Here is a 45,296-nt window from a genome sequence, read left to right on the forward strand (position 1 = left end):
TGGGTGATGGCGCTGCTTTACCTGGCGACTTTTGGCTCTTTTATCGGCTTTTCCGCCGGTTTCGCCATGCTCGCCAAAACGCAGTTTCCGGATATCAGCATTCTTCACTACGCCTTTTTCGGCCCGCTGCTGGGCGCGCTGGCGCGGTCGGCGGGCGGCATTATTTCCGACAGGCTGGGCGGCGTACGCGTGACGCTGGCTAACTTTGTGCTGATGGCGCTGTTTGCCGCGCTGCTGTTCCTGACGCTGCCGGGGGAAGGAACCAGCGGATCCTTTAGCGCCTTTTTCGCCGTGTTTATGGGACTGTTTTTAACCGCCGGCCTGGGCAGCGGCTCGACCTATCAGATGATCGCCGTGATTTTCCGCAAGCTCACCCTGGAGAAGGCAAGCGCGGAAGGGAAAGGCATAGAGACTGCGCAGCGGGAAGCAGTGACCGAAACCTCCGCCGCGCTCGGCTTTATCTCCGCTATCGGCGCGCTGGGCGGCTTTTTCATCCCGCAGACGTTTGGCCTTTCGCTGTCCATGCTGGGTACGCCGACGGGCGCGATGAAAATCTTCCTCGCCTTCTATCTGCTTTGTGTTGGCGTCACCTGGCTGGTTTACGGCCGCAAAAATAAATTTTGATAACGTGCGGAGGCAATGTCCCTCCGCCGCCTGAGCAATATCACCTAAGCCTTCAGGAGTTTTCCGGATGAGCAAATTTCTCGACAGGTTTCGCTACTTTAAACAGCTGGCGGAACCCTTTGCTGGTCAACATGGCCAGACACTCAACACCAATCGCGACTGGGAAGAGGGCTACCGTAGCCGCTGGCAGCACGATAAAATCGTGCGCTCCACGCATGGCGTAAACTGCACCGGCTCCTGCAGCTGGAAAATTTACGTCAAAAATGGCCTGGTCACGTGGGAAACACAGCAAACCGACTATCCGCGCACCCGACCGGATTTGCCGAATCACGAGCCGCGCGGCTGTCCTCGCGGTGCCAGCTACTCCTGGTATCTCTACAGCGCCAACCGCCTGAAATATCCGCTGATGCGCAAAAAGCTGCTCAAGCTGTGGCGCGAAGCCAAAGCGGAGCATCAGGATCCGGTCGCGGCCTGGGGATCGATCGTCAGCGATCCGCAAAAAGCGCAGAGCTATAAGATCGCTCGCGGTCGCGGCGGCTTCGTCCGGTCAAGCTGGCAGGAGGTCAACGAGCTGATCGCGGCATCCAATATCTATACGGCGAAAACCTTCGGCCCGGATCGCATTATCGGCTTTTCACCGATCCCGGCGATGTCGATGGTTTCCTATGCCGCAGGCGCGCGCTATCTGTCGCTGATCGGCGGCGTCTGCCTGAGTTTTTATGACTGGTATTGCGATTTGCCGCCCGCTTCGCCCATGACCTGGGGCGAGCAGACCGACGTGCCGGAATCGGCCGACTGGTATAACTCTTCTTATATTATCGCCTGGGGCTCTAACGTGCCGCAGACGCGCACGCCGGATGCTCATTTCTTTACCGAGGTGCGCTACAAGGGCACCAAAACCGTGGCGATCACGCCTGACTATGCCGAGGTCGCCAAGCTGTGCGATCAGTGGCTGAATCCTAAGCAGGGCACCGACAGCGCGCTGGCGCTGGCTTTAGGACACGTGATGCTGAAGGAGTTTCACCTTGAGCGCGAGGTGCCTTATTTCCGTGACTACGTGCGCCGCTATACCGATATGCCGATGCTGGTGCTGCTGGAGCCGCGCGAGGGCGGCTACTACGCCGCCGGACGCCAGCTCCGCGCCAGCGATCTGATTGATAACCTGGGGCAGGAAAACAACCCGCAGTGGAAAACCATCGCCATCGACCAGGAGAGCGGTGAGCTGGTGGCGCCGCAGGGATCCATCGGCTATCGCTGGGGAGAAAAAGGCAAGTGGAACCTGGAGTCGCGTGAAGGCGGCTCGCAGCGGGAAGTCACGCTTCAGCTTAGCCTGCTGGGCAGCCATGACGAGATCGCCGAGGTCGGCTTTCCTTATTTCGGCGGCCTGGAAAGCGAAAACTTCAGCAGCGTGCCGCTGGAGGAGATCCTGCTGCACAAGCTGCCGGTGAAGCGTTTGCAGCTGGCCGACGGCAGCGCTGCGCTGGTCGCCAGCGTGTATGATCTGACGCTGGCGAACTACGGGCTGGATCGTGGTCTGCACGACGAAAACTGCGCAGGCAGCTATGACGAGATCAAAGCCTACAGCCCGGCCTGGGCCGAGCAGATCACCGGCGTGTCGCGGCAGAATATCATTCGGCTGGCGCGCGAGTTTGCCGACAACGCGGAAAAAACGCGTGGCCGCTCGATGATTATCGTCGGCGCCGGGATGAACCACTGGTATCACATGGATATGAACTACCGTGGGCTGATCAATATGCTGATCTTCTGCGGCTGCGTGGGGCAGAGCGGCGGCGGCTGGGCGCACTATGTCGGTCAGGAAAAACTGCGGCCGCAGACCGGTTGGACGCCGCTGGCTTTCGCGCTCGACTGGCAGCGTCCGCCGCGCCATATGAACAGCACCTCGTTCTTCTATAACCATTCCAGCCAGTGGCGCTACGAAACCGTGCAGACCAGCGAGCTGCTCTCGCCGCTGGCCGATAAAAAGCGCTACGGCGGCAGTTTAATCGACTTTAACGTGCGTTCCGAGCGCATGGGCTGGCTGCCTTCCGCGCCGCAGCTGAACGGCAATCCGCTGAACATCGCCGCGCAGGCGAAAGCGGCCGGGATGCCGCCGGTGGATTTCACCGTGGAAAGCCTGAAAACCGGCACGCTGCGCTTTGCCGCCGAGCAGCCGGACAATCCGCAGAACTTCCCGCGTAACCTGTTTGTCTGGCGCTCCAACCTGCTGGGATCGTCCGGCAAAGGCCATGAGTACATGCTCAAATATCTGCTGGGCACGGAAAACGGCATTCAGGGTAAAGATTTAGGCGTGCAGGGCGGCGTGAAGCCGGAAGAAGTGGAATGGCAGGAGAAAGGCGGCGAAGGCAAGCTGGATCTGGTGGTAACGCTGGATTTCCGCCTGTCCAGTACCTGTCTCTATTCCGATATCGTGCTGCCTACCGCCACCTGGTATGAAAAGGACGATATGAATACTTCGGATATGCATCCGTTTATTCATCCGCTGTCGGCGGCGGTCGATCCGGCCTGGGAAGCGAAAAGCGACTGGGAGATCTATAAAGGCATCGCCAAACGCTTCTCGGAGCTTTGTCCGGGGCATCTCGGTGTGGAAACCGATATCGTCACGCTGCCGGTGCAGCACGATTCGCCGGCGGAGCTGGCGCAGCCTTTTGACGTTAAAGAGTGGAAAAAAGGCGAGTGCGACCTGATCCCCGGCAAAACCGCGCCGCACATTATTGCCGTAGAGCGCGACTATCCGGCCACCTGGGAACGCTTTACCTCGCTTGGCCCGCTGCTGGACAAGCTGGGCAACGGCGGTAAGGGCATCAGCTGGAACACGCAAAAAGAGGTCGATTTCCTTAAAGAGCTGAACTACGTCAAGACGGATGGCCCGGCCGCTGGCCGGCCGAATATCGACAGCGCCATCGATGCGGCCGAGGTCATTTTATCCCTCGCGCCGGAAACCAACGGTCAGGTAGCGGTAAAAGCCTGGCAGGCGCTGAGCGACATTACCGGCCGCGACCACACCCATCTGGCGCTGAACAAAGAAGACGAAAAAATTCGCTTCCGCGATATCCAGGCGCAGCCGCGCAAAATTATCTCCAGCCCCACCTGGTCAGGACTGGAAGACGAGCACGTCTCCTATAACGCCTGTTATACCAACGTGCATGAGCTGATCCCGTGGCGCACGCTCAGCGGACGCCAGCAGCTTTATCAGGATCACGAGTGGATGCGCGCCTTTGGCGAAAGCCTGCTGGTTTATCGTCCCCCTATTGATACCAGGGCGGCCAGGCCTTTGCTGAACAAAAAGCCGAACGGCAATCCGGAAAAGGCGCTGAACTTCCTGACGCCGCACCAGAAATGGGGCATTCACTCTACCTACAGCGACAACCTGCTGATGCTGACGCTGTCGCGCGGCGGCCCTATCGTCTGGATGAGTGAAGAAGACGCGCAGGAGCTGGGGATTGCGGACAACGACTGGATTGAAGCCTTTAACGCCAACGGATCGCTGACCGCTCGCGCAGTGGTCAGCCAGCGCGTACCGGCAGGTATGACCATGATGTACCACGCGCAGGAACGCATTGTGAACATTCCCGGTTCGGAAATTACCGGCCAGCGCGGCGGCATTCATAACTCCGTGACCCGCGCCTGCCCTAAACCAACCCATATGATCGGCGGCTACGCGCAGCTTTCCTACGGCTTTAACTATTACGGCACCGTAGGGTCCAATCGCGATGAGTTTGTGGTGGTGCGCAAAATGAATCACGTTCACTGGCTGGACGGTGAAGGTAACGACGACTGCCAGGGCGGCAAGGGGAGAAAATCATGAAAATTCGCTCGCAGGTCGGCATGGTGCTGAATCTGGATAAATGTATCGGCTGCCACACCTGTTCCGTGACCTGTAAAAACGTCTGGACCAGCCGTGAAGGGATGGAATACGCCTGGTTTAACAACGTTGAAAGCAAGCCGGGCGTCGGCTATCCGCAGGCATGGGAAGATCAGGAAAAATGGAAGGGCGGCTGGATCCGTAAAATCAACGGCAGGCTGGTGCCGCGCATGGGCAACCGCGTCGGGCTGCTGTCGAAAATTTTCGCTAACCCGGACGTGCCTGCGCTGGACGATTACTATGAGCCGTTCGACTACGACTATCAGCATTTACACAATGCGCCCGCTGGCAAACATCAGCCGATAGCGCGGCCGCGCTCGCTGATCACCGGCAAGCGGATGAAAAAAATCGAAAACGGCCCGAACTGGGAAGAGATCCTTGGCGGCGAGTTTTCCAAACGCTCGCAGGATAAAAATTTCGATAACATCCAGAAAGAGATGTACGGCCAGTTTGAACACACCTTTATGGCCTATCTGCCGCGCCTGTGCGAGCACTGCCTGAACCCGGCGTGCGTGGCGACCTGCCCAAGCGGTGCCATCTATAAGCGCGGCGAAGACGGTATCGTGCTGATCGATCAGGACAAGTGTCGCGGCTGGCGCATGTGCCTGACCGGCTGTCCCTATAAAAAAATCTACTTCAACTGGAAAAGCGGCAAATCGGAGAAGTGTATTTTCTGCTATCCGCGTATTGAGGCAGGCCAGCCCACGGTCTGTTCGGAAACCTGCGTAGGGCGCATCCGCTATCTTGGCGTGCTTTTGTACGACGCGGATCGCATTGAAGAAGCGGCAGCGAGCGAGCATGAACAGGATCTTTATGAAAGCCAGAGGGCGATCTTCCTCGATCCCCACGATCCCGAGGTGGTTGCCGAAGCGTTAAAAGAAGGCATCCCGCCAAGCGTGATTGACGCAGCGCAACGCTCGCCGGTTTATAAAATGGCGATGGAGTGGAAGCTGGCGCTGCCGCTGCATCCGGAATACCGCACGCTGCCGATGGTCTGGTACGTGCCGCCGCTGTCGCCCATTCAGAGCGCGGCGGACGCGGGCGACCTGCCGCACAACGGTATTCTGCCGGACGTGGAAAGCCTGCGCATTCCCGTGCAGTACCTGGCGAACCTGCTGACGGCGGGCGATACCGCGCCGGTTTTGCTGGCGCTAAAGAGAATGCTGGCCATGCGTCATTATAAACGCGCGGAAACCGTCGATAACCTTGTCGACACGCGGGCGCTGAAACAGGTCGGCTTAAGCGAAGCGCAGGCGCAGGAGATGTACCGCTATCTGGCCATCGCCAATTATGAAGATCGTTTCGTGGTGCCTTCCAGCCATCGTGAACTGGCGCGGGAAGCCTTCCCGGAAAGCAAAGGCTGCGGCTTCAGCTTCGGCGATGGCTGCCACGGCAGCGACGGTCGCTTCAACCTGTTTAACAGCCGCCGTATCGACGCGATTGATATTGGCAAAAAAACGCAGGAGGAGCAGCCATGATTACACTACGTATCGTCGCCCGGCTGCTGGATTATCCCGATGAAGCGCTCTTTACGCATCAGGCTGAAATGCTGGCGGCGCTGGAAGCGGGCAGCGAGCTTGATGCCGCGCAGCGCGCGCAGCTCACCGGTTTTATTACGGAATTTTGCGCAGGCTCGCTGCTGGACAGGCAGGCCGACTATTGCGAGCTGTTCGATCGCGGTCGGGCCACCTCTTTGCTGCTGTTCGAGCATGTTCACGGCGAGTCGCGCGATCGCGGCCAGGCAATGGTCGATCTGCTGGAGCAGTATCGCGCCGACGGCCTGGAGCTGAGCGCGAAAGAGCTGCCCGATTTTCTGCCGCTCTATCTGGAGTATCTGGCCAGTCTTGACGCCACCCGAGCCCGCGCTGGCCTGGCCGACGTGGCGCCAATCCTCGCGCTGCTGGCCGCCAGGCTAAAACAGCGTCAAAGCCGCTATAGCGAGCTGTTCACCGTGCTGCTGGCGCTCTCCGGCGCCGGGCTGGCGGTAGATGACCTGACGCCGAAAATCCATAAAGAGGCCCGCGACGATACGCCAGCGGCGCTGGATGCGGTCTGGGAAGAGGAACAGATTAAGTTTCTCGGCGAGCAGGGCTGTGCTTCCGCCCAGCAGGCCGCGCATCAGCGCCGCTTTGCCGACGCCGTCACGCCGCAGTATCTGGACGTGGCGGCAATGACAACATCCACGGGGCGTTCATCATGAATTTTCTCTCAGGTTTCTTTTTCGATATTTATCCTTATATCGCAGGCAGCGTTTTCCTGATTGGCAGCTGGCTGCGCTACGACTATGGCCAGTACAGCTGGCGCGCCGGCTCCAGCCAGATGCTGGATAAAAAAGGGATGCGGCTCGCCTCCAACCTGTTTCATATCGGCATCATTGGTATTCTCTTCGGCCATTTCGTCGGCCTGCTGACGCCGCACTGGATGTACGAGGCTTTTCTGCCGATCGCCGCCAAGCAGAAGCTGGCGATGGTGGCCGGCGGCGTTTGCGGTTTGCTGACGCTGGCGGGCGGCGCGCTGCTGCTTAAGCGTCGCCTGCTCAATCCGCGCGTCAGGGCCACCAGCAGCGCCGGCGATATCCTGATCCTGACGCTGCTGGTAGCGCAGGCCACGCTGGGGCTGCTGACCATTCCTTTCTCCGCGCAGCATATGGACGGCAGCGAAATGATGAAGCTGGTCGGCTGGGCGCAGGCGATCGTGACCTTCCATGCGGGCGCGTCGCAGCATCTGGAAGGCGTGGCGCTGATTTACCGCGTGCATATGGTACTGGGCATGACGCTGTTCCTGCTGTTTCCGTTCTGCCGCCTGGTGCATATCTGGAGCGTGCCGCTGGAATATTTGACGCGGCGCTATCAGCTGGTACGCAATCGCCGTTAGTTGTGCGGCGTTACCTTGTGCAAAAAAGGCGATCGTCTGGTTTGTTGCCAAAATGTTGAGATGTGGGTCAGCGTATCCGTTTTCCGTCTCGACTACACTGCCTGTTCTTCCGGGCCGCTCTCGCGGCTCGTTTACTTTGCTTCGCGATGAAGCCGAGCGTTTTAACAAGGCAGGAAACCAGATGATCATTTCCGCATCAACGGATTACCGGGCAGCGGCACGGCGCAGACTGCCGCCTTTCCTTTTCCACTATATCGACGGCGGTGCCTATAGCGAGCACACCCTCAGGCGCAATACGGCCGATCTGGCCGATATCGCGCTACGCCAGCGCATCCTGAAAAATATGGCCGAGCTGAGCCTGGAAACCACGCTGTTCGACGAGAAGCTGGCGATGCCGGTCATTCTCGCGCCGGTAGGACTGACGGGCATGTATGCACGGCGTGGCGAAGTGCAGGCGGCGCGCGCGGCGGCAAAAATGGGCATTCCCTTTACGCTTTCCACCGTTTCCGTCTGTCCCATCGAAGAGGTCGCGCCGGCGATTTCACGGCCTATGTGGTTCCAGCTTTACGTCTTAAAAGACCGTGGCTTTATGCGAAACGCGCTGGAGCGGGCCAAAGCCGCAGGGGTAAAAACGCTGGTCTTTACCGTGGATATGCCGGTGCCTGGCGCGCGCTACCGCGATGCGCATTCCGGCATGAGCGGGCCGAACGCGGCTTTCCGCCGGATGGTGCAGGCCATGCTGCATCCGCAGTGGGCATGGGATGTGGGCCTGAACGGCAAGCCGCACGATCTGGGCAATGTCTCGGCCTATCGCGGCCATCCGACCACGCTGGAAGACTACATTGGCTGGCTGGGCGCCAACTTCGATCCCTCTATCTCCTGGAAAGATTTGGAGTGGATCCGTGAGTTCTGGCAAGGGCCAATGATCATTAAGGGCATTCTCGATCCGCAGGATGCGAAGGATGCCGTGAGCTTCGGCGCCGATGGCATTGTGGTGTCTAACCACGGCGGCCGTCAGCTGGACGGCGTGCTTTCTACCGCGCGTGCGCTGCCCGCCATTGCCGATGCGGTAAAAGGCGACATTAAGATCCTGGCGGATTCAGGGATACGAACCGGGTTGGACGTGGTGCGGATGCTGGCGCTGGGCGCGGACAGCGTGCTGCTGGGCAGAGCCTTTGTCTATGCGCTGGCCGCAGCGGGCGAAGCTGGCGTGGTGAATCTGCTCTCGCTGATGGAAAAAGAGATGCGCGTGGCGATGACGCTGACCGGCGCGAAATCGGTAGCCGACATCAGCCGCGAGTCGCTGACGCTGTAAAGGTTGGCAGGCGAGGGCGCCTGCCGACAGCACAGACTAGCTGGCGTTTAGCCCGCTGTAAGAGCGCCAGTGGTCAAAATAGATGTGGTCAGCCTGGAAATCGGCCGTTTCGGTATCGTCGGTCAGGCGCCAGGCCAGCTGAAAGGCGAACTCAAAACTTTTGCCCAGCCCTTTGCCGCTCAGCAGGTTGCCGTCTTCCACCACCTCCTCCGCACTATAAACGCCATCGGTAACGCCCTTATACAAATCACCTGAGCAGGTATAGCGACGGCCCTTCAACAGATGATTGCCGCCCAGCACGCGCGCGGCAGCGGAACAGATCGGCGCAATCCATTTTCCCGCTTCGTCATGACGGCGAATAAACGCCGTGACCAGCGGGTTGGCCGCCAGGTTAACGGTGCCTTCCGGCCCGCCAGGGATAACCACGGCGTCAAACTCTTTATCCAGGCCCGCCAGCAGAACATCCGCTACCACCGGCACGGCATGGTAGCTGGGCACTTCACGCGTATCATGGCAGGCGACAGTCGTTACCTTAACGTGCAGACGGTTTAATATATCAATAATAATAAAGGCCTCCGCCTCTTCGAATCCCGGCGCCAGCAGCACCGCAGCCTGTTTGCTCATTACTCCTCCTGATTTGATAAAATGCTATTTTCTATTAAATGAAATGGCGTTTTATTTTAATGGCAGCAGCGAGTTTACGCCGTCTGGCCGCGCAGGAAAAGAGAAAGGAAAAAAGCGGCAGATTTACATAACATCTGTTTTCAGAATGGCTGGCGATGTTCTAACATGAATGCTACTTTTCCGTTTTGCACTCTGGATATTCAATGCGTTATCTGGCCTCATTTTTGCCCGCGCTGCTGCTGCTTTCCGCCTGCAGCAGTAAAGCCCCTGCGCCTGAGCCTCACGGCAATCCTTTTCGGGGCAACAACAGCTTTTTACTGGATCCCGAGCATAACGTAGCGCCGCTGGACGGCGATTTCGCCAACAGCCCGACGGCCGAAGCCTTTATCGATAAAATGGTGCGCGAACACGGTTTTAACCGTCAGCAGCTGCATAACGTGCTGGCACAGGCGAAGCGGCTGGATTGGGTGCTGCGGCTGATGGATCGGCAGGCGCCTTCTTATCAGGCACCCTCCGGCCCGAACGGCGCCTGGATCCGCTATCGCAAAAAATTTATCGTGCCGGATAACGTGCAGAACGGCGTCCAGTTCTGGAATCAATATCAGGACGCGCTCAATCGTGCCTCGGAAGTTTACGGCGTGCCGCCGGAAATCATCGTCGGCATTATTGGCGTCGAAACCCGCTGGGGACGCGTAATGGGTAAAACGCGCATTATCGATGCGCTGGCGACGCTGGCGTTCGCCTATCCTCGTCGCGCCGAGTACTTTAGCGGCGAGCTGGAAACCTTCCTGCTGATGGCGAAAGAAGAGAACGACGATCCGCTTGATTTACGCGGTTCGTTCGCTGGCGCCATGGGCTACGGCCAGTTTATGCCTTCTGCCTTTAAGCAATACGCCGTTGATTTCAATGGCGACGGCCATATCAATCTTTGGGATCCTGTAGACGCAATAGGCAGCGTGGCCCACTATTTCAGCGCGCACGGCTGGATAAAAGGCGGCACCGTAGCCGTACCGGCTAACGGCGAAGCGTCGCAGCTGGAAACGGGCTTCAAAACCCGCTATACGGCCGCGCAGCTCTCTGCCGCCGGTTTGTCGCCGCAGGTGCCGCTACAGGACAATCAGCAGGTCAGCCTGCTGCGTTTTGATATGGGCACTTACTATCAATACTGGTACGGGTTGCCGAATTTTTACGTTATTACCCGCTATAACCACAGCAATCACTATGCGATGGCCGTGTGGCAGCTGGGCCAGGCCGTACGCGACGCCCGTCAGTAACGTCAGTTTTACCTCCCGATCGCCCGGCGGCGCGTTGCCGGGCAATCGCCTGTTTCTACAACGCTTTTCCTGACTGACTTTATGAAAGCGGTTCGCAAATCCCGCCTTTGTCTCTTCGTGCCTGGCTAAAAAGTGCTAATCTTCATTCTTACGATAAGCAAGCAGGGAACAAGAATGACGGACAGCGAATTGCGCCTGTTAAGCCAGGAAATCGGTCAGCATTTACAGCGCCTTAATGCCACGGTTACCGCGGCGGAATCCTGTACGGGCGGTTGGATAGCGAAAGTGATTACCGACGTCGCCGGCAGTTCACAATGGTTTGAGCGGGGCTTTGTCACCTACAGCAATGAGGCCAAGCAGACGCTGGTGGGCGTGACGGCCGCCTCGCTGGAAAGCTTTGGCGCGGTCAGCGAACAGGTGGTGACAGAGATGGCGGAAGGGGCGCTTAAACAGGCCCGCGCGCAGTATGCTGTAGCTGTCAGCGGCATCGCCGGCCCCGATGGCGGAACGGCGGAAAAACCGGTGGGAACGGTGTGGTTCGGCTTCGCAGCGGAAGGCGCTAACTCGCTGGCGCAGCGCAAAATTTTTGCGGGCGACAGAGAGGCCGTTCGACGTCAGGCCACGGCTTATGCGCTGTTGACGCTACGTGACCATTTTCTTAAAAATTAAGCTTGATACTGTATGACTATACAGTATAATTGCACCCATATTGATTGAGACACGAAGCCGCGAAAGCGTGCTTTACCCCCGCGTGATTAGGAGTGGAAATGGCTATTGACGAAAACAAGCAAAAAGCACTGGCAGCAGCGCTGGGCCAGATTGAAAAGCAATTTGGTAAAGGCTCCATCATGCGCCTGGGTGAAGACCGCACTATGGATGTGGAAACCATCTCTACCGGTTCGCTTTCGCTGGATATCGCGCTGGGCGCGGGCGGCCTGCCAATGGGCCGTATCGTCGAAATTTACGGGCCGGAATCTTCCGGTAAAACCACGCTGACGTTACAGGTTATCGCGTCTGCACAGCGCAAGGGCAAAACCTGCGCCTTTATCGATGCCGAGCATGCGCTCGATCCGGTTTACGCTAAAAAGCTGGGCGTGGACATTGATAACCTGCTCTGCTCGCAGCCGGACACCGGTGAGCAGGCGCTGGAAATCTGTGATGCGCTGGCGCGTTCCGGCGCGGTTGACGTAATCATCGTTGACTCCGTGGCGGCGCTGACGCCGAAAGCGGAAATCGAAGGCGAAATCGGCGACTCGCATATGGGTCTGGCGGCTCGTATGATGAGCCAGGCTATGCGTAAGCTGGCCGGTAACCTGAAGAACTCCAACACGCTGCTGATCTTCATCAACCAGATCCGTATGAAAATCGGCGTGATGTTCGGTAACCCGGAAACCACTACCGGCGGTAACGCGCTGAAATTCTACGCCTCTGTCCGTCTGGATATCCGCCGTATCGGCGCGATTAAAGAGGGTGACGAAGTCGTCGGTAGCGAAACCCGCGTGAAAGTGGTGAAAAACAAAATCGCCGCGCCGTTCAAGCAGGCTGAGTTCCAGATTATGTACGGCGAAGGCATCAATATCTACGGCGAGCTGGTAGACCTTGGCGTGAAGCACAAGCTGATTGAAAAAGCGGGTGCCTGGTACAGCTACAACGGCGATAAAATCGGTCAGGGTAAGGCAAACGCCGGCAACTTCCTGAAAGAGAACCCGGCTGTGGCTACCGAGATCGAAAACAAGCTGCGCGCTACGCTGATGAACAATCCGGACACCACGCCAGACTTTGTGGCTGACAAAGATGATGCCAACGAAGCCAGCGAAACTAACGAAAACTTCTGATTAGCAGCCCGCGAGGGCAGATAGTTGGAAAGCGCTGAAAAGGAGTGGCCCTGTGCCGCTCCTTTTTTATTTTCGACTTACGCTTTCTGAACCAGCTTGTTACGGCAGCAGCCAGGTTCGTTCTATAGCGCACGCGCGCAAAAGAGCATTGTTTTCAGCGCTGTGAACCGCCCATGCGAGTTTTTTCCAGCGAACGAGCTGCCTTGTACTGATTTTTTCAGGGTACGAGTCGCCTGCTTTCAGCGTACGACTCGCCTTGTGCCCGCTCCTTTCAGCACACGAGCCGCTTTGACCGACTTTTTTCCACCATAAGATGCGCCTTGTGCAAGTTTTCCAGCGCAGGATCCACCAGGTATCACCTGTTTCCCGCTTACAAATCGCCTTTGCCGCCTTTCTCCACACATTAGCCAAAGCGCTTTGTTTCTTTTGCGGTTCCTCGCTACCCTTACCATGAGTTAATTTTTTGCATAACCGGAGCAAGATGTCTGACGCCACCGAACGAAGCCAGTTTACCCGCCTGTTAGATCGGGCCATGCGCATTCTGGCCATGCGCGATCACAGCGAGGCGGAATTTCGCCGCAAGCTTTCGCTCTCTGCAGAGCGGGCCGCGATGTATGCTAAAACGCAGGCGCAGCAGCCTGAACCCGTTACGCCAGAGCAAATCGATCGGGTCGTCGCCTGGTGTTATGAAAGCAATTATCTGGACGATGCCCGCTTTGCGGAGCGCTTTGTCGCCAGCCGCAGCCGTAAGGGCTACGGCCCGCAGCGTATCCGTATGGAGCTGGGGCAGAAGGGCGTGGCGAAGCCGCTGATCGATGAAACGCTGGCCAAAACGGAAATTGACTGGCAGCAAATGGCGTTCGACTCGGCGGAGCGGAAGTTTGGCCTGCCGCTGCCGACCGAATGGAAGGAAAAAGCCAAAGTGCAGCGCTATTTAATGACTAAAGGCTTCTTTTCCGAAGATATCCGCAGCGTTTTTTCAAATTTTGAAGATTGAGCGCCAATGGGATTTTACTTCGCACCGAAGAAAATTTATCTTATTCACCACTTTTTGTTCGTGTGTTGCTTAGCCTTACGGCAGGTTTAAACCCACGAAACGTTCGTTAGCGTGATTCCAGGACAATTATGAGCAAGAGCACTGCGGAGATTCGCCAGGCGTTTCTCGACTTTTTCCATAGCAAGGGACATCAGGTTGTAGCCAGTAGCTCCCTCGTCCCGACTAATGACCCGACGCTGCTGTTTACCAACGCCGGGATGAACCAGTTCAAAGACGTTTTCCTGGGCCAGGACAAGCGCAGCTACTCGCGCGCAACCACCTCGCAGCGCTGCGTGCGCGCAGGCGGTAAACATAATGACCTGGAAAACGTTGGCTATACCGCCCGTCACCATACCTTCTTTGAAATGCTGGGCAACTTCAGCTTCGGCGACTATTTCAAACGCGAAGCTATCGGTTTTGCGTGGGAGCTGCTGACCAGCGCGCAGTGGTTTAACCTGCCGAAAGAGAAGCTGTGGGTTACCGTCTACGAAACCGATGATGAAGCCTTCAATATCTGGGCAGATGAAATCGGCGTGCCGCGTGAGCGTATTATCCGCATCGGCGATAACAAGGGCGGTGCTTACGCCTCTGATAACTTCTGGCAGATGGGCGACACCGGCCCGTGCGGCCCGTGCAGCGAAATCTTCTTTGACCACGGCGACCATATCTGGGGCGGCCCGCCGGGCAGTCCGGAGGAAGACGGCGATCGCTTTATTGAGATCTGGAACATCGTCTTTATGCAGTTCAACCGTCAGCCTGACGGCACCATGCTGCCGCTGCCGAAGCCTTCCGTCGATACCGGTATGGGCCTGGAGCGTATCTCCGCCGTGTTGCAGCACGTTAACTCCAACTACGAAATCGATCTGTTCCAGAAGCTGATCAAGGCTGTTGCAGAAGCGACTGGTGCCACCGATCTGAGCAGCAAATCACTGCGCGTCATTGCCGACCATATCCGTTCCTGCGCTTTCCTGATTTGCGATGGCGTGATCCCATCCAACGAAAACCGCGGCTACGTGCTGCGCCGCATTATTCGCCGCGCTATTCGTCACGGCAACATGCTGGGCGCGCAGGGGTCCTTCTTCTGGAAACTGGTAGCGCCGCTGATTGACGTTATGGGCGCAGCGGGCGAAGAGCTGGCGAAGCAGCAGGCTCAGGTTGAGCAGGTGCTGAAAACCGAAGAAGAGCAGTTTGCGAAAACGCTGGAGCGCGGTCTGGCGCTGCTGGACGAAGAGCTGGAGAAGCTGCAGGGCGACACGCTGGACGGCGAAACCGTTTTCCGCCTGTATGACACCTTTGGCTTCCCGGTCGATTTAACCGCCGACGTCTGTCGCGAGCGTAATCTGAAAATTGACGAAGCGGGCTTCGAGAAAGCGATGGAGCAGCAGCGTCAGCGTGCTCGTGAAGCCAGTGGCTTTGGCGCGGACTACAGCAACGTTATCCGCATTGATGAAGCCTCGACCTTCAAAGGTTATGACCAGCTTGAGCTGAGCGCGACCGTTACCGCTATCTTTGTGGACGGTCAGCCTGCAAATGCGATTGCCGCCGGTCAGGAAGGCGTTATCGTGCTGGATGAAACGCCATTCTACGGCGAATCAGGCGGCCAGGTAGGCGATACCGGCGAGCTGCGTAACAACGACGCGGTGTTCACCGTTACCGACACGCAAAAATATGCGCAGGCGATTGGTCATATCGGCAAGCTGGCTTCCGGTCAGCTGCGGGTCGGCGATCGTCTGGCCGCGCACGTGGACGAAGAGCGTCGCGCGCGTATTCGTCTGAATCACTCAGCGACGCACCTGTTACACGCTGCGCTACGTCAGGTTCTGGGCCATCATGTGGCACAGAAAGGCTCACTGGTGAACGATAAATATCTGCGCTTCGACTTCTCCCATTCTGAAGCGATGAAGCCGCAGGAAATCCGTCAGGTTGAGGAAATCGTCAACGCACAGATCCGCCGTAACCTGGCGGTCGACACCAACGTGATGGAGCTGGAAAAAGCGAAAGCGCTGGGCGCGATGGCGCTGTTTGGCGAAAAATATGACGATCGCGTCCGCGTGCTGACGATGGGCGATTTCTCTACCGAACTTTGCGGCGGCACGCACGCCAGCCGCACGGGCGATATCGGCCTGTTCCGCATCACCTCTGAAGCCGGTACGGCGGCAGGTATTCGCCGTATTGAAGCGGTGACGGGCGAAGGCGCGTTAAAGCAGATGTATGCCCAGAGCGAGCAGCTGCAGGAGATCGCTCACCTGGTGAAAGCCAACAGCAGCAATCTGAATGAAAAAGTGCGTGGCCTGATGGATAACGTCCGCGCGCTGGAAAAAGAACTGCAGCAGCTGAAAGATCAGCAGGCCGCGCAGGAGAGCGCTTCTCTCAGCAGTAAAGCTATCGACGTCAAGGGCGTTAAGCTGCTGGTAAGCGAGTTGACTAACGTCGAGCCGAAAATGCTGCGTACGATGGTGGACGATCTGAAGAACCAGCTGAAGTCAGCCGTTATCGTGCTGGCTACCGTTGCGGAAGGAAAGGTTTCGCTGATTGCCGGCGTAACCAAAGATGTAACCGATCGCGTGAAAGCCGGCGAGCTGGTGGGCGAGCTGGCTCAGCAGGTTGGCGGTAAGGGCGGCGGCCGCCCGGATATGGCTCAGGCCGGCGGCACCGATGCCGGAGCACTACCAGGGGCTCTGGCCGGTGTTGAAAGCTGGGTGGCGGCAAAACTGTAACACTATAAAAAGGCATCCCGGAAAGCGCGGTGGGGCAGGGCTTCACCGCGTCATTCTGTCAGATGTTATCGCAAAAAACACAAAGTCAGGTTGATGGTGTGTATTTCGGCTAAACTAAGTATCAGCAGAATGTATTACCGTGATGATGCACTTGTTGTGCATTTGTCATAGTCTATATTTAGCGTTATATGATGGATAATGCCGGGCGACAGTTAACCCGACTCTTTTAATCTTTCAAGGAGCAAAGAATGCTTATTCTAACTCGTCGAGTTGGTGAAACCCTCATGATCGGTGATGAGGTGACTGTAACGGTGCTGGGAGTAAAAGGGAATCAGGTTCGCATCGGTGTGAATGCCCCTAAAGAAGTTTCGGTTCATCGCGAAGAGATTTATCAGCGTATTCAGGCCGAAAAAACTCAGCAAACGAGTTACTAACGGATCCAGCGCCTTGCCGCCCAGGCGAGGCGCTACCGGTTTTGTCCTTCTTTCCCGCCTTTCTTTGTTTTTCTTTCGCTGTATCTCTTCGGGCCTGTACACACTTCCCTGCTGTGAAAGGGCCGATTATTGTTGATAAATCACTCTTTTTGCTTTCCAAATACCCATTTTGGCTGGGAAATGCGCAATCAAACGCGAGAGTGAAAAAATATGTTTGACTTATAAGGCCCAGAAAGTAATATGTGCGCCACGCAGTGCCGATGAGCAGAAACAAGTTCAGAAGCACAGCTCGATAAGAGCGCGTATGGTGAGGTGGCCGAGAGGCTGAAGGCGCTCCCCTGCTAAGGGAGTATGCGGTCAAAAGCTGCATCCGGGGTTCGAATCCCCGCCTCACCGCCATTTGCATCCGTAGCTCAGCTGGATAGAGTACTCGGCTACGAACCGAGCGGTCGGAGGTTCGAATCCTCCCGGATGCACCATATTTAAGAAGTGTTGCAGCCATTGTGTTCTGGTAAAGCAGTAAGTATTAGCCGCCAGCACAAGGGATGATAACGTTGCTTTAGCAACGGCCCGTAAGGGTAAGGCGTAAGCCGAATCATCCTCCTGGATGCACCATATTTTATAAAGTGGCTTAGCAAGTCGCCGCTTTGTTTAAGTAGTACCGATACAGCGTTAGCAGCCTGTATCAAGGTGAGTCGTCAGCACCCCTGCGTTATACCAGAATTTGTTATGCATCCGTAGCTCAGCTGGATAGAGTACTCGGCTACGAACCGAGCGGTCGGAGGTTCGAATCCTCCCGGATGCACCATATTTTGTAGAAGTCGGCAGTAGCCTCTTCTGAGAAATGAAAAGATTTAAACGTCTGTCAGTTTCTTCTGTATCTCCTCAGGTTTGTCGCGTTATCTCCCCACTGTTTCTCAATGCATCCGTAGCTCAGCTGGATAGAGTACTCGGCTACGAACCGAGCGGTCGGAGGTTCGAATCCTCCCGGATGCACCATATTCTAGTAATGTGGCAGCAATATCTTAACTGACATACTGTGAAAAGCTTGCAGCGTGTACAGGGAGGATAACATCGCTAAGCGATGGCCCGAAGGGTGAGGCGTAAGCCGAATCATCCTCCCGGATGCACCCTATTCAGTTGTACCAGGCAGTATCTTTAGCTTTCCTCAATGCATCCGTAGCTCAGCTGGATAGAGTACTCGGCTACGAACCGAGCGGTCGGAGGTTCGAATCCTCCCGGATGCACCATATTTTAGTAATGCGGCAGCAATATCTTAACTGACATACTGTGAAAAGGTTGCAGCGTGTACAGGGAGGATAACATCGCTAAGCGATGGCCCGAAGGGTGAGGCGTAAGCCGAATCATCCTCCCGGATGCACCATATATTGCAAATCTGGTCGCAATAACGTACTCGCATAGCGCAAGCAGTTACCGCCAGCACAAGGGATGATAACGTTGCTTTAGCAACGGCCCGTAAGGGTGAGGCGCCAGCCGAATCATCCTCCCGGATGCACCATCTTCTGAATATCTCGTCGTAACACCTTTACTGACATACTGTGAAAAGCTTGCAGCTTGTACAGGAAGAGTAAAAACGCTTAGCAATGACCCGAAGCGCAAGCGCATTATCCTCATCTTCTGTTATTCCAACTCATAGCCATTCTGAACAGCCATACCGTATAAAGCTTATAGCGCTGATGCTACAGCAATCCTTTACGATCGAATTGTAAAAAACCTGCCTGATGCTTTTCCAATACCCTTTCCGTATCCTCATACTTGCTGCCTTAACAAGGCGAAATTATCACGCCGCTTTATAATATACATTTCCTCACTTTCTGCTTTTGCCGTTATATACCCCGTTAATTGCCGGTCCAGAGTCGGTTCCATAGTTACACTTTTGTGCTTTTTGGCCTCAATTAAGGCCATCTGTTAACAAGGATATAATCTGATAATAAAAAACCCTATATGTTTCAAGGCATTTGCGGATCCAAGCTGACAGCGACAAGTTCGGTGCTTTACGCTAAAGTAAACGTTCGTTGATTCAGGGACGGAGGCTTCCGTGTACGACAGTTATGACGGCTTGATATTTGATATGGACGGCACGATTCTGGATACGGAACCTACGCATCGTAAAGCCTGGCGAACCGTTCTGGCGCGCTACGATATGCGCTTTGACGACCTGTCGCTGATTAAGCTGAACGGCTCGCCAACGTGGCGGATAGCGGAAGCTATCATCAACAGCTATCAGAGCAGCCTGGATCCCCATCAGCTGGCCGCAGAAAAAACCGCGGCGCTGAAAGAGATGCTTTTCGATAGCGTCCAGCCGCTGCCGCTGGTTGACGTCGTTAAAGCTTACCGCGGTAAACGGCCTATGGCGGTCGGTACCGGCAGCGAGCACGCCGTAGCCGAAGCGCTGCTGCAACATTTAGGGCTTCGCGACTATTTTGACGCGGTTGTCGGCGCTGATGACGTTAAGCGTCATAAGCCGGAACCGGATACGTTTCTGCGCTGCGCCGAATTAATCGGTGTTGCGCCTGAGCGCTGTATCGTGTTTGAAGACGCCGATTTCGGTATTCAGGCCGCGCAGGCGGCAGGCATGGCTTTTGTCGACGTCAGGCGTCTGTGAGCGACTGGCTATACGGTTCAATGTTTGTCAGCGGTTTCCTGAGCGCCACGCTGCTGCCGGGAAACTCAGAAGTGCTGCTGGTTTCGCTGCTGCTGTCGGGAAAAGCTTCCGCGCTCGGCGTGACCGGCATTGCTGCCCTGGGGAATACCCTCGGCGGTTTAACCAACGTTATCATCGGCCGCTGTCTGCCGCTAAAACAGCAGGGGCGATGGCATAACACAGCAACAGCGTGGCTGCACCGCTGGGGGCCTGCTGCGTTACTTCTTAGCTGGTTGCCGGTTATTGGCGATCTGCTTTGCGTTCTCGCGGGGTGGCTTCGCTTCGCCTGGCTTCCGGTTGCGCTCTGGCTCGCCGTGGGCAAGACGTTGCGCTATGGCGTGCTGGCTTTCGCAACATTACAGGGCATGGAATGGTGGCAGTGATTCGCTAAGCGTCGCTATCATGATTAACATTATGCTGAACAATAATAAATTTTTCCCCAAGCGGGAGGTCAATTTGATCCCGGACGTATCACAGGCGCTTTCCTGGCTGGAAGCTCACCCTGAGGCAATGAAAGGTATTGGTCGCGGCATTGAACGCGAAACGCTGCGTGTTAAACCTGATGGCCATCTGGCCACCAGCGGACACCCTAAATCGCTGGGTTCAGCCTTGACCCATAAGTGGATTACCACTGATTTTGCTGAAACGCTGCTGGAATTTATTACGCCGGTAGATCGTGACATCGATCATCTGCTGGCTTTTCTGCGCGATATTCATCGTCACGTCTCACGCGATCTCGGCGCGGAGCGGATGTGGCCAATGAGTATGCCGTGCCTGATCGACGACAGCGATAAAATAGAGCTGGCGCAGTACGGGCGCTCCAATATCGGGCAGATGAAAACGCTCTATCGGCAGGGCCTGAAGAACCGCTATGGCGCGCTGATGCAGGTCATTTCCGGCGTGCACTATAACTTCTCGCTGCCGCTCTCTTTCTGGCAGGCCTGGACGGATGGCAAAGAAGGGCAGAGCAGCACCGACGCGATCTCGGAAGGCTATCTGCGCCTGATCCGTAACTACTATCGCTTTGGCTGGATCATTCCCTATCTGTTTGGCGCTTCGCCGGCCGTTTGTTCTTCTTTCCTGCAGGGGAAAGAGACGGACTTACCGTTTGAGCGTACCGAAAATGGTCTGCTCTATCTGCCTTACGCTACCTCTTTGCGCCTGAGTGACCTGGGTTATACCAATAAATCGCAGAGCGGACTGGGCATCACCTTCAATAATCTTCCTGACTATGTCAAAGCGCTGAAGGCGGCGATTAAAACGCCTTCGGAAGAGTACGCGCGCATGGGCGTGAAGGATGAGCAGGGCAACTGGCTGCAGCTCAACACTAACGTGTTGCAGATTGAAAACGAGCTGTATGCGCCGATCCGCCCGAAACGCGTTACGCGCTCCGGCGAAAATCCCTCCGATGCGCTGCTGCGCGGCGGCATCGAGTACATTGAAGTGCGCTCGCTGGATATTAACCCGTTCTCGCCGACAGGCGTGGATGAAAATCAGGTGCGCTTTCTCGATCTGTTCCTGATCTGGTGTACGCTGGCCGACGCGCCGGAAATGAGCAGCGAAGAGCTGCTCTGCACGCGCGCCAACTGGAACCGGGTCATTCTGGAAGGGCGCAAGCCGGGCCTGATGCTGGGTATCGGCTGCGAAGAAGCGCAGTTCCCGCTGGCGGAAGTCGGCAAAAACCTGTTTAAAGATCTGCAGCGCGTGGCGGAAACGCTCGATCGTCAGCAGGGCGATCGCCATTATCAGGCCGCCTGTGACCGTCTGGCCGCCTCGTTTGACGATCCTGACCTGACCTATTCGGCGCGTTTTTTGACAGCGCTGAAAGAAAACGGGCTGGCGGGTACGGGCCTGGCGCTGGCAGAGCAGTATCATGCTCAGTTGGCGAACGAGCAGCTGGAGATCCTGACGGAGAGCGACTTTGAGCAGGAGGCTATCCGTTCAAACGTTAGCCAGCAGGAAATCGAAGAAAGTGATACGCTTAGCTTTGAAGACTTTCTGAAAAGCCGAAGCTAACGCAAAAGAAAAAGGCCACATCAATGTGGCCAAATTAACATCTCTGTTGTCAGGGATGATGATAACAAAATGCGCGTCTTTCATAGATTCAGACCACGAGTCGACAGAGAAAGTTTCATCACTGCGAAAATAAATTTATCAGAGGTAACCATATGCCATTGCTGGATAGCTTTACCGTCGATCATACCATCATGGCGGCGCCTGCGGTTCGCGTAGCGAAAACCATGAACACGCCGCACGGCGATACCATTACCGTTTTCGATCTGCGCTTCTGCCGGCCAAACAAAGAAGTGATGCCGGAGCGCGGTATCCACACGCTGGAACATCTGTTTGCCGGTTTTATGCGTAACCATCTGAACGGCGACGGCGTTGAAATCATCGATATCTCGCCAATGGGCTGCCGCACCGGTTTCTATATGAGCCTGATTGGCACGCCGGACGAGCAGCGCGTGGCGAAAGCCTGGAAAGCCGCGATGCAGGACGTGCTGAAAGTGACCGATCAGCGCAAAATTCCTGAGCTGAACGAGTACCAGTGCGGCACCTATGAAATGCACTCTCTGGATGAAGCGCAGGATATCGCGCGTCACATCATTGAGCATGATATCGGCGTGAACCACAACGACGAGCTGGCACTGCCGCAGGATAAACTGCAGGAACTGCACATCTAGTCAGTTAACCGGGCTTCCCTTGCAGAAACCCGGTTGTTTATCCCCTGGCGGCAGGGGATAGCTATCAGGAACCCACCGACTCCTTCAGCGGCTTTTGCGGCGTAACGCGAACCTGTTTAATCATATTCTCCTGCACGTCGAGGATATCGATCGCATAGTGACCGATATGCACCGTAGTGTTGGGCAGCGGAATATCTTCCAGCACTTCCAGAATCATGCCGTTAACCGTACGCGCTTCCTCTTCCGGCAGCTGCCAGTTAAAGGCCTTGTTCAGCTCGCGCACGTTAGCGCTGCCTTCAATCAGCACCGAGCCGTCATTCTGTGGCATCACTTCTTCCGCCAGCGTCGGGGACATGGAGGTGGTGAAATCGCCGACTATCTCTTCCAGAATGTCTTCAATGGTGATCAGGCCTTTAATATCGCCATATTCATCGACAACCAGACCTACTTTCTTCTTATTGCGCTGGAACTTCACCAGCTGGATGTTCAGCGGCGTGCCTTCCGGCACGTAGTAAATCTCATCCGCCGCGCGCAGCATGACTTCTTTGGTGAACTCTTTTTTCTCGGTCATCAGGCGGTAGGCTTCCCGCACGCGCAGCATACTGATGGTATCGTCCAGCGAATCGCGATAGAGCACGATGCGGCCATGCGGCGAGTGCGTCAGCTGCCGCACGATGGATTTCCAGTCATCGTTGATATTAATGCCCACAATTTCATTGCGCGGCACCATAATGTCGTCAACGTTCACTTTTTCCAGATCCAGCACGGACAGCAGCATATCCTGATTGCGGTGCGACATCAGCGTGCGCGATTCATACACGATGGTGCGCAGCTCTTCTTTGCTCAGCGCGGAGGTGGCGGCGCTGTCGGTTTTCATGCCGACCATCCGCATCAGCACGCGGGTAATGGTATTCAGCAGCCAGACCAGCGGCATCATGATGATTTGCAGCGGGCCTAACAGCAGGCTGCTGGGGAAAGCGACTTTTTCAGGATAAAGCGCGGCAACGGTTTTCGGCAGTACTTCCGCAAACACCAGCACCACAAACGTCAGGATGCCGGTAGCGATGGCTACGCCTTCATCGCCGTGCAGGCGCATCCCGACGATGGTTGCCAGCGCGGAGGCGAGGATATTAACGAGGTTGTTGCCGATCAGCACCAGGCTGAGCAGGCGATCGGGGCGACGCAGCAGTTTCTCTACCCGACGGGCGGCGCGATCGCCGTTTTTAGCCTGATGGCGCAGCTTATAGCGGTTGAGCGTCATCATGCCGGTTTCGGAGCCGGCAAACCACGCCGACACCAGCACCATAACGAAAAGAATAATAATCAGCGTGGTGGTTGAAACTTGTTCCAACGAGGGAATTCCTTGTAGTGGAGGATCAGGAGGACAAAAAGTGTTGCAGCATACGGCTGCCGAAATAGGCCATGGTCAGCAGGAACGCGCCGCCGAAATTGAACCAGGCCACGCGGCGACCGCGCCACCCTTCATGATAGTGACCCCAGAGCAAAACGATATAGACAAACCAGGCCAGAATCGACAGCACGGCTTTATCCACGTTTTCACGGCTGAACAGATCCTGCATATAAAACAGACCGGTACACAGCACCAGCGTCAGCAACACTACCCCGATCTGAGTGATATGGAACATTTTGCGCTCGATGGTCATCAGCGGCGGAATGTCCTTGCTGAAAGCCAGCTTTTTGTTTTTCAGCAGCCAGTCTATCCACGCCAGCTGTAGCGCATAAAGCGCCGCAATCATTAGCGTAGCATAGGCAAACAGCGCCAGCCCGATGTGCACCATCATGCCGGGCGTGGTTTCCAGATGCGTGATAAACGCGTTGGGCACAAAGGTGGCGAAAGCCAGGTTGATCAGCGCGAAGCTGTAGACCAAAGGCAGCAGGATCCAGCCGCGATTGCGCGAGGCCACGATGGTCATAATGGCGCAGATCAGCAGGCTGACCAGCGATCCGATATTCAACAGGCTAAGGTTCTGACCGCCTTCCGCTGTGAAAATACGCTGTTCCAGCGCGACGCCATGACACACCAGCGCGACGACGGCGGAGATAACGGCCATGCCTCGCCACGCGCTCTGCTTGCGCAGCAGGCTGGGAATAATCAGGGCAAGGCTGAAAGAGTAGGCGAGCAGCGCCAGGATCGCAAAAACGGACATAGGTGGTACCGGCAAGGCTATGAAAAAAAGCAGTATAGCGCCAGCGGCCGCTGGCTCCAAACGATCTCAACGCGGATGGCTGAGATCGCCGCGTCTTCATGTTATAATCTGCGCCATTGTGTCGCCTGGCGACCTCTCATTACGTTGAGCGAGAGACGATGTTTGATAATTTAACCGACAGATTGTCGCAGACCCTGCGCAATATCAGTGGCCGTGGACGGCTGACAGAAGACAACATTAAGGACACCCTGCGCGAAGTGCGCATGGCGCTGCTTGAGGCAGACGTTGCGCTGCCGGTAGTGCGTGACTTTATCGGCCGCGTTAAAGAGCGCGCCGTGGGTCACGACGTCAACAAGAGCCTGACGCCGGGTCAGGAATTTGTGAAGATCGTTCAGAATGAGCTGGTTGCCGCCATGGGCGCCGAGAACAACACGCTCAATCTGGCCGCTCAGCCACCGGCCGTGGTGCTGATGGCGGGCTTGCAGGGTGCGGGTAAAACCACCAGCGTCGGCAAGCTGGGTAAATTCCTGCGCGAGAAGCACAAGAAGAAAGTGCTGGTGGTGTCTGCCGACGTCTATCGCCCGGCGGCGATCAAACAGCTGGAAACCCTGGCGGAGCAGGTTGGCGTCGATTTCTGTCCGTCCGACCTGAGCCAGAAGCCGGTCGACATCGTTAAGAACGCGCTTCAGCAGGCAAAACTGAAGTTCTACGACGTGCTGCTGGTGGATACCGCCGGTCGTCTGCACGTTGACGAAGCGATGATGGACGAGATCAAACAGGTCCACGCCGCCATTAATCCGGTGGAAACGCTGTTTGTGGTCGACGCCATGACCGGTCAGGATGCGGCAAACACGGCGAAAGCCTTTAACGAAGCACTGCCGCTGACCGGCGTTATCCTGACCAAGGTTGATGGTGATGCGCGCGGCGGTGCGGCGCTTTCTATCCGTCATATCACCGGCAAGCCGATTAAGTTTATGGGCGTCGGCGAAAAAACCGAGGCGCTGGAGCCGTTCTATCCGGATCGTATCGCTTCCCGTATTCTGGGCATGGGCGACGTCCTGTCACTGATTGAAGATATCGAAAGCAAAGTCGACCGCGCGCAGGCAGAGAAACTCGCCAGCAAGCTGAAAAAAGGCGACGGCTTCGATCTCAACGACTTCCTGGAGCAGCTCAAGCAGATGCGCAACATGGGCGGCATGGCCAGCCTGATGGGCAAACTGCCGGGCATGGGCCAGCTGCCGGACAACGTTAAATCGCAGATGGATGACAAAGTGCTGGTGCGCATGGAGGCGATGATCAACTCCATGACGCGCAAAGAGCGCGAGAAGCCGGAAATTATCAAAGGGTCCCGCAAGCGTCGTATCGCGACGGGTTCCGGTATGCAGGTGCAGGACGTCAACCGTTTGCTTAAGCAGTTTGACGACATGCAGCGCATGATGAAAAAGATGAAGAAGGGCGGAATGGCGAAGATGATGCGCGGCATGAAAGGTATGATGCCGCCGGGCTTCCCGGGCCGTTAATCGAGTCGGAAAAGCGCTCAGGCGAATTAGATTGCTTTTTACGCCAAAATGAGTAAAATTTTCGGGCTTTTTATATTGCACCCGGGCCCCGTTCCCTCAATGGGGCCCGGTTGTTTTATTAACTAAAGAGGATGTTATGGTAACAATTCGTTTGGCACGTCACGGCGCTAAAAAGCGTCCGTTTTATCAGGTAGTTGTCACTGACAGCCGCAACGCTCGCAACGGCCGCTTCATCGAGCGCGTTGGTTTCTTCAACCCGATCGCTTCTGGTCAGGCTGAAGCACTGCGTCTGGATCTGGACCGCATTGAGCACTGGGTTGGCCAGGGCGCTACTCTCTCTGATCGCGTTAACGCGCTGATCAAAGAAGCTAAGAAAGCAGCTTAATCTGTCACGGTGGTCAACATGAGCAAGCAACTCACCGCCCAGCCGCCCGCTAACCCGTTAACTCTGGGAAAGATGGGGTCGGCCTACGGTATTCGTGGTTGGCTCAAAGTGTTTTCCTCCACCGAAGATGCTGAAAGCATTTTTGACTACCAACCCTGGTTTATCCAGCGGGCGGGTCAATGGCAGCTTATCGAGCTGGAAGGCTGGAAGCGCCACAATCAGGACATGATCATCAAAGTCAAAGGCATTGACGATCGTGATGCGGCCACGCTACTTACCAATTGCGAAATTGTGGTAGACGCGGAGCAGCTGCCTCCTCTGGAAAGCGGTGACTATTACTGGAAAGACCTGATGGGCTGCCAGGTAGTAACCACGCAAGGATACGAGCTGGGCAAAGTCATTGATATGATGGAAACCGGTTCAAACGACGTTCTCGTCGTGAAGGCAAACCTGAAGGATGCGTTTGGTGCGAAGGAGCGGCTGATTCCGTTCCTTGATGGACAGGTTATCAAGAATGTCGATCTCACTACCGGCACCATCGAAGTAGATTGGGATCCTGGTTTTTGAGCTCCGGACAAGACGGTAACACTCCGGCGCAGTCGATGTGGATTGGCATAATCAGCCTGTTCCCTGAGATGTTTAGCGCAATTACCGAATACGGAGTAACTGGCCGGGCAGTAAAAAATGGCCTGCTCAGCATTCAGAGCTGGAGTCCTCGCGACTTCACTCATGACCGGCACCGTACCGTGGACGATCGTCCTTACGGCGGCGGACCGGGAATGCTAATGATGGTTCAGCCCTTACGGGATGCCATCCACGCAGCAAAAGCGGCGGCAGGAGAAGGCGCTAAGGTGATTTATCTTTCACCTCAGGGACGCAAACTCGATCAAGTGGGGGTTTGCGAGCTGGCGACCAGCGAGAAGTTAATTCTGGTGTGTGGTCGCTATGAAGGGATTGATGAGCGCGTCATCCAAACCGAAATCGATGAAGAGTGGTCGATCGGGGATTACGTGCTCAGCGGTGGGGAACTGCCGGCAATGACGCTGATTGATTCGGTCGCCCGGTTTATACCTGGCGTACTGGGCAAGCAGGCGTCCGCCGAGGAAGATTCGTTTTCCGAGGGGCTGCTGGACTGTCCGCACTACACCCGACCTGAAGTGTTAGAAGGGATGGAGGTTCCGCCAGTTCTGCTGTCGGGCAACCATGCCGAAATTCGCCGCTGGCGCCTGAAACAGTCGCTGGGCCGTACCTGGCTAAGAAGACCTGAACTTCTGGAAAACCTGGCTCTGACTGAAGAGCAAGCAAAGTTGCTGAAGGAGTTCCAAAAGGAATTCAGACGGCAACATAACGATGATGGGCAGTCCGGGCAGTAGCCGCGGCGCCTGAATATCAGTTTACCCAGGATAAGAGATTTAATTATGAGCAACATTATCAAGCAAATCGAACAAGAGCAGATGAAACAGGACGTACCTTCATTCCGTCCGGGCGATTCCGTGGAAGTGAAAGTATGGGTTGTTGAAGGCTCCAAGAAGCGTCTGCAGGCATTCGAGGGCGTGGTTATCGCTATTCGTAACCGCGGTCTGCACTCTGCATTCACCGTTCGTAAAATTTCTAACGGCGAAGGTGTTGAGCGTGTATTCCAGACTCACTCACCTGTAATCGACAGCATTGCTGTTAAACGTCGTGGTGCCGTACGTAAGGCCAAACTGTACTACCTGCGTGAGCGTACCGGTAAGTCTGCACGTATCAAAGAACGTCTGGGCGCTAAAGCAGCATCCTAAGTTAATACGAAACAGGGGGCCGGTCGAAAGACCGGCCCTTTTTTTTGCCTGCCGTAACGCGTCAGGCCGTGCGGTTATTCCTCTCCAGCGCCTTGCTGAACGCTTCCCGTCGCTGACATCTTGCTACGTAACGGGTCAATTTATCGTTAACCGGCAATGCGCACAGTTGCGCCCACATCAGCGTATGCGAGAAGAAAATATCGGCCAGCGTAAAATGCTCACCTGCAATCCACTCTTGTTCAGCTGAAAAACGGATAGCGTCAAGCGTCTTGCTGGCGTCACGGAAAGTTGTCTCAATCACTGCTGGCGAACGTAGAGCCTCGGGCAGTAAAAATTTATGTTTAAGCAAATACCAGACTGGCGATTCAAGGTCTGTCAGAGAAAAGCTGAGCCACTCATTGACTTTGGCTTTTTGCAGCGCATCCGTCGGGTAAAGTTCCCTATTCCCTTTTTTTTCGCCCAGATACTGGCAGATAGCTGCCGTTTCAAAAATAAGGCTACCTTCGTCCTCCAGTACGGGCACTTTATGTAAGGGATGAGGAGAAGAGGCCGCTGGTTCTGTGGAAAAGAGCGCTACCGGAGAAGTGGTGTAATCTAATTTTAGCTCTTCCAGAGTCCATAGCACCCTCAAGGAGCGGCTTTTAGGAAATGTATAAACGTTCATTTAGCGCCCGGCCTCCGTAAGCAAAGCGACGACCAGCGGCGAAAGCGCATGACGCAGCGACGCCCGTTCGGATTGAAACAGCGTAGCGACAAAAAATCGGTGATGGGGCAATTCTATGCCGCGCACATCGCCTTGCCGATCTCTCGCGCTAATGCGCAGCGGAAAATCGGCCAGTTCGTTCCCGAAATCAGGGTTAACGCCAAAGTTACAATGATAGCCTTCATGCGTGCTGAGTTTGCCGTAGGCTTTTGCTATCGTCGAACCGGGTTCAATGACGATGTCGCCTGTTTGTTCAACCAGCGAGCAGCTAAGCGGCGCAATCACCATACGGCCTTCCGTATCCGTTTCTGCATGTGCCGCATCTTGCCAGCCCATCACGTTGCGCGCGTACTCAATAAGCGCATACTGAAAACCGCCGCAGGAACCAAGAAAAGGGATATTGTTTTCGCGCGCCCAGGTGATAGCCATAAAAGCGCCCTGGTCATGCTGATAAGGGCTGCCCGGCACGACCCAGATCGCGTCAAAATTATGCAATACGTCAGTCGAGGTAATCGCTGGGGTGGGCAACCATTCTGCCTCTACCGAAATATTGAGCGAGTCGGCGGCAAGCTTGATAGCGGGTGGGATGGCCTGATGCGCCACGGCATCAGGACGGAAATCGCCCACCAGGGCAAGACGGACAGATTGGTGCATGTTGTTTCCTGTTTGCAGAAAAAAGAGGCTATACGTTAGCCAGCAATCTGGCTTACGCTTTTGACTATTGAGCGCAGCCGTCAGGCGTATCGGCCCGATGAGTCATGGAGATATAAAACAACCCGAAGCACAGGGTTGCGGGTTTTCAGAAAATCAGCGCGTTCGATGAAAGCGGTAAATGGCCGTATCCGCCGGCCCGCTATCCAGCACGATCAATCCATGCTTAATGCCCATAAAGGCTGCGCCGCATTTTTCCGCCACGCGGCGGCTGGTCATATTTTCCGCCACTGCCAGGATTTCTACCGTATCTTTTTCCTGATCCTGCCACGCCAGATCGAGAAGATAACGCACGGCCTGGCTGGCGATGCCCTGTCGCTGCTCGCTGCTGCGTACCCAGTAGCCTATCGAGCACAGGTTTTTCTGATCGCTGGAATAGCGCAGTCCGGCACCGCCCAGCAAGCGGCCATCCCCGGCGAAAAGCCCCAGCTCGTTGGCTTCGCCTGTCTCACGCAGCATGTGGGTAGCGGCAAACCAGCGGCGAGCTTCTGCTGGACTAAAACCTTCATGCGCCCAGAGCAGCCAGGGACGCAACGTATCCAGTGAGGCATTCACGGCTTGCGCAAATTCAATGGCGTCGTCGTGACGGTAAGGGCGGTAAAGCACCTGCATATGGCTTTTCCTTCAGGCTTATTAATATTTACACGGCGTTATTAATGCAGACAGAAGCCCGGAAAAAGCGGCGGCTTAAGGCAATACGGCGGATGACGCAGGTTTTTAAAGCGACGCTGCCTTTATAAAATCCCAGGGTTATTTATAAACATTTCAACAGCGACAGATCAATCAATAAAAGCAGCTATGGCTAACCTGCTGATAGCCGTACGACGTCCTTTACTTCAGGTTATCGGGCAGACGTAAGGTTAATGCATATATTGGTGTAAATTTAAATTTACATGTAAGTTTTTTTAGTTTCTGGTCTTATTGTTTATTAAGCGTATGATTAATATATATTTATTTTTGATTCTCTTCTTGTTTATCTTTTGTGGTAATAAAAGTGTACATGGGCAGATTGAGTTTTGTACCGCTTCTGATACAGTATTCAAACCTTGATGACAGGCTGACGGGACCACTAGAGAGCTGACGACCATGCAAAAAGATGCGCTGAACAACGTTCATATCGCCGACGAACAGATTTTAATTACGCCGCAGGAGCTGAAAAACAAGTTCCCCCTGACCGACGCGCAGCAGACGCAGATCGCTGCTTCCCGTCAGACTATTTCAGACATTATCAGCGGAAAAGATCACCGTTTGCTGGTGGTGTGCGGCCCCTGTTCGATCCACGATACCGAAGCAGCGCTGGACTATGCGCGGCATCTGAAAGCGCTCTCTGACGATCTCAAAGACCAGCTCTATATCGTGATGCGCGTCTATTTTGAAAAGCCTCGCACCACCGTTGGCTGGAAAGGGCTGATCAACGATCCCTACATGGATAACTCTTTCGATATGGAAGCCGGTCTGCATATCGCCCGTCAGCTGCTGGTTGAACTGGTCGAGATGGGGCTGCCGCTGGCAACGGAAGCGCTGGATCCTAACAGTCCGCAATACCTGGGCGATCTGTTCAGCTGGTCGGCCATCGGCGCACGCACTACCGAGTCGCAAACGCACCGGGAAATGGCTTCCGGCCTCTCTATGCCGGTCGGCTTTAAAAACGGCACGGACGGCAGTCTGGGCACGGCGATTAACGCAATGCGCGCCGCCTCTATGCCGCACCGCTTTGTGGGTATCAACCAGAGCGGCCAGGTCTGCCTGTTGCAGACCCAGGGCAATCCGGATGGCCACGTCATCCTGCGCGGCGGCAAACAGCCAAACTACGGGCCGGAAGATGTCGCGCAGTGTGAAAAAGAGATGCTTCAGGCGGGACTCCGTCCGGCGCTGATGATAGATTGCAGCCATGGTAATTCTAACAAAGACTTCCGTCGCCAGTCCGGCGTAGCCGAGTCCGCCGTCTCGCAAATCAGAGACGGCAACCGTTCCGTGATTGGCCTGATGCTGGAAAGCCATCTGCACGAAGGCAGCCAGTCGTCCGAACAGCCCAAAAGCGCCATGCGCTACGGCGTTTCCGTGACCGATGCCTGCATCAACTGGGAAACGACCGAAACGCTGTTGCGAACAATTCATCAGGAACTGGACGGAGTACTGGCGGCGCGTCTGTCGCAAGAGGGTTAATTATGGTGGCTGAACTGACCGCGCTGCGCGATCAAATTGATGAAGTGGACAAAGCCCTGCTCGATCTGCTGGCCAAAAGGCTGAGTCTGGTCGCCGAGGTGGGTGAAGTAAAAAGCCGCTACGGTCTGCCGATTTACGTGCCGGAGCGCGAAGCTTCCATGCTGGCGTCACGGCGTAAAGAGGCGGAGGCGCTTGGCGTGCCGCCAGACCTGATCGAAGATGTGCTGCGCCGCGTTATGCGCGAATCCTACGCCAGTGAAAACGATAAAGGCTTCAAAACGCTGAATCCGCAGCTTCGTCCGGTAGTCATCGTTGGCGGCAAGGGCAAAATGGGGCGGCTGTTTGAAAAGATGCTGACCCTTTCCGGTTATCAGGTGAAAATCCTGGATAAAGAGGAGTGGGCGCAGGCGGAAAGCCTGCTGGCGGATGCGGGCATGGTCATCATTAGCGTGCCGATCCACCTGACGGAGAAAGCGATCGCCGATCTGCCGCCGCTGCCGGAAGACTGCATCCTGGTCGATCTCGCCTCGGTGAAAAACGGCCCGCTTCAGGCGATGCTGGCCGCGCACAGCGGTCCGGTGCTGGGGCTGCATCCGATGTTTGGCCCGGACAGCGGCAGCCTGGCGAAACAGGTGGTGGTCTGGTGCGACGGCCGTCAGCCGGAAGCCTATCAGTGGTTTCTGGAACAGATCCAGGTCTGGGGCGCACGTCTGCACCGCATCAGCGCGGTAGAGCATGATCAGAACATGGCCTTTATTCAGGCGCTGCGTCACTTCGCCACCTTTGCCTATGGCCTGCATCTGGCGGAAGAGAACGTGAATCTTGAGCAGCTGCTGGCGCTTTCATCGCCTATTTACCGCCTGGAGCTGGCGATGGTGGGCAGACTCTTTGCGCAGGATCCTCAGCTCTATGCGGACATCATCATGTCCTCAGAAAATAATCTGGCGCTGATTAAACGTTACTATCAGCGCTTCGGCGAGGCTATTCAGCTGCTGGAGCGGGGCGACAAGCAGGCGTTCGTCGACAGTTTCCGTCGCGTAGAGCATTGGTTTGGCGATTACGCCCAGAGCTTTATGCTGGAAAGTCGTTCGCTGCTGCGTCAGGCCAACGACAGCCGCCGATAACGGCTTTGGATAAAATGCAGGCCCGATCGCGGCCTGTATTCTCGCCTCAGGCTCTCTTCTCCAGCGGAAGAAAGCCGTCTTTCGCTAAAATTCCCTGCGCCTCGGCGCTCAGTAAGAAATCTGCCAGCGGCTGTGCTTTTGCATGACACAGGGCAAAAGCATAGTCTGCGCGGATATGGAAAGGCGGCGGGATAGTAATAGTTTTAATCCCGGGCCGCGCGGCATAGCTCTGATAGCCGATAAAAATATCCGCCCGATCGCCGTTCAGCACCCAATTCGCTGCCGGTTCCCCAGCCGGAACAGCCGGGCTGAATGGGCCGCCAACCAGCTGTAGCGCCCGCTGTTTCAGCGCGGTTCCCACTCCCGCATAGCGACGTTCAATACGATCGAAAAGCTGCCAGGCGTAGTCGCCGGATGGATCGCTTAACGGCGTAGAGGTGGCGACGCGTAAGTGCGGATGGCTTAGCAGCTCCAGCCAGCTTTTGTTCGACGCGGCCAGGGCAGCAGGCACGCTCAGGCAGAGCTGATTGTGGACAAAGACGGCGCTGTCGAGTGCGATACCTGCCGCGATCAAAGATTGCGGATGCGTCAGATTGGCCGATAAAAAGAGATCGCAGCGCTTGCCCTGCTTAATTCGCTCGCACAGTAGCCCGGCCGGGCCAAACGCTACCCTGATTGGTTGACCATACGCTGAGGCCAGCGCCGGCCACACGGCGCGCAGGCTTCCGGCAGCCAGAACGGTAAGGCTCATCAGTTGCTACCCGTATAGTGGGTACGATAGAAGCGCTGATACCAGGTATCCGCTTTTTTCTGCATATCGACATCCTGGAATTTTTCCGGGTAAAGCTTTTTCGCCATCCATAATTCGCCCAGCGCCAGCGCTTCTGGCATCGGATAGCCCCAGGCCTTGGCATATTCAGGCATCAAATAAACGCGATGATGCTTAACGGCATCCACAGCCTGCCAGGCGGGCTGCTGGTTGATCTCGTCGATCACCTGCGGATAGCGATCCTGCACGAAGATCACCTGCGGATCCCAGGCGAAGATCTGCTCCATAGAAACCTGCTTATACCCTTTCACCGCTGCGGCGGCGACGTTCAGCGCACCGGCATGCGCCATCATCAGGCCGGTATATTTGCCGGAGCCGTAGGTCGTAAGGTCGGGATTAGCCATATAGACCCGAATGCGCTGCGAAGCAGGGATCGCCTGTAACCGGTTGCCCGTTTGCTGCCGCTGATTGAAAGTGGCTTTAATCAGCGTTTCGGCCTGCTGCTGGTGGTTTACCACCTCGCCGATCAGGCGAACGCCTTCTTTTAATCCTTCACTATAAGCCTGCTCTTCGTCAGCCAGATCGGGATTCAGACGGTTTTGCTGTTGATTATCGGCACGCAGCGAGATGGCGATAACGGCGATGCCGAGTTTCTGGATCTGGTCAATCATCTCCTGCGGCGCATAGTTAGTGACAAAAACCACCTGCGGATGTAGCGCAACCAGCTTTTCTACATCCACATGAGTTAAATCACCCAGCGTCGGCAGACGCGTCAGTTCCGGCGCCAGCCGCGAATAGCCGTCGCCGAGCTGCTGCTTCCAGTTGCCAAGGATGCCAACAAGGGTATTGGTGGCATCCAGCTGCACCAGGATATTGAGGGTTTGATGCTGCAAGACCACGACGCGATCGACGCGATCGGGAAGCGTGACCTGGCGGCCCAGCTGATCGGTAACCTGACGATCGGCAAAAGCGGAAAAGGCCAACAGGCCAAGCGAAAGCAATACTGCGGAGCGTAAAAAGTTGCGCATAAATTTCCCTGAGAAACGTTATATAGTCGATGATATAGCGTCAGGGCGGTGCAGGTAAATGATCCAGGCGAGGTATAGGCCAAAAGTTTCAGCCGCTTCTGAAAGCGGCTGAGGCGGTACTCAGGAAGGGTCGACCGGCAGCACGTTTTCGCTTGGGTAACAGCCCAGCACTTTCAGCGAACGCGTAATCGGTGCCAGTTCGCGTAACGCCTGCTGTACTTCTTCCGAGCGCAGGTTGCCCTGAAAATCGATATAAAACATCTCTTCCCATGGATTGCCGTTAATCGGGCGTGATTCCAGTTTGCTCATCACCAGATTATGCTGACGCAGCACCAACAGTGCTTCTACCAGCGCACCAGCCTGCTGTCCGGTCGCCATAATTAACGTGGTTTTGGCCGGAACCTGAAGCGTGACCTCAATGGGTTTGCGCGCAAGGATAACAAAGCGGGTGATATTCTGCTGCTGGTTAGCCAGATTGCGTTCAAGCACCTGCAGGTTATACAGCTCACCGCCCGCCTGGCTGCCCAGCGCTGCGACCTTCGGTGAATTCAGCGCTGCAACCTGCTCCATCGCGGCCGCGGTGCTTTCAGTATATTCAATCTTCCAGTGCGGATAGCGATGGATAAACTCGCTGCACTGCTGGAAAGGCTGAGGATGGCTGTAAACGGTTTCTATCTGCTGTAAGTCCGTGCTGCCGGTAACCAGCACGCAGTGATCGATTGGGAGCGTCATCTCGCCAACCAGCGAAAGGCTGGTCTGCTGCAGCAAATCGTACACCTCATTGATCGAGCCCGAACTGGTGTTTTCGATCGGCAATACCGCGTAGTCGGCCTGGCCTGTTTCCACCTGATTAAAGATGTCGCGGAAGTTCAGACAGCCGCACTCGATAAACCTATCGAAGTGGCGAGCGGCATAGTTACGTGAGGCAAGATGCGAATAAGAGCCTTTTGGGCCAAGGAAGGCAATACGCGCCGACTGCGCATTAGTCTGATTCAGATGCTTTTGCAGCAACGCCTGCTGCGTCAGCACGGAATCTTCAATAACCAGCTGAAAAAGTCGGGTGATGTAGTGCGCATCCAGCTGATGAGCTTTACCCAGCGTGACCAGATGTTCCAGCAGATCGCGCTCGCGATCGATATCGCGTACGGGGCGGTGCGTGGCCATTTTCGCCTTCGCAACCTCAATCGCCAGCGCCCGACGGTTAGCCAGCAGGCTCAGCAGTTGTTCATCCAGCGCGCTGATTTTTTCGCGCAGGCCCAGCAGGGGATTTTCGGTGGTCATAGGCTACCTGTCAGATGTTCATAAAAAAAAAGCCTCCCGGTTGGGAGGCCTTGTTATTCGTCTTCGCATGCTTTCTTATACGACGAATTGCCTCCCGGTCAACGGAAGGTAAAAAAGAAGGCGAAGAAGAACGGCAGCTGTTTCATCAGAGTATCCACGATTGTCAGAAGGTTAAAGTAACCGCAGCGATTTAATGCTGTCAATAAAAAACGCGTTTCGGATGGCGGAGCGGCAAAGTTTCGTCAGGCGAAAGGGCTGGTAGTGCTGGCATAGGGCGAAAGAGCAAGGCTCTTCAAGGGGATTGCAGAGCGTTTCGCCAGGCATGAGCTGTAGCCGGGCAGGGAGCAGGTTGGCTGTCCACCCAGCCCTTCTGCTGACGTTTGAGATAAGCACATGGCATTTTCTACTCTCTCAACCCAAAGCCTTACTGAATATAGTTAATATTTTGTACTGATACATTTTATATAAAATCTGAGTAGCATTTAGAATAATCATTTATTGTGAAAATTCTCTGTTAATATAATGAATTCTGTTAATTAAATTTTTATATATTAACATTGAAACTACGTTAATTGGATTATTATCCTGTTTTTATGGTAAAGAGTATCTGATATTATGCCCTCGCTTTCTTATGGTATTTGCTATGAAGGGAAGCAAAGATTAACATGTTATTTTCATGGAAGAAGTGCCTACAGTAAGGACATGTCTATGGACAAGGATGATATAAAGCGGATCCTGGTTATTCGCATCGATTTTTTAGGGGATATGATTTGTACTACACCTTTTTTGCGGGCGTTAAAGCAAAGGTGGCCGCAGGCGGAAATACATGTTCTTGCCAGTAAATATAACTCACCCGTTCTGGATAATAACCCTGCCGTAGCCAGGGTGCACCATTATGTCTATTCTAAAAACTATGAAAAAAATGTGCGGCCGGGATTTTTAAATTACCTTAAGGATAGAGTTAAGTTAATTTTCTCGCTTCGGAAAATAAAGTTTGATTTACTTATCATCCCCAGCGGAGGGATGAACAAAAATGCAATAAACTTTGCCCGACAGCTAAACGTTGCGGACTGCCGCTGGCATAACGCTGATACGGAGTTTGACGATCGTATACCTGCGCATATGCTGGCCCGACCTTTAATTCATGAAGCACTTGCCGGTTTCTGTCTTATTCCGGAAGTCAACACGCCGGATATTAACCAGATGAATCCCCAAATTTTCCCCTGCCAGGCTCGGGTTTTATACTGGCAGCAAAAGCTGGGAGAAAAAAACAGAGCCAGAGTGGGTTTATTCATTTCGAACAATAGCGCGGAACGTCGATGGCCAGAGCAAAAATGGCAGGCATTAACCGATGCGCTTAGCGGAAAATGTGAGTTTATTATTTTTCATTCACCTCAGGATAAATGTATTTCCAAATGGCGGAGAGATGAAAAAGCGCGCTGGGTCTCTACGCAAACCGTCGCCGATTTGATCGCGGCCATGACGCAGCTGGATATTGTTGTTTCTGCGGACAGCGCACCCGTACATTTTGCATCGGCATTGCAGATCCCTCTGGTGGCCTTGTTTGAGGATCGTCCTGAAAAATACAGACGCTGGCATCCGCTTGGGGTCAGGAATATCGTGCTGCATGAAGGCGGAAACGTCAGCAATATAGCCAGTAAGTCTGTTTCTGCTGCCGTCACCCAATTGCTAAGCGAAGTTAACAGGCCTGGTTATGAGAAAGAAAAATCGGAAAACAAGAAGGCAGGGCTGGTGGCAAAACAGTCAGCTGAAAAGGACCTGGTGCTATGAGAAAATTTATCGCCTTAAAATATTGCCAGGAGTGTGGGCTCAGGCGGCGTTTTTTTGCACGGCTGTTGGCCAATGACGATGCGCTGTGTGATGACTGCTACTACAAATTTATTACAACGGTGCGGGAAAGGCATGAGTGACCAGCACCAGGGAAAAGAGAAAACCAGTCTGCGAGCTGGCTTTTCTCTGGATACTTACACTTACTATTTTTTGTTAGGCCTGCGGTAGATCTCAACTCCAGCTTCATTAAATTCCACCAGTTTATATAACGATACGACATCGTTGTTCCGTGGAGAACGCCAGCATTCAGCTTGAACCTGGCATTCTTTTTGCGGTATATATCCTTCAGAAATAAGGTATTTACGGATCCTACTTGTCTCGGTTGTACCGTTAAAATGTATGCCAAATACAAAAGCCTGGGGCCCACTAATATTTGTATAGTGAAATTCATAATCTTTAGAAATTCTTGGCATTTTCTTCAATAATTCAGGTGTGTAATACTTATATTCGCGTTTATCCTGCTCGGTATAATGCGCACTACTGGCAAATTCCATTCTCAGAACTGGCCAGATAAAAACGAACGCTATTCCGCAGAGTAGTAGCACAACAGCAAGTACCGCTATAAATTTCTTCACAATCCCATCCTGCCATTCTCTGCTCCCAGAACAACAAATGTTTTATCATTACGGGAACGGATCACATTTCCTGATGAGAAGTTGCTATATGGGGTAACGTTTTGCATAAACTTTGGCAGTACTCCCATGCGCGGCCTTGCATGAGGGAATTTTTCCGGGTCGGGGAACAGCAGAGGCTGGAACGTATCGTTTTGCCAGTTGCCGATTTTACCATAATAATCCCAGCGCTTAAGAGCTTCTGCTTTACTGACCGGCCGTAATATGGGGAAGATGTTTTGATCGGATACGACGCGGTAAAATCCCAGCAGATCGGACACCAGATCTTCACCGCTAAATCCGCTATCAGTGACCAGGTTATTAGGGAATGAACTCTGAAATATTTCGAACTGTCTCGCTATAGCCATCATCATCGCCAGCGCGATACTTTTTTGTTCAGAGTAAGGGCGACCATGTCTTAAGCGCCACGTCATTACTTTTCCTGATCGAGCCAGTCCATATGAAGACGTCATACCCTGAGAGTAAGTCACATCATAAAATTCTTTTCCGGAAGCTTCCCCCTGTCGTATTTTCCTTAGCAATTCAATTATATCTGTACCCTGAGCATGTCCAAGATCTACCCAGCCCAGCACTTCCGTATAAACCAGGCCTCTATTGAAAACGGCAGCTTTTTTGCCATCAATTATTTCTGACCTTTGACTCATCCTGAATCTCCTTTCCTTATGATAAATACGATCGGCTACATGGCCAATTTATCATAAAACCCATACTGAAACGGAAGGATTTGGTATCCATCCCGGCTGTATAAAAATTAATATTATTCCACCCGGAGACCTGTGTAGATCAAAAAAAGCCCCGTCAAAAGGGGCTGGTTTGGTCGATGTGGTCGATATGTGGACATCTATTAAAATAAATCCTTTTATTTCATTTTATTAGAACAATAAAAAACGCGCCCGCAGGCGCGTTATTATCTTTAATCCAGTTCCTGATCGATAACGCTTATATCTTTAACGCTGGCCTGGGCGCGCTTCGCTTCGCCCTTGTGCTGAACCTTGTTCAGCTGACGCTCCAGCTTATTGATCAGTTCGTTGATGGCCGCATACATATCATCATGTTTGGCGCTGGCAATCAGCGGGCCGTTCGGCGTGTTGATAGTGGCATCGGCAACGTATTCTTTCGGCTCTTTGGAAAGCACGATATGCGGATTAATCAGATGGGTTTGCCATTTTTCCAGTTTGGCGAGACGCTCTTCGACATGTTGGCGGATAGCCGGGGTGATGTCCATTTGCTTGCTGGTAATGTTCAGAACCATAGTGCTTACCTCTAATCATTTCCGTCGAATGTAGAGTAAGCATATCCTGGAAAAGGGCGTAATGCGTGATTTGCATCACTTTATTTTGTCACTTTTTGTCAAAAGTGAAGATTTTGTGAGGCAGGCTGGTAATCGTAGCGAAGGCGCTTGTAGGGAGGTTTTTTCACAGGCATGATAGGTAAGTTAACTTACCGGTGAAACAGCGTAATATGCCAGACGCCGGTGAAAAAAAGGGCAGCGCGAACGCTGCCATTTTTATGTTAAGCCTGATTGGCCGCGATAAGTTTCGCTACTTTGTCCGCTTCTGCGGTCAGCTGCATCTTACGATAAGCATTTTCCATCAGCGGCAGCGCCTGGCGCGTCGCCTGCGTATCCGGATAATCTTTCATCATTTGCTCAACGCGATTAACAACAGCGACATAAGCTTCACGCTTGGTGTAGAATTGCGCCACGGAAAGCTCATACTTCGCCAGACGATCTTTCAGATAGATAAGGCGCTTTCTTGCGTCCGCCGCGTACTGACTGTTCGGGTAACCGCGCAGCAGCTGAGAGAAGTCGTGGAAGGCATCACGCGCGTGAGAAGGATCGCGATCGGAACGATCGATACCGAAAAAGCCCTGCAGCGCGCTGTCATCAAGCGCCATATCCGTCAGACCACGCATATAAATCACGTAATCGATATTCGGGTGGGTTGGATTCAGACGCATAAAGCGGTCGATCGCGGCCTGCGCCAGCGGTAAATCGGCATTTTTATAGTAAGCGTAGATCAGGTCCAGCTGAACTTGCTGGGAGTAAGGCCCGAACGGATAGCGGTTATCAAGCGCTTCCAGTTGCGTTATTGCTCCTTTAAAGTTACCGTCCTGCAGTTTTTGCTGGGCTGTGGCATAGATCTCGGAAGGCGGGCTATCGGGCACCGTATCCTTCGAGCCGGAACAACCCGCTAATGCCAGGCTCAACGTGGCTGCAGCCACCAGATATTTCATACGCGTCATGACGATTTGATTATCCTCAGAGTGTTATTCAGGAAGCTGTCCATGTAGCTCCCGATAGTGACCAGGTACAATAGCACATTATATTAAACGGCATCGCCGTGAAAACCCAACGTTAACGAAGAAGCTGTTTATGGCACAACAAGTAAAACTCAACGCAACGGTCTCCGAATCGCAACTCGGACAACGCTTAGATCAGGCTTTGGCCGAATTGTTCCCTGATTATTCAAGATCTCGTATAAAAGAGTGGATTCTCGACCGACGCATCAGCGTCAACGGCGTAATCATCGACAAACCGAGAGAAAAACTGCTCGGTGGCGAACAAATCGCTATCGAAGCGGAGATAGAAGAAGAAGCGCGCTGGGAAGCGCAAAACATCCCGCTGAACATCGTTTATGAAGATGACGATATTCTGGTTATCAACAAACCACGCGATCTGGTGGTGCATCCGGGCGCCGGTAATCCCGACGGTACGGTGCTGAACGCGCTGCTTTATCATTATCCGGCTATTGCAGATGTGCCGCGTGCGGGCATTGTGCACCGTCTGGACAAAGACACCACTGGCCTGATGGTGGTGGCTAAAACGGTACCTGCGCAGACGCACCTGGTAGAATCTTTACAGCTGCGTGAATTCACCCGTGAGTATGAAGCGGTGGCAATTGGCAGGATGACGGCGGGCGGCACGGTTAATGAGCCGATTAGCCGTCACTCGACCAAGCGGACGCATATGGCGGTTCATCCAATGGGCAAACCGGCTACCACGCACTATCGCATTATGGAGCATTTCCGTGCCCATACGCGCCTGCGTCTGCGTCTCGAAACAGGCCGTACTCACCAGATCCGCGTGCATATGTCTCATATCAGCCATCCGCTGGTGGGCGATCCGCTGTATGGCGGTCGTCCGCGTCCGCCAAAAGGTGCCTCGGAGAATTTTATCGGTACGCTGCGTAAATTCGATCGTCAGGCGCTGCACGCCACCATGCTACGTCTTTATCATCCCGTCACCGGTATTGAGATGGAATGGCATGCGCCGCTGCCGCAGGACATGGTCGAATTGATTGAGGCGTTAAAAGCGGATACCGAAGAATTTAAAGACCAGCTGGACTGGTAATGAGCCTGCTTACGCCTGAATGGAATGCGCCCGCCAACGTGCGGGCCTGTAGCACCACGCGCCGTGATGGCGTCAGCCATGCTCCCTGGGATTCGCTGAACCTCGGGACGCATGTCGGCGATCGGGCCGCAGCGGTGCAGCACAATCGCGAGCGTCTGGTTACGCTGGCGTCAATGCCCGCTATGCCAGTCTGGCTGGAGCAGGTTCACGGCGTCAATGTCCTTGCGCTTACCGGTGAAGCACCCGCTTCCCTACAGGCTGATGCCGTTTATACCCGTCAGCCCGGCGTGGTTTGCGCGGTAATGACGGCGGATTGCCTGCCGGTTTTGTTCTGCTCGCAGGATGGGAAAGAGGTTGCTGCGGCTCATGCCGGCTGGCGGGGATTGTGCGCAGGCGTGCTGGAGGCGACGCTGGCGGCCTTTACGGCCCCGTCGGAAGAGATCATGGTCTGGTTCGGGCCGGCAATTGGCCCGCAGGCTTTTGAGGTCGGCGCAGAAGTGCGGCAGGCATTTATAGCGCAGGATGCGGAAGATGCCGCTGCTTTTACGCCCTCGGGCGATAAATATTACGCCGATATCTGGCAGCTTGCGCGTCTGCGGCTACAGCGCAAAGGCGTGCGCCACTTCACTGGTGGCGGGCTGTGCACTTTCTCGCAGCCTGACCAATTTTTTTCCTACAGACGCGATGGCGTAACAGGTCGAATGGCAAGTTTGGTCTGGCTGAGTTAACCTGTCCGCATAAGACGGTCCGGGTTGTGCTTTTTTTCACCAAAATATTCCGGTCATTTAACTTGAAAATTTGAGGGAAGACCTCATTTAATCTCCAGTAGCAATTTGACCTGAATGGGGGAATTATGCGTCTGGATCGTCTTACTAATAAATTCCAGCTTGCTCTCGCCGATGCCCAGTCTTTAGCGCTTGGGCGCGACAACCAATTTATTGAACCGCTGCATCTGATGAGCGCTCTGCTCAAACAGGAAGGCGGCTCTGTCTCTCCTTTACTGACTTCAGCCGGCGTGGATGTTGCCGCACTGCGCAACGGCGTTGAGCAGGCTATCAGCCGCTTGCCTCAGGTTGAAGGTGCGGATGGCGACGTACAGCCTTCCGCCGACCTGGTGCGCGTGCTGAATCTGTGCGACAAACTGGCGCAAAAGCGCGCCGACAACTTTATCTCATCGGAACTTTTTGTTCTGGCCGCGCTCGACTCGCGAGGCTCGCTGGCTGATTTGTTGAAATCTGCCGGGGCGACCAGCGAAAAACTCCAGCGCGCCATTGACCAGCTGCGTGGAGGCGAAACCGTGAACGATCAGGGAGCTGAAGATCAGCGCCAGGCCCTTAATAAATACACTATCGACCTGACCGAGCGAGCGGAGAAAGGAAAACTGGATCCGGTTATCGGCCGTGATGAGGAAATCCGTCGCACCATCCAGGTTCTGCAACGCCGTACCAAAAACAACCCGGTGCTGATTGGCGAGCCTGGCGTCGGTAAAACCGCAATTGTGGAAGGGCTGGCGCAGCGCATTATCAATGGCGAAGTGCCGGAAGGGCTGAAAGGTCGCCGGGTGCTGGCGCTGGATATGGGCGCGCTGGTGGCGGGCGCTAAGTATCGCGGCGAATTTGAAGAGCGCCTGAAAGGCGTGCTCAATGACCTGTCCAAACAGGAAGGCAACGTCATCCTGTTTATTGACGAGCTGCACACCATGGTTGGCGCGGGAAAAGCGGACGGCGCGATGGATGCCGGCAACATGCTGAAACCGGCGCTGGCTCGCGGTGAGCTGCACTGCGTCGGCGCCACCACGCTGGATGAGTATCGCCAGTATATAGAGAAGGATGCGGCGCTGGAGCGTCGTTTCCAGAAAGTCTTCGTGGCGGAGCCAAGCGTGGAAGACACCATCGCTATTCTGCGCGGGCTGAAAGAGCGCTACGAGCTGCATCACCATGTGCAGATTACCGACCCGGCTATCGTGGCTGCGGCTACGCTGTCGCACCGTTATATCGCCGACAGGCAGCTGCCGGATAAGGCTATCGACCTGATTGACGAGGCGGCTTCCAGCATTCGTATGCAGATTGACTCCAAGCCGGAAGCGCTGGATCGTCTGGAGCGCCGTATCATTCAGCTGAAGCTGGAACAGCAGGCGCTGAAAAAAGAGTCTGACGATGCCAGTATCAAACGACTGGAGATGCTTGAAGAAGAGCTGAGTCAGAAAGAGCGCGACTATTCAGAGCTGGAAGAAGAATGGAAAGCAGAGAAAGCCTCGCTGTCCGGCACGCAAACTATTAAAGCGGATCTGGAACAGGCGAAGCTGTCGCTGGAGCAGGCGCGTCGCACCGGTGACCTGGCACAGATGTCGGAATTGCAATACGGCAAAATCCCGGAGCTGGAAAAACAGCTGGCTGCCGCCACGCAGGCGGAAGGGAAAACGATGCGGCTGCTGCGTAACCGCGTGACGGACGTCGAGATTGCGGACGTGCTGGCTCGCTGGACCGGTATCCCTGTGGATCGCATGATGGAAGGCGAGCGCGACAAGCTGCTGCGTATGGAACAGGAGCTGCATCAGCGCGTCATCGGACAGGATGAAGCTGTCGAAGCGGTTTCTAATGCAATCCGCCGCAGTCGTGCAGGTCTGGCCGATCCGAATCGCCCGATTGGCTCATTCCTGTTCCTTGGCCCGACGGGCGTGGGTAAAACCGAGCTATGTAAAGCGCTGGCTAACTTTATGTTCGACAGCGATGACGCAATGGTGCGGCTGGATATGTCGGAGTTTATGGAAAAACATTCGGTATCGCGTCTGGTGGGCGCACCTCCTGGCTATGTTGGCTACGAAGAGGGCGGCTATCTGACCGAGGCCGTGCGCCGTCGCCCTTACTCCGTCATTTTGCTGGACGAGATAGAGAAAGCGCATCCGGACGTATTCAATATTCTGCTGCAGGTGCTGGATGACGGCCGCCTGACGGATGGACAGGGCAGAACGGTTGATTTCCGCAATACCGTGGTCATTATGACCTCGAACCTGGGTTCCGATCTGATTCAGGAACGTTTTGGCGCGTTAAGCTATGCGGAAATGAAAGATGTCGTTATGAATGTGGTAGGGCAGCATTTCCGTCCGGAGTTTATCAACCGTATTGATGAGCTGGTGGTCTTCCATCCGCTGGGCGAAAAACACATTGCCTCTATTGCTAAAATTCAGCTGCAGCGTCTGTACGATCGTTTGACCGATCGCGGCTATGAACTACATATTTCTGATGCCGCTCTGCAGCTGCTGGGCGAAAACGGTTACGACCCGGTATATGGGGCAAGGCCGTTAAAACGCGCAATTCAGCAGCAGATCGAGAACCCGCTGGCACAACAGATACTTTCTGGCCAGCTGGTTCCGGGGAAAACGATAGAAATGGACGTGCAGGATGGCGCTATAGTGGCTACGCAGTAACAGTCATAGCAAATAAAAATGGGCCTTCGGGCCCATTTTTGCTTATTAAGCCACCAATAACAGTGCTTTTTAGCCGTCAGAGCGCGTTTTTTAGTCGATCGAATGTTTTTTTGTAATTAGGGGTTGTCAGCCGTCAAGAACTCCCTATAATGCGCAACCACTGAGACGGCACAACGGCTTACAGGCCAGCGGCTCAGGAGGTTCAGGAAGCTGAATCGCCGGAGGAAAACTTCTGAAAAAGAGGTTGACTCTGAAGGAGGAAAGCGTAATATACGCCACCTCGCGGCAGGAAGCGAAAGCACTGCTCGCAACGCTCTTTAACAATTTATCAGACAATCTGTGTGGGCACTCGCAGGATTGATATCAAGCGTCTCCGGACGCAAAAAAATATCAAGTCTTAAGAGTGAACACATAATGAAATTCATTATGACGT

At 54.6% G+C, this 45,296-nt stretch carries 41 protein-coding genes, 5 tRNA genes and 1 other annotated feature (1 of these 47 running past the window's edge); of the genes, 32 read left to right on the top strand and 14 right to left on the bottom strand.

What is annotated here, in order from left to right; all coding sequences use genetic code 11:
* From ACA373_RS14430 to lldD, 6 genes are all read left to right on the top strand, one after another.
* A protein-coding gene (locus tag ACA373_RS14430; protein WP_370734707.1) for a NarK family nitrate/nitrite MFS transporter crosses the window boundary here: on the top strand, nt 1-624 show its final stretch. Its footprint begins 771 nt before the window's first position; the window shows 624 of its 1,395 coding nt (coding positions 772-1,395); the start codon falls outside the window, past its left edge; it ends in the stop codon at nt 622-624.
* 67 nt (nt 625-691) lie between these two features.
* Nucleotides 692-4,450 (top strand): nitrate reductase subunit alpha, encoded by a 3,759-nt coding sequence (locus ACA373_RS14435; protein ID WP_370734708.1) that lies wholly within the window; start codon nt 692-694, stop codon nt 4,448-4,450.
* Nucleotides 4,447-5,985 (top strand): nitrate reductase subunit beta, encoded by a 1,539-nt coding sequence (narH, locus tag ACA373_RS14440; protein ID WP_370734709.1) that lies wholly within the window; start codon nt 4,447-4,449, stop codon nt 5,983-5,985. Before ACA373_RS14435 ends, narH begins: the two co-directional genes overlap by 4 nt.
* Nucleotides 5,982-6,707 carry a nitrate reductase molybdenum cofactor assembly chaperone gene (gene narJ, locus ACA373_RS14445; protein ID WP_370734710.1) on the top strand — a complete coding sequence of 242 codons (726 nt, stop codon included), beginning with the start codon at nt 5,982-5,984 and terminating at the stop codon, nt 6,705-6,707. The genes narH and narJ overlap by 4 nt, the downstream gene beginning before the upstream one ends.
* Nucleotides 6,704-7,381, top strand: coding sequence for a respiratory nitrate reductase subunit gamma (gene narI, locus ACA373_RS14450; protein WP_301252613.1), 678 nt, complete (start codon nt 6,704-6,706; stop codon nt 7,379-7,381). Before narJ ends, narI begins: the two co-directional genes overlap by 4 nt.
* Nucleotides 7,382-7,562: 181 nt before the next feature.
* Nucleotides 7,563-8,696 (top strand): FMN-dependent L-lactate dehydrogenase LldD, encoded by a 1,134-nt coding sequence (gene lldD, locus ACA373_RS14455; protein ID WP_253458967.1) that lies wholly within the window; start codon nt 7,563-7,565, stop codon nt 8,694-8,696.
* A gap of 36 nt (nt 8,697-8,732) precedes the next feature.
* Here the strand turns inward: lldD and ACA373_RS14460 are convergent, their stop codons facing one another.
* Nucleotides 8,733-9,320, bottom strand: a complete 588-nt coding sequence (locus tag ACA373_RS14460; RefSeq protein WP_253458972.1) for a DJ-1/PfpI family protein — start codon at nt 9,318-9,320, stop codon at nt 8,733-8,735.
* 203 nt (nt 9,321-9,523) lie between these two features.
* Between ACA373_RS14460 and mltB the strand changes: the two genes are divergently transcribed.
* The 15 genes from mltB to luxS all read left to right on the top strand — a co-directional run bounded on the left by mltB (nt 9,524) and on the right by luxS (nt 21,965).
* Nucleotides 9,524-10,594: a lytic murein transglycosylase B gene (mltB, locus tag ACA373_RS14465; protein WP_301730143.1), complete on the top strand. Its 1,071-nt coding sequence runs from the start codon at nt 9,524-9,526 to the stop codon at nt 10,592-10,594.
* Nucleotides 10,595-10,768: 174 nt separating this feature from the next.
* Entirely contained in the window at nt 10,769-11,263 is a 495-nt protein-coding gene (gene pncC, locus ACA373_RS14470; protein WP_301252607.1) for a nicotinamide-nucleotide amidase, read from the top strand.
* A gap of 98 nt (nt 11,264-11,361) precedes the next feature.
* A complete protein-coding gene (gene recA / locus ACA373_RS14475; RefSeq protein ID WP_253458981.1) occupies nt 11,362-12,429 on the top strand; it encodes a recombinase RecA in 1,068 nt (355 codons plus the stop codon).
* A 481-nt stretch (nt 12,430-12,910) separates the two neighbouring features.
* On the top strand, nt 12,911-13,426 hold the full coding sequence (locus ACA373_RS14480; protein ID WP_301730144.1) for a regulatory protein RecX: 516 nt from the start codon (nt 12,911-12,913) through the stop codon (nt 13,424-13,426).
* Between the two features lie 128 nt (nt 13,427-13,554).
* A complete protein-coding gene (alaS, locus tag ACA373_RS14485) occupies nt 13,555-16,182 on the top strand; it encodes an alanine--tRNA ligase (protein WP_253458987.1) in 2,628 nt (875 codons plus the stop codon).
* Between the two features lie 248 nt (nt 16,183-16,430).
* Nucleotides 16,431-16,616 carry a carbon storage regulator CsrA gene (gene csrA / locus ACA373_RS14490; RefSeq protein ID WP_004155916.1) on the top strand — a complete coding sequence of 62 codons (186 nt, stop codon included), beginning with the start codon at nt 16,431-16,433 and terminating at the stop codon, nt 16,614-16,616.
* Nucleotides 16,617-16,922: 306 nt separating this feature from the next.
* Nucleotides 16,923-17,015, top strand: a tRNA-Ser gene (locus ACA373_RS14495).
* Between the two features lie 3 nt (nt 17,016-17,018).
* Nucleotides 17,019-17,095 (top strand) — tRNA-Arg (locus ACA373_RS14500).
* Nucleotides 17,096-17,347: 252 nt separating this feature from the next.
* Nucleotides 17,348-17,424, top strand: a tRNA-Arg gene (locus tag ACA373_RS14505).
* A gap of 114 nt (nt 17,425-17,538) precedes the next feature.
* Nucleotides 17,539-17,615: transfer RNA gene (locus tag ACA373_RS14510), tRNA-Arg, on the top strand.
* A gap of 174 nt (nt 17,616-17,789) precedes the next feature.
* Nucleotides 17,790-17,866: transfer RNA gene (locus ACA373_RS14515), tRNA-Arg, on the top strand.
* A gap of 809 nt (nt 17,867-18,675) precedes the next feature.
* Nucleotides 18,676-19,242, top strand: coding sequence for a fructose-1-phosphate/6-phosphogluconate phosphatase (yqaB, locus tag ACA373_RS14520; protein WP_253458989.1), 567 nt, complete (start codon nt 18,676-18,678; stop codon nt 19,240-19,242).
* Nucleotides 19,239-19,664, top strand: a complete 426-nt coding sequence (locus ACA373_RS14525; RefSeq protein ID WP_125287465.1) for a YqaA family protein — start codon at nt 19,239-19,241, stop codon at nt 19,662-19,664. Before yqaB ends, ACA373_RS14525 begins: the two co-directional genes overlap by 4 nt.
* A 31-nt stretch (nt 19,665-19,695) precedes the next feature.
* On the top strand, nt 19,696-21,297 hold the full coding sequence (gshA, locus tag ACA373_RS14530) for a glutamate--cysteine ligase (RefSeq protein ID WP_253458991.1): 1,602 nt from the start codon (nt 19,696-19,698) through the stop codon (nt 21,295-21,297).
* A 152-nt stretch (nt 21,298-21,449) separates the two neighbouring features.
* A complete protein-coding gene (gene luxS / locus ACA373_RS14535) occupies nt 21,450-21,965 on the top strand; it encodes an S-ribosylhomocysteine lyase (protein ID WP_125287466.1) in 516 nt (171 codons plus the stop codon).
* Nucleotides 21,966-22,029: 64 nt separating this feature from the next.
* Here the strand turns inward: luxS and ACA373_RS14540 are convergent, their stop codons facing one another.
* Both ACA373_RS14540 and ACA373_RS14545 read right to left on the bottom strand, forming a co-directional pair.
* The gene (locus ACA373_RS14540; RefSeq protein WP_125287467.1) at nt 22,030-23,316 is read right to left on the bottom strand and encodes an HlyC/CorC family transporter; all 1,287 of its coding nucleotides are present in this window, start codon (nt 23,314-23,316) and stop codon (nt 22,030-22,032) included.
* A 25-nt stretch (nt 23,317-23,341) separates the two neighbouring features.
* The gene (locus ACA373_RS14545) at nt 23,342-24,133 is read right to left on the bottom strand and encodes an inner membrane protein YpjD (RefSeq protein WP_125287468.1); all 792 of its coding nucleotides are present in this window, start codon (nt 24,131-24,133) and stop codon (nt 23,342-23,344) included.
* Between the two features lie 158 nt (nt 24,134-24,291).
* On the opposite strand from ACA373_RS14545, the gene ffh reads away from it, so the two are divergent.
* From ffh to rplS, 5 genes are all read left to right on the top strand, one after another.
* The gene (ffh, locus tag ACA373_RS14550) at nt 24,292-25,653 is read left to right on the top strand and encodes a signal recognition particle protein (RefSeq protein ID WP_125287469.1); all 1,362 of its coding nucleotides are present in this window, start codon (nt 24,292-24,294) and stop codon (nt 25,651-25,653) included.
* A gap of 136 nt (nt 25,654-25,789) precedes the next feature.
* The gene (rpsP, locus tag ACA373_RS14555) at nt 25,790-26,038 is read left to right on the top strand and encodes a 30S ribosomal protein S16 (RefSeq protein WP_033739514.1); all 249 of its coding nucleotides are present in this window, start codon (nt 25,790-25,792) and stop codon (nt 26,036-26,038) included.
* A gap of 18 nt (nt 26,039-26,056) precedes the next feature.
* Nucleotides 26,057-26,605: a ribosome maturation factor RimM gene (gene rimM / locus ACA373_RS14560; RefSeq protein ID WP_253458995.1), complete on the top strand. Its 549-nt coding sequence runs from the start codon at nt 26,057-26,059 to the stop codon at nt 26,603-26,605.
* A complete protein-coding gene (trmD, locus tag ACA373_RS14565) occupies nt 26,602-27,411 on the top strand; it encodes a tRNA (guanosine(37)-N1)-methyltransferase TrmD (protein ID WP_125287471.1) in 810 nt (269 codons plus the stop codon). The genes rimM and trmD overlap by 4 nt, the downstream gene beginning before the upstream one ends.
* Before the next feature lie 45 nt (nt 27,412-27,456).
* Nucleotides 27,457-27,819 carry a 50S ribosomal protein L19 gene (gene rplS, locus ACA373_RS14570; protein ID WP_024965502.1) on the top strand — a complete coding sequence of 121 codons (363 nt, stop codon included), beginning with the start codon at nt 27,457-27,459 and terminating at the stop codon, nt 27,817-27,819.
* Between the two features lie 61 nt (nt 27,820-27,880).
* Here rplS and ACA373_RS14575 read toward each other — a convergent pair whose 3' ends face one another.
* The 3 genes from ACA373_RS14575 to ACA373_RS14585 all read right to left on the bottom strand — a co-directional run bounded on the left by ACA373_RS14575 (nt 27,881) and on the right by ACA373_RS14585 (nt 29,845).
* Nucleotides 27,881-28,483, bottom strand: a complete 603-nt coding sequence (locus ACA373_RS14575) for a glutathione S-transferase family protein (protein WP_370734712.1) — start codon at nt 28,481-28,483, stop codon at nt 27,881-27,883.
* Nucleotides 28,484-29,176 (bottom strand): CTP synthase, encoded by a 693-nt coding sequence (locus tag ACA373_RS14580; protein ID WP_301253461.1) that lies wholly within the window; start codon nt 29,174-29,176, stop codon nt 28,484-28,486.
* A gap of 153 nt (nt 29,177-29,329) precedes the next feature.
* Nucleotides 29,330-29,845, bottom strand: a complete 516-nt coding sequence (locus ACA373_RS14585) for a GNAT family N-acetyltransferase (protein WP_370734713.1) — start codon at nt 29,843-29,845, stop codon at nt 29,330-29,332.
* A gap of 474 nt (nt 29,846-30,319) precedes the next feature.
* Between ACA373_RS14585 and ACA373_RS14590 the strand changes: the two genes are divergently transcribed.
* Nucleotides 30,320-31,399, top strand: coding sequence for a 3-deoxy-7-phosphoheptulonate synthase (locus ACA373_RS14590; protein WP_253459004.1), 1,080 nt, complete (start codon nt 30,320-30,322; stop codon nt 31,397-31,399).
* Between the two features lie 2 nt (nt 31,400-31,401).
* The gene (tyrA, locus tag ACA373_RS14595) at nt 31,402-32,523 is read left to right on the top strand and encodes a bifunctional chorismate mutase/prephenate dehydrogenase (protein WP_370734714.1); all 1,122 of its coding nucleotides are present in this window, start codon (nt 31,402-31,404) and stop codon (nt 32,521-32,523) included.
* 46 nt (nt 32,524-32,569) lie between these two features.
* On the opposite strand, the gene ACA373_RS14600 is transcribed toward tyrA, so the two are convergent.
* The 4 genes from ACA373_RS14600 to pheL all read right to left on the bottom strand — a co-directional run bounded on the left by ACA373_RS14600 (nt 32,570) and on the right by pheL (nt 35,747).
* Nucleotides 32,570-33,274, bottom strand: a complete 705-nt coding sequence (locus ACA373_RS14600; protein WP_367317871.1) for a substrate-binding domain-containing protein — start codon at nt 33,272-33,274, stop codon at nt 32,570-32,572.
* Nucleotides 33,274-34,320 (bottom strand): ABC transporter substrate-binding protein, encoded by a 1,047-nt coding sequence (locus ACA373_RS14605; RefSeq protein WP_370734715.1) that lies wholly within the window; start codon nt 34,318-34,320, stop codon nt 33,274-33,276. Before ACA373_RS14605 ends, ACA373_RS14600 begins: the two co-directional genes overlap by 1 nt.
* A 120-nt stretch (nt 34,321-34,440) precedes the next feature.
* Entirely contained in the window at nt 34,441-35,601 is a 1,161-nt protein-coding gene (gene pheA / locus ACA373_RS14610; protein WP_301730151.1) for a bifunctional chorismate mutase/prephenate dehydratase, read from the bottom strand.
* 22 nt (nt 35,602-35,623) lie between these two features.
* Nucleotides 35,624-35,748: a sequence feature (Phe leader region), on the bottom strand.
* Nucleotides 35,700-35,747, bottom strand: coding sequence for a pheA operon leader peptide PheL (gene pheL / locus ACA373_RS14615; protein ID WP_199746341.1), 48 nt, complete (start codon nt 35,745-35,747; stop codon nt 35,700-35,702). Its footprint overlaps the feature before it by 48 nt.
* 576 nt (nt 35,749-36,324) lie before the next feature.
* On the opposite strand from pheL, the gene ACA373_RS14620 reads away from it, so the two are divergent.
* Entirely contained in the window at nt 36,325-37,392 is a 1,068-nt protein-coding gene (locus tag ACA373_RS14620; RefSeq protein WP_370734727.1) for a glycosyltransferase family 9 protein, read from the top strand.
* A 203-nt stretch (nt 37,393-37,595) separates the two neighbouring features.
* On the opposite strand, the gene ACA373_RS14625 is transcribed toward ACA373_RS14620, so the two are convergent.
* From ACA373_RS14625 to bamD, 4 genes are all read right to left on the bottom strand, one after another.
* A complete protein-coding gene (locus ACA373_RS14625) occupies nt 37,596-38,027 on the bottom strand; it encodes a hypothetical protein (RefSeq protein ID WP_253459016.1) in 432 nt (143 codons plus the stop codon).
* Entirely contained in the window at nt 38,024-38,728 is a 705-nt protein-coding gene (locus ACA373_RS14630) for a hypothetical protein (RefSeq protein ID WP_370734716.1), read from the bottom strand. The genes ACA373_RS14625 and ACA373_RS14630 overlap by 4 nt, the downstream gene beginning before the upstream one ends.
* Before the next feature lie 269 nt (nt 38,729-38,997).
* Nucleotides 38,998-39,336 carry a ribosome-associated translation inhibitor RaiA gene (gene raiA / locus ACA373_RS14635; RefSeq protein ID WP_253459021.1) on the bottom strand — a complete coding sequence of 113 codons (339 nt, stop codon included), beginning with the start codon at nt 39,334-39,336 and terminating at the stop codon, nt 38,998-39,000.
* 260 nt (nt 39,337-39,596) lie between these two features.
* Nucleotides 39,597-40,328 (bottom strand): outer membrane protein assembly factor BamD, encoded by a 732-nt coding sequence (gene bamD / locus ACA373_RS14640; RefSeq protein ID WP_370734717.1) that lies wholly within the window; start codon nt 40,326-40,328, stop codon nt 39,597-39,599.
* A 130-nt stretch (nt 40,329-40,458) separates the two neighbouring features.
* Here bamD and rluD point away from each other — a divergent pair, with 130 nt between their 5' ends.
* The 3 genes from rluD (at nt 40,459) to clpB (ending at nt 44,863) form a co-directional block, all read left to right on the top strand.
* The gene (gene rluD, locus ACA373_RS14645; protein ID WP_253459024.1) at nt 40,459-41,436 is read left to right on the top strand and encodes a 23S rRNA pseudouridine(1911/1915/1917) synthase RluD; all 978 of its coding nucleotides are present in this window, start codon (nt 40,459-40,461) and stop codon (nt 41,434-41,436) included.
* A complete protein-coding gene (yfiH, locus tag ACA373_RS14650) occupies nt 41,436-42,164 on the top strand; it encodes a purine nucleoside phosphorylase YfiH (RefSeq protein WP_253459027.1) in 729 nt (242 codons plus the stop codon). Before rluD ends, yfiH begins: the two co-directional genes overlap by 1 nt.
* Nucleotides 42,165-42,289: 125 nt before the next feature.
* The gene (gene clpB / locus ACA373_RS14655; RefSeq protein WP_253459031.1) at nt 42,290-44,863 is read left to right on the top strand and encodes an ATP-dependent chaperone ClpB; all 2,574 of its coding nucleotides are present in this window, start codon (nt 42,290-42,292) and stop codon (nt 44,861-44,863) included.
* The last annotated feature ends 433 nt before the right edge of the window (nt 44,864-45,296 follow it).

It is taken from the genome of Erwinia sp. STN24, assembly GCF_041320675.1.
In the GTDB taxonomy this organism is placed as follows: domain Bacteria; phylum Pseudomonadota; class Gammaproteobacteria; order Enterobacterales; family Enterobacteriaceae; genus Erwinia; species Erwinia aeris.

Coding starts and splice junctions, on each gene's coding strand:
- ACA373_RS14435 (WP_370734708.1), top strand. CDS start 692: ATGAGCAAATTTCTCGACAGGTTTCGCTACTTTAAACAGCTGGCGGAA.
- narH (WP_370734709.1), top strand. CDS start 4,447: ATGAAAATTCGCTCGCAGGTCGGCATGGTGCTGAATCTGGATAAATGT.
- narJ (WP_370734710.1), top strand. CDS start 5,982: ATGATTACACTACGTATCGTCGCCCGGCTGCTGGATTATCCCGATGAA.
- narI (WP_301252613.1), top strand. CDS start 6,704: ATGAATTTTCTCTCAGGTTTCTTTTTCGATATTTATCCTTATATCGCA.
- lldD (WP_253458967.1), top strand. CDS start 7,563: ATGATCATTTCCGCATCAACGGATTACCGGGCAGCGGCACGGCGCAGA.
- ACA373_RS14460 (WP_253458972.1), bottom strand. CDS start 9,320: ATGAGCAAACAGGCTGCGGTGCTGCTGGCGCCGGGATTCGAAGAGGCG.
- mltB (WP_301730143.1), top strand. CDS start 9,524: ATGCGTTATCTGGCCTCATTTTTGCCCGCGCTGCTGCTGCTTTCCGCC.
- pncC (WP_301252607.1), top strand. CDS start 10,769: ATGACGGACAGCGAATTGCGCCTGTTAAGCCAGGAAATCGGTCAGCAT.
- recA (WP_253458981.1), top strand. CDS start 11,362: ATGGCTATTGACGAAAACAAGCAAAAAGCACTGGCAGCAGCGCTGGGC.
- ACA373_RS14480 (WP_301730144.1), top strand. CDS start 12,911: ATGTCTGACGCCACCGAACGAAGCCAGTTTACCCGCCTGTTAGATCGG.
- alaS (WP_253458987.1), top strand. CDS start 13,555: ATGAGCAAGAGCACTGCGGAGATTCGCCAGGCGTTTCTCGACTTTTTC.
- csrA (WP_004155916.1), top strand. CDS start 16,431: ATGCTTATTCTAACTCGTCGAGTTGGTGAAACCCTCATGATCGGTGAT.
- gshA (WP_253458991.1), top strand. CDS start 19,696: ATGCTGAACAATAATAAATTTTTCCCCAAGCGGGAGGTCAATTTGATC.
- luxS (WP_125287466.1), top strand. CDS start 21,450: ATGCCATTGCTGGATAGCTTTACCGTCGATCATACCATCATGGCGGCG.
- ACA373_RS14545 (WP_125287468.1), bottom strand. CDS start 24,133: ATGTCCGTTTTTGCGATCCTGGCGCTGCTCGCCTACTCTTTCAGCCTT.
- ffh (WP_125287469.1), top strand. CDS start 24,292: ATGTTTGATAATTTAACCGACAGATTGTCGCAGACCCTGCGCAATATC.
- rpsP (WP_033739514.1), top strand. CDS start 25,790: ATGGTAACAATTCGTTTGGCACGTCACGGCGCTAAAAAGCGTCCGTTT.
- rimM (WP_253458995.1), top strand. CDS start 26,057: ATGAGCAAGCAACTCACCGCCCAGCCGCCCGCTAACCCGTTAACTCTG.
- rplS (WP_024965502.1), top strand. CDS start 27,457: ATGAGCAACATTATCAAGCAAATCGAACAAGAGCAGATGAAACAGGAC.
- ACA373_RS14575 (WP_370734712.1), bottom strand. CDS start 28,483: ATGAACGTTTATACATTTCCTAAAAGCCGCTCCTTGAGGGTGCTATGG.
- ACA373_RS14580 (WP_301253461.1), bottom strand. CDS start 29,176: ATGCACCAATCTGTCCGTCTTGCCCTGGTGGGCGATTTCCGTCCTGAT.
- ACA373_RS14585 (WP_370734713.1), bottom strand. CDS start 29,845: ATGCAGGTGCTTTACCGCCCTTACCGTCACGACGACGCCATTGAATTT.
- ACA373_RS14590 (WP_253459004.1), top strand. CDS start 30,320: ATGCAAAAAGATGCGCTGAACAACGTTCATATCGCCGACGAACAGATT.
- tyrA (WP_370734714.1), top strand. CDS start 31,402: ATGGTGGCTGAACTGACCGCGCTGCGCGATCAAATTGATGAAGTGGAC.
- ACA373_RS14600 (WP_367317871.1), bottom strand. CDS start 33,274: ATGAGCCTTACCGTTCTGGCTGCCGGAAGCCTGCGCGCCGTGTGGCCG.
- ACA373_RS14605 (WP_370734715.1), bottom strand. CDS start 34,320: ATGCGCAACTTTTTACGCTCCGCAGTATTGCTTTCGCTTGGCCTGTTG.
- pheA (WP_301730151.1), bottom strand. CDS start 35,601: ATGACCACCGAAAATCCCCTGCTGGGCCTGCGCGAAAAAATCAGCGCG.
- ACA373_RS14630 (WP_370734716.1), bottom strand. CDS start 38,728: ATGAGTCAAAGGTCAGAAATAATTGATGGCAAAAAAGCTGCCGTTTTC.
- raiA (WP_253459021.1), bottom strand. CDS start 39,336: ATGGTTCTGAACATTACCAGCAAGCAAATGGACATCACCCCGGCTATC.
- bamD (WP_370734717.1), bottom strand. CDS start 40,328: ATGACGCGTATGAAATATCTGGTGGCTGCAGCCACGTTGAGCCTGGCA.
- rluD (WP_253459024.1), top strand. CDS start 40,459: ATGGCACAACAAGTAAAACTCAACGCAACGGTCTCCGAATCGCAACTC.
- yfiH (WP_253459027.1), top strand. CDS start 41,436: ATGAGCCTGCTTACGCCTGAATGGAATGCGCCCGCCAACGTGCGGGCC.
- clpB (WP_253459031.1), top strand. CDS start 42,290: ATGCGTCTGGATCGTCTTACTAATAAATTCCAGCTTGCTCTCGCCGAT.